The sequence below is a fragment of the Blastococcus sp. TF02A-26 genome, from assembly GCF_003319125.1.
In the GTDB taxonomy this organism is placed as follows: Bacteria; Actinomycetota; Actinomycetes; order Mycobacteriales; family Geodermatophilaceae; genus Trujillonella.
Window position 1 is genome coordinate 111290 of sequence record NZ_QOHG01000006.1, and the last position, 54238, is coordinate 165527.

Sequence of the window (54238 nt, forward strand, 5' to 3'; positions counted from 1 at the left end):
ACTTGTACTCGTATGCATAAGTGATGCGCGATGCTGCGCTGAGACCACTGAAGTCCGAAGAGGTGAAGAACGCGACGAGGCGCGGGTCGATCTCGTGATCAGGACTCAGGAGGATGGGGGTGTCGACCTTGATGGCCGCAGCCGTCTCCCGCGCGCGCAGCGTGCCCGCCCAAGCGTCCAGGAGCGGGTGGAAGTGCTCTGCGGGCATGCCGTCGTCGGCCGCCGTGAAGACGAGCGTCCACTCGTCCGGGGTGGCGGCGCCTGCGGTGAGCATGTCGGCAACCTAGCAGGGGAACAGGTCCGCTGAAGTTAGAACACAGCTTCCAGCGACGGTTCGGACCTGTTCCCCTGCTGCGCCGCCAACATGCCCACCGCAGGCGCCGCCACCCCGGACGAGTGCCCCTTCGGGAGCCGCGTCAGACCGAAGTTCCCGGGAGCCGAGCAGCACGGGGTCAGTGGTGTCCGATTGGCCGGTTGTGGTTTCTGAGCCGCCGAGCCTCGGAACTTCGCGCCACTGCCGAGTCCCCCACGCACCCTTGTGGGACTATCGCCCCCAGCGAGCAAACGGGGAACTTCGGGGGCGGACATTCCGTGCGTCGTCTCTGCCCGAGACTCGAACCACGGATGGTCCAACGGTGAGGAAAGCAGAGATGGCTCAAGCAGCGCAGACCCAGGCACCGGCGAAGAAGCCCTTCTACAAGAAGTGGTGGTTCTGGCTGATTGTCGTGATCGTGGTGATCATCATCGCGACGCAGTCGGGCGGAAGCGACGACGGTGAGACGGGCGCAACCCCCAGCACCGGAGGAGTTGAGTCCTCCGCGCCTGAGGCCCCCGCTGAGGAAGCGGCGCCCGCCCCGGCCGATGACCCGCTGTCCGACGACGGCTGGACCGCCAGCAGCATCTCCGTGGACGCCCAGTCCTTCGGCACGACCATCACGGCCCGCCTCACCAACAATGAGGGTGGCACCCGGTCCGGTGCATTCACGCTGACCGTGTTCAGCAACGGCGAGGTGGTCGCTGCGGCCAACGGCTTCGTCAACGACGTTGAGGGCGGAAGCACTCAGACCGTGCAGTTCATCGCCACGGACGATCTGTCCGGTGTGGACCCGGCCACGTTCACCTACGAGTTGCAGAACGACTTCTGATCCAGGAAGCACCAACCGAATGGGCACCCGAGTCGACGTGACTCGGGTGCCCATTCGCATTGGTAACACCCTGAACGGTTCACTCGACCGGCGTAGGCGGCACGCTCTCCAGTCGTCGTCGACCGGCCTGTCTCCGCATCGCCTCGTTGCTGCGGCGCAGGGCCTCGTTGCGGGTGCGGAGGTCGGCGTTCTCCTTCTCCAGAACCTGCACCATTCTGGCCAGCGAGGTGGTGCCCCTCTTCCATTCATCCCTCTCTGCCACCGTCCGCACGTGCACCTCAGTCAGTTCCCGATGCTTGTTCTTGAGGCGGTCGAGTTCTTCGGTCAGCCTGATCTCATGGGCGGTTGTCGGCTGAGACTGCGCCTCGATGAGTGCTGCGAACCGCTCACCGAGATCCCGTAAGCCGCCTTTGGTCAGTTGGTTCCGGTTGACCTGGGCCTCGACCGCCAGAGATGCCACGCTCAAGCGTCCTTTAGGCACGCGAACCGGTTCGCCGCTCAGCATCCGCACCATCGCGTTGAGCACCGCGACGCGGGACGCGCTCTTCTCCCGCCGGATCTCGTCCAGGGTCGGCGGCACCGCCACGGCACCAACACCCACCTGCTCGCTCATTCCTCCGCGCTTTCCTCTCCGGCAGGCCGGGTCAGCGTGCGGCGGGTTCGGACGTGCTCTTCAACGTCACGCTCGTGCTCTTCCGCGTGACCGATGAGACGATCAGCCAGCGGTCCGGGTGAGAAGTCCGCTTCATTCCGAAGGCGGACGGCCTCGGACGCCATCTCTTGGACTGTCGCGTCGGTGCGGACCATGTTCGCGCACTTCTTGCCGACGCATCGATACGCGAGCGGTGGTCCAGGCTCCATGTCCTTTCGGCACGCCGCCTTGTCCGGATCGTTGATGCAGAGCGCGAACGCTCTCGGATTGAAGAAGACCCCACGATCCTTCTCCTTCAGGAGTTCCTTCTCCTCACGGGCCGACAACTTGCCCATTGGGGTGCCTCGGGCGATGTCGAGGGCACGTTCCGCACCCAAACCCGACACTCCACCTCCGGCCATCACTTCGTCGCGCGCGAAAGCGGTCGCCGACCCCAACGCCGAACGGGTTTCTTCATCGAGCACGTCGGCCAGTCCGGACGCTTTCCGCCCGCTGTATCCCTCGCCCGTCTCAGTGTCGAGGAATCCGGCTGGGTTGACGTGGCCGTACTGAATAGCGAGAGCGACATGGCCGTCCGGTCGGTGCCGAATGTGCCAGGCAAGCGTTCGTCGCAGACGAGCGAGCCGCACCGGTCCGCCAATGCAGTCGGGGATGCGGAGTTGCTCCGGCAGTCCTAGGGCGTCCACCTGTGCGTTGGCCCAGCCAACGAACTCGTCGATCCAGTCAGCCGCCGTGGTGGGTGTGATAGCGCCGCCGCTGGGTCCTGTGGAGAAGAGGTAATCCGTCTCTGCTGCGTAGCGCGTCCAGGTTCGGATGCGCTCGGCGATACTGAGGGCGTCGTATCCAGGCTTGACTGTCACCCACGTATGCGGACGCCCCTCTGGGTCTTGGCGACCATCCTTATCCACCACGCCTTTCCAAATGCGACCTCTGATTGCGTAATCAGCGGCGCCGTCGGCAGCGGGCACCTCTACTCCACAGCCGGTCTTAAGTTGCCGGGATTCCTGCCCGCGCATCCCGCTCAAGTACGTGATGGCGAGCAGGCTGGCGGTCCGCAGATGGGTGATGAGTGCGGGCACTTCCCGGTAGTCGATGTGTTCGCGCCAGGTTTGGTCTGCGATTCGCCCTTGGGGGTTCATCGTCATGGGCAACGGGATGGCGTCGTCGAGTGCATTGCGCCAGTCGGGTCGCTCCTTTGCCATGGCCCAGCGGACGTGCAGGCGGTCGAGACGGCCTCGCCCGTGAGCGGCCGCGAGATAGGATGCAGGAAAGTCGGGCAGCGTAGGCGTGCGCCAGTCTGTCGAGCCTGGCACCGGAGTTCCCGGCGGATACTCCGCGCGAATGATTTGCCGGGCAAAGTCGGTGGCCGACGCATCTCTGCGTAGGCGTCGGGTGGCTCCTTCGCTCTCACCTTCTCCGCGACGCATCATGCTCACATACTCGTCACCGGCGCCAATGATGTCTGGGGCCAGATCGAGCATCGTTAGAATCCAGGCCAGCAGCGGTTCCATGGTCGAGGGAGAAACGATCAGCGTGCTGTTCTCCGCTGCCGTTCGTGTGCCCGTTGTACGAAGTCGACCGTTGTCGCTCCACGACGGCTCCTCGATCCGGTCGCCTTCCGGGAGCATGGGACCCCGTGCCCACAGGTCGATAAGCGAACGTCGATACTGGTCCACGGTGCGCGGTGCCAATCCTCGACCCGGCGCTTGCAGCCATTCGAGGTAGAGGTCGAGCAGATCCGTCGTCACTGCATCGAGCGAACTGACCCCTTCCTTGTCGAGCCACGCGGCAAAGGGTCGCCACCTGTACGCGATCGCCTGAATAGACACCGGGGCCGTATGGGGACGGCGCTTGGACTTGCTTGCGCCCATCAGCGAATGTGGCGTCGGCTTGTTGATCAGTAGCCAGGCCGCCCGCTTGAACTGGCGGAGGAGGTGCTCCGGCCACGTGACGGGAGTCGCCTCCCGCGCCTTGGCCTTGGCCTCGACGCGCCTGTCGTGCCAGACGAGGGTGACCGCCTTACCCCCGTGAGCAAGCGCCGCCAGGGGCCACTCGTCGGCATCGAAGGGCGCGACAGGCTCCTCGCTGGCCCGAGCCTGCTCCGGCAGGATGGAGGGACCTGACTCGATCGCCGACCAGTCCAACGGCGCCTCAACGTCGGGGACTGGGGCTAGTGCATGTGGAATGGTCATGTGGGGTTGTACTCCCCCCACAGAAGTCGTTCGATCGTGCGACGATCCTCATCGGTCACCTGTACGCGGGCCTCCGCAATCTGTGCAGGCGTAAGTTCGTCGCGGAGAAACGCCACCACGTCCAAGTAGTACGGCGCGAAGTTTTCCGTCCATGTCTTCGAGTCGATGGCGCTGCGCAGGTTCTCCATCGCATCGTGCAGGCAAACGATGCGTGGAAAGTGACGCGGTCCGGCTAGGGCATTTGCGCACCGTAGGCACATCAGAAAAGAGTCCGAGCACTTAGCCCCGGTGCGGGGGTTGTGGTCGTAGTCCCCACATGAAGCCACAGCGGTATCCGACTGCGCATTGACATCCGCATCACTCCGAACGACGCGAATGGCGAGCCGCTTTCGGGCGGGCGCCAGCGCGGCCTCCAACCCCTCACGAGCGGTCGCCAGGGCCGCCGTCTGCGCTGTCGCATCCAGTAGAAGGTATTCCTTGAGGAAGGTCCCTCGGGAGTGGTGCTCCGGCTGCCGCTTGATCCGGGTGACGTGGGTACGGTGCAGCATCGCGAAGTTGGCGATGCCTTCGACGCCCTTAGGCCACCATTTCGCAGCCGCGTATCGCGCACTGTTGTGCTGCGGGATGCCCAGAATCGGCTGTTCACCGTCTGCTGCCCAGGACACCAGCAGTCGGTCGGTCGGCACACCCTGGCTGCCGAGGTACTGGCGCGCCGGTTCGGTCGCATCGGTAATCCAGCGGATGGCCCGCCCCACGCTGTTGATTCCATCGTCCACGAGGATGCTTGTTTGATGCCGTGCCGACCTCCCACGACGGGGTTTGTCAGTCGGCGTCCGATAGGCGTCCATCTCGTCAGCGGTCGTGGCTGCACTATCGGGAACTGTCAGTTGGTCGACCACGGATCGGTTGTAGCCCTCGTGGCAGAGCAATAGTACCGCTCCCGCAATAATCTCCGACACCGTAGGGAACAAGGCCGCTCGCGCCAGGCTGACCAAAGGATAGACCTGACCTCTCGCCCTCCGCCTCACTGTGCCGAGCGCGTGATGCAGCGGGAGGTCCGCAGGGTCGAGGCGCCCATTCGCCATGACGGCCCTGAGAGCCGTCGCCTTGAGAGCCTCTTCCTCGGTCAGGTTGGAATCGCCATACCGTTCGAGCAATGCTGCGTTGGCTCTGATTCGGGTGGCGGCTGCGTAGATGACTTCCTGCGCCGCTTTCTGGATGGCCTTGAAGTCATCGTCGGAGTGGTGCTTCTGGATGCGCCGAGGTTCGGATACGACTCGCAGGCGTAGCGCACGCTTCGTTCCTTCGGGAAGCCCTTCTGCCGCCTTGAGTAGTTCAGCGATGGATGTGAGGATCTTGCGCCGGGTCGCCGGTGCGTACGGGGACGAGACCTTTCGTCGTGGCCCGATTGGTCGCGGATGTGTGTCGAGGTGCAACTTGAAGTCGTTCCATACGTCTGCGGTGATCTCCTCGACCGACGTGATGTCGCCTCGCTCGTCGAGATAGACACAGAACGGAGGGAGTGATTCAGTCAGGCGGCTTACAGTTTGAATCCGCTTCCAGGTTCCCGTTGGTCCCGTCTTTCGCTCCAACGCCGCAGCGAACTGGCGGCGGAGTTCCTCTGGACCGGGCAGGTTCGTGAAGTCGATGATGCGACTGTTTGTGCTGCCTTCATCGGTAACCGTCACCTTGAGGCCGCTGTCGTCGATGCGGCTCGGCGGAGCCCAACCGGGATCGGGCATTGCCGCCCGACGACGAGGACTCATCTGTCCTCCTCCGACAGATACTCGACGGGAGCAATGTCTCGGACCTCCGGGTTGGTGAGGGCGAGGGCGGCGATGGCTGCCTGCACATCCCTCGTGCCGATGATGGTCTTCCCCCTCAAACCCTTAACAGGCTCCAGGTAGATGTTGCGGGTGGTGGTCGTACTCCTGTGCCCAAGTATGTCGCGTACGTGCTGGTACGCCGATAGGTAGCGGTTTTCGTCGTACGGTTCCGTTGGCGAGTAGCCGTACTTGCGGTCTATCGCCTGATGCAGGACGACCAGGACGAAGAGGGCGTAGGAGAAGCGCAGGGAATGGGGGGACAGAAGGATGATGTCGCGGTTGGGTCGCCCGAGGCGTTCGCATTCGCTCTTGAAGCGTTCAGACGCCCGGTGAAGGATCGTTCCCCAGCCTTTCGGGTTCATGGGCAGCCCGTCCTCCCCGAGCCACAGCCATAGCGGCTCTGGACCCGCGTGCACCCCTGAATCCCGGCTCCGCATGAGGCGCATCCGGGTCATGACGTCGATGTCCTTTAGCGGCCACTCGGCGCCGTTGGTCGTGACGAGCACTTCTCCGTGGCGGGAGCGGACCTCGATGTGATCAACCCAGATGGGATCCATCGTGTCGTAGCGGCCAGCCTTTTGCGCCCGTTTCACGGCCGCGCGCCGAGTGACGTTGATGTAGCGGGCGAGATTCGTAAGGGCGGCGCTCTCTGCCGTCCAGGAGCGAACCGTTCCGCGCTTGGCGGTGGCGCCAAGATAGGATTCCTGCCCGACCTCTGGGATTTCGTCGATCAGGAGTGATCCGCCCTCCTGGCGTCGTAGGGCGCTTGAGAATAGGAGGTCGGTGAAGGCGGTGTTGCGCTGCACGTTGCGCCCTCGGAAGCGCGGGTCCTCGGTCGTGGCCACGAGCCGCTTCCCGTCTACGCCGAGGCGGTATCCGGCGACGCCTACGTCGCGCCAGACTCGGTAGGTCGCAGCGGATACCCACTTGGCACGCTCGGACCTTGCGTTCTTGGAGTAGACGGCGGATGCCGGTGCAGCGCCGCGACCGGCCTTGGTGTCCGGAAGGGGGCTCTCCTGGACGTGCCCCTTCTTCGTTGCCCACCTGTAGAGGTGGTCGAGCGCGGCTGGGCACTTGTTCCAGGTGGCCCCATCCACCCACTTCTTTTCCTGCCGATTCCGGGGAACCGGGTGGAGCGTTGGATCGGTACGCCAAGCCTTGTAGGCGGCGAAGTCGCTTTCCGTGGCGAAATCCCAGGCCGTACTCCTCCGGTCGAGGAACTCGAACCACCACTTGTACTCGTATGCATAAGTGATGCGCGATGCTGCGCTGAGACCACTGAAGTCCGAAGAGGTGAAGAACGCGACGAGGCGCGGGTCGATCTCGTGATCAGGACTCAGGAGGATGGGGGTGTCGACCTTGATGGCCGCAGCCGTCTCCCGCGCGCGCAGCGTGCCCGCCCAAGCGTCCAGGAGCGGGTGGAAGTGCTCTGCGGGCATGCCGTCGTCGGCCGCCGTGAAGACGAGCGTCCACTCGTCCGGGGTGGCGGCGCCTGCGGTGAGCATGTCGGCAACCTAGCAGGGGAACAGGTCCGCTGAAGTTAGAACAGAACACCTGGTGGATCTCGCGGGAGACCGACGCCGACCAGGTCGGCACGGTGCGCACCCAGTCCGGCGCCCCCTTGGGCACGTTGCGCTGCATGAACGGCGCCGCGCCGGGACGCACCCGCATCACCGACAGCGGCCGGCCGGCCAGCAGCGGGACCAGCCGGTCGGCGAAGGCGTCCAGGTGGTCGACCAGGTCGGCCTTCGTCACCCCGAGCCCGTCGCCGAGCTCGGAGTCCAGCGAGGTCAGCCGGACACCGTCGCGCTCGTCGTCGGCCGCGGGCACCCGGCTACACCTCGTAGGTAGCGCCGGTGCGGACGAGCTCCGCGGCGGGGAACACCTCGCGGGCGGCCGTGACCTGGCCGTCGGGGTCGACCCAGGCCGGCACGTGGGTCACCAGCAGCCGCCCGACCCCCGCGCTCGCGGCGAGCTCACCGGCCTGCCGGCCGGTCAGGTGCAGCGCCGGGGGCAGGTCGGGGACGTCGGGGTGCGCGGCCTCGGCCAGCAGCACGTCGGCGCCACGGGCGAGCTGGGCGACCCGGTCACTGGGACCGGTGTCGCCGGTGTAGACCAGCGACGAGCCGCCCGCGGTCAGCCGGACGGCGTGGCACTCGATGGGGTGCTCGGTCCGCGCCGTCTGCACGGTGAACGGCCCCAGCCGGTCGGTCCCCGGCGCCGGGAGGAACTCGAAGACGTCGGACAGCGGCTTGCCGCCCTCCTCGCAGATCACCGCCAGCCGCCGGTCGGCACCCGACGGGGCCACCAGCGGGATCCGCCGCCCCGAACTGCGGCCCGACCACCGGTGCCACACCACGAAGGGGGCGACGTCGAGGCAGTGGTCGGCGTGCAGGTGGGTCAGGAACACCGCGTCGACCGCGTCGGGGTCGACCGACCCCTGCAGCGGCCCGAACGCGCCGTTGCCCAGGTCCAGCAGCACCCGGAAGCCGTCGTACTCGACGAGGTAGCAGGACGCCGGCGACCCCGGGCCCGGACCGCTGCCCGAGCAGCCGACCACCGTGAGCCTCATGGGAACCCCCGTGTCCGCACGGTTCGTGAGGCTAGCGGCCCCGCTGCAGGGACCCACGTCGAGCTCGCGAGGCGTGGGGGCAGCGGGGTCCTCCGACTACGCCCAGAGCTGGCCCTCGAGCGCGGCCGTGGCCTCGTCGAGGGTGCCGGCGTAGGCGCCGGTGGACAGGTACTTCCAGCCGCCGTCGCAGACGATGAAGACGATGTCGGCCTTGCGACCGGCCGCCACCTCCTTGTCGGCCACGCCCAGGGCGGCGTGCAGGATCGCCCCGGTGGAGATGCCGGCGAAGATGCCCTCGCGCTCCACCAGCTGGCGGGTGCGGTGGATGGCGTCCTCCGGGCCCACGCTGAAGCGGGAGTCCAGCAGGGAGGCGTCGTAGAGCTCGGGGATGAAGCCCTCGTCGATGTTGCGCAGGCCGTAGACCAGCTCGCCGTAGCGCGGCTCGGCGGCGATGACCTGCACCTCGGGCCGGTGCTCCCGGAAGTAGCGCGAGCAGCCCATGAGGGTGCCCGTGGTGCCCAGGCCGGCGACGAAGTGGGTGATCGACGGCAGGTCGGCGAGGATCTCCGGGCCGGTACCCGTGTAGTGCGCCTCGGCGTTGGCCGGGTTGCCGTACTGGTAGAGCATCGTCCAGTCGTCGTGCTCCGCGGCCAGCTCCTTGGCCATGGCGACGGCCTGGTTGGAGCCGCCGGCGGCCGGCGAGCTGATGATCTGCGCCCCGTACATCTCCAGCAGCTGGCGCCGCTCGACCGAGGTGTTCTCGGGCATGACGCAGATGAGCTTGTAGCCGCGCTGCCGGGCGACCATGGCCAGCGAGATGCCGGTGTTGCCGCTCGTCGGCTCCAGGATGGTCGACCCCGGCTGCAGCGACCCGTCCTTCTCCGCCGCCTCGATCATCGCGATCGCCGCCCGGTCCTTGATGGAACCGGTCGGGTTGTGGTCCTCGAGCTTGGCCCACAGCCGGACGTCGGGGGTCGGCGACAGCCGCGGGAGCCCGACGAGCGGGGTGCCGCCGAGGGAGTCGACGAGGGAGGCGAAGCGGGCCATGGGAGCTCTTCCGGAGAGGCGGCGGGACGGACGGGGCTGCTCAGCAGCCGCCGGCGACCGCCGGGAGAATCGTGACGGAGTCGCCGTCCTTGACCGAGGTGTCCAGCGCGCCGGTGAAGCGGACGTCCTCGTCGTTGACGTAGACGTTGACGAAGCGGTGCAGCTTGCCCTCCTCGGTCACGAGGCGGTTCTTCAGCCCGGGGTGCTGGCTGTCGAGGTCGTCGACGAGCGCGCCGAGCGTGGCGCCGCTGCCCTCGACGGTCTTGGCCCCACCGGTGTGGGTGCGCAGGATGGTCGGGATGCGGACCTCGATGGCCATGGCGTGCGGTTCTCCTCTGGACTGGCTGTGGCTGGGTGCGGGCGCCGCTGTGCGACGGCCTCCGGTGGTGCGTCTGGAACGGGCAACGCCCGCGCGCCGACAGGGATTCCATCAACGCGCGGTCGTCCCGCGGCCCCGTCCAGAGGCTCGTCCCGAGCTTGCGAGGGATGAGGAGGACGGGGTCCTTCTTCAGTCGTAGACGACGGTGGTCGGCGAGTGCCCGAAGAGGTAGGACTCGACGACCTCGACGTCCTCCTCGGTGACCTGACCGTCGACGATCCGGAAGCTGCGGAACTCGACCTCGTCACCGGCCAGGCCGGTCTGCGCGCCGTGCTCCCGCGTGGAGACCAGCACGTAGTGCGCCTCGGGTTCGGAGGCGTAGCTGATGTCGGTGCGCGACGGGTAGGCCTCGGTGGCGGTGTGCGAGTGGTAGACGACCACCGGCACCTCGTCCCGGTCGTCCATGTCCCGGTACAGCCGCAGCAGGTCCCCGGAGTCGAACTCGTAGAAGGTCGGGGACCGCGCGGCGTTGAGCATCGGGATGAACCGCTCGGGCCGGTCGCTGCCCTCGGGCCCGGCGACGACGCCACAGGCCTCGTCCGGGTGGTCCTCCCGGGCGTGGGCCACGATGGCGTCGTAGGTCGCGCGGTCGATGCGCAGCACGCCCGACAGTCTAGGCGCCCCGTTGGCGGTCTCCGCCCCGGTCCTCCGACCGGGGGACCCGGCGGACGTGGGCGACGCCGCATCCGTGGCGCCGGTCACCCGGCGCGGTGGGGCGATACGGTCCTGTCCCGTGCTCGTCGATCTCGTCCTGGCCGCCGTGGTGGCGCTGTTCGCCCTGCCGGCGCTCGCCCTCGGCGCCCGCGGGCTCCTCCGTCGCAACGGGCTGAGCGGCGATCCCACCGACCGCACGTCGCTGGTCGTGGTGGTCGTCCTGCGCGCGGTCGCGCTGCTGCTGCTCCTGGGGACGGCGGGCCTCACGCTGCTGTCGACGATCGGCGCCGCCGTCCAGGACGTCGAGCTGCACGGCTTCGTCTACGTGTTCTTCGTCGCCACGCTGCTGCTCGCGCTGCTGGTGCTCACGACCTTCGGCCGGCGCGACCGGCGGCCAGCGCGTCGACCAGCGACCCCTGCACGGCGGTGAGCCAGTAGTAGACGGCCAGCTGCTGGTCGGCCTCGCTGACCAGCTCCTCCGGCGGCTCGCTCTCGGCGCTGATCCCCAACCGGGTGCCCAGCGCCAGCCGCAGGTCGTTGGTGGTGCGCAGCCAGGCGGTGGCCTGGTCGACGTCGAGCCGCAGCACCCCGCCGTCGGGGGGCAGCGTGGCCCGGACGGTCGCCAGGTCGTCGGACTTGCCGGCCACGAGGCTCGCGCGGGTCAGCTCCCGGTAGTCGGCGGCCAGGCGCGGGTCGCCGCGGTGGCCCTCGGGCAGCAGCCGGGCGATCACCTCGTCGCCCTCTACGTCGTCCTCCTCGCCGGCGAGCAGCTGCTCGAGCTGGTCCAGCAGCAGCCCGACGATCCCGGCCTCGGCGGAGTCCAGCCGGGCGACGTACTCGTCGCCCTTCCTGCGGAACGGCTTCATGCGTCCTTCTGGTAGCTCGCCCACAGCCCGTAGGCGTGCAGCCTGCTGGTGTCGTGCTCCATGCGCTCGCGGGGACCGGAGCTCACCACCGCCCGGCCCTCGTGGTGCACCTGCAGCATGAGCTCGGTCGCCTTCGCCTCGTCGTAGCCGAAGAGCTCCTGGAAGACGAAGGTCACGTACGTCATGAGGTTCACCGGGTCGTCCCAGACGATGGTCACCCAGGGACGGTCGAGGTCGTTCTCCTCCTCGACGACGGTCTCGGGCGACCGTGTCGGCGCGAGCGGTCCGGCCACGTCGTAGAGCTTAAGCACCTCGTCTCCCGGCGAGTGGCCTCGCGCCCTCCTGCCTAGGCTCGGGACCATGCCGCCCGCAACCGCCCTGCTCACCGACCGGTACGAGCTCACGATGGTCGCCGCGGCGCTGGCCGACGGCACCGCCGACCGCGACTGCGTCTTCGAGGTCTTCTCGCGCCGGCTCCCGCACGGCCGCCGGTACGGGGTGGTCGCCGGCACCGGCCGGCTGCTGGAGGCGCTGCCCGCCTTCCGGTTCGGCGACGAGGAGCTCGCCACCCTGCGCGCGCAGGGCGTGACCGACGCCCGGTTGCTGGACTGGCTGGCCGACTTCCGCTTCGGCGGGGACGTCGACGGCTACGCGGAGGGCGAGTTCTTCTTCCCCGGGTCGCCGGTGCTCACCGTGCGGGCGTCGTTCGCGGAGGGCGTGCTGCTGGAGACGCTCGTGCTGTCGATCCTGAACCACGACAGCGCCATCGCGTCGGCCGCGGCGCGCATGGTCGGCGCCGCCTGCGACCGGCCGTGCATCGAGATGGGGTCGCGCCGCACGCACGAGCAGGCCGCCGTCTCCGCCGCCCGCGCCGCCTCGCTGGTCGGCTTCGCCTCCAGCTCGAACCTCGAGGCCGGACGGCGGTACGGCGTGCCGACGACCGGAACCAGCGCGCACGCCTTCACGCTGCTGCACGACGACGAGGCCGCCGCCTTCCGCGCCCAGGTCGCGACGCTGGGCACCGGCACCACGCTGCTCGTGGACACCTACGACGTCGAGCAGGGCATCCGCACCGCGGTCGAGGTGGCCGGTCCCGAGCTGGGCGCGATCCGGCTGGACTCCGGTGACCTGCCGACGCTGGCCACGCGTGCCCGGGCACTCCTGGACTCCCTCGGCGCCACGAAGACGCGGATCATCGTCACCAGCGACCTCGACGAGTACGCCATCGCCGGGCTGATGGCCGCCCCGGTCGACGGCTACGGCGTGGGGACCTCGCTGGTCACCGGCTCCGGGGCGCCCACCGCGGGGATGGTCTACAAGCTGGTCGAGCGGGACGGCGTCCCGGTGGCGAAGAGGAGCGAGGGCAAGAACTCGGTCGGCGGCCGCAAGCACGCCGTCCGCCGGCACGACGCCTCCGGGACGGCCACCGCCGAGATCGTCTGCGCGCAGCCCATCGAGCCGCAGGACGGCGACCGGGAGCTGGTCGTCGAGCTGGTCCGCGACGGGCGGGTCTGCCGCGAGCTGTCCCCGCCCGACGCCCTGGCCGAGGCCCGCGAGCACCACGGGCGTGTGCGGGCCACCATGCCGGCGGAGGCGTTCGCGCTCTCCCGCGGCGACTGCGCCATCGACACCGTGCACGCCTGAGAGGAACCCGACATGACCCGCGCCCTGCTCGTCATCGACGTCCAGAACGACTTCTGCGAGGGCGGCAGCCTCGCCGTGGCCGGCGGCGCCGCGGTGGCCACCGCGATCAGCGAACACGCCCGCAGCGGCGGGTACGACCACGTGGTCGCCACCCGCGACCACCACGTCGACCCGGGCGGTCACTTCTCGAACTCCCCCGACTTCGTCGACAGCTGGCCGGCGCACTGCGTCGTCGGGACCGGCGGGGTGGAGCTGCACCCGCAGCTGGACCGCGAGCCGATCGAGGCGGTGTTCGACAAGGGCGAGTACGCCGCCGCCTACTCCGGCTTCGAGGCGCGCTCGGAGGGGACGCCGCTGGCCGAGTGGCTGCGCGCGCGGGGGGTGGACGCCGTCGACGTCGTCGGCATCGCCACCGACCACTGCGTGCGCGCCACCGCCCTGGACGCCGTCGCCGAGGGCTTCTCGACCCGGGTGCTCCTGCCGCTCACCGCGGGTGTCGCCGAGGCGACCGTCGACGCCGCCCTCGACCAGCTGCGCACCGCCGGCGTCGAGCTCGAGGGCACGGTCCACCGCTCTACCTAGAGCCGCTCCTGCGAGCAGTCGTGCCCGAGGGGGACCCGGAGGGTTCCGCGAAGGGTGCGACGACACGGCTCAGCGCAGCAGGGGAACGGCACGTGGCCGCGGTGTCGTCCGGAGGACGACAGATCACAGGGCGTCGAGGACCTCGTCGCGGGTGAAGCCGAGCACCTGCAGGACCGCGTCGAGGTAGGGCTGGTTCAGCGCGGTGTGCGCCTGCTCCCGCACGACCGGCTTGGCGTTGAACGCGATGCCCAGGCCGGCGGCGTTGAGCATGTCGAGGTCGTTCGCGCCGTCGCCGACCGCGACCGTCTGCTCCAGCGGGATGCCGTACTGACCGGCGAAGCGGGCCAGCGCCCGCGCCTTGCCGGCGCGGTCGACGATCTCGCCCACGAGTCCCCCGGTGAGCCGCCCGTCGGCGACCTCGAGGGTGTTCGCGGCGGCGAAGTCCAGGCCGAGGCTCTCCGCGAGCGGGTCGGTGATCTGGGTGAAACCGCCGCTGACGATGCCGCAGCGGAAACCCAGCCGCTGCAGGGTGCGGATGAGGGTGCGCGCGCCGGGGGTGAGCACCAGCGCCTCGCGGACCTCGTCGAGCACCTCGACCGGCAGCCCGGCGAGCGCGCCGACCCGGGCGCGGAGGGACTCGGCGAAGTCGAGCTCGCCGTTCATCGCCGCCGCGGTGATGCGGGCGACCTCGGCGGCGCGCCCGGCCCGGGCGGCCAGTTCGTCGATGACCTCGCCGCGGACCAGGGTCGAGTCCACGTCGAGCACGATCAGCCGCTTGCTGCGCCGAGCGAGACCCACCCGCTCGACGGCGATGTCGGTGCCGGTCTCGGCGGCGACGGCAGCCAGCACGGTGCGCAGCTCGGTGGCCTCCGCGCCGGAGACGGTGAGCTCGAAGCTGGTGACCGGGTAGTCCGACAGCCGGCGGATCGCGTCGATGTTGGCGCCGGTCCCGGCGATGGCCCGGGCGGCACCGGCCACGGCGTCGGGCAGCACCGGCCGGCCCAGCAGGATGACGTGGTGCGGGCGGTCGGCGCCGGCCGCGGCGCCGTCGGGGCCGGCCGCCTCGACGGCGACCTGCATCCCGGTGTCCTCGGCGACCCGTGCCGCCAGCTCGGCCAGCCGCGCGACCAGCTCCGGTGCCTCACCGGAGTGGGGGCCGGCGGCGACGACGACGCCCAGCACGAGCTGCCCGTGCACGACGACCTGCTCGACGTCGAGGACCTCGACCGCCGGGACGCCGTTCCCGAGGGCCGCCAGGGCGGTGAACAGCCGGGCGGTCACGCCGGGACGGTCCGGACCGCTGACGGTCAGGACGGCGCTGGGCCGGGCGAGGGGCTCGGTGACGGGCGTGCGGGGGGCGGGGTCCAGCGACACGCGGTCATCGTGCCGCACTCCCGCGGAGCGTCCGCCCACCGCCCCTGAGGGCCTCCCGGGGCCGGGACACGACGACGCCCCGCCGGCCGGGGGCCGACGGGGCGCCGCAACGTGCTGGAGCGGCCCCGTTCAGGGGTCCCACCGCGGGCCTGCCAGCGGTGGGGGGAACGGGTCCTTCCTCAGGTGGGGTCGGGGTCGTTCGGCCCCTGACGCCGGCCCGCGGTGGCGCCGATCTCGCTGACCCCGGCGTACGGCTCGTGCCGCTTGCCGACGTGCGCCTCGCGGTGCAGCCGCTCGATGAGGTGCGGGTAGTGCGCCTCGAAGGCCGGCCGCTCCGAGCGGATGCGCGGGATCGACGTGAAGTTGTGCCGCGGCGGCGGGGACGAGGTCGCCCACTCCAGCGAGTTGCCGTGGCCCCAGGGGTCGTCGCGCAGCGCCAGCTGACCGTGCTTCCAGGACTTGACCACGTTGTAGACGAACGGGATCAGGGAGGCGCCGAGCACGAACGAGAAGATGGTCGAGACCACGTTCAGCGTCGTGAAGCCGTCGATCTCCTGGTAGTTCACGTACCGGCGCGGCATGCCCTCACCACCCAGCCAGTGCTGGACGAGGAACGTGCCGTGGAAGCCGATGAAGGTCAGCCAGAACTGCAGCTTGCCGAGCCGCTCGTCCATCATCCGGCCCGACATCTTGGGGAACCAGAAGTAGACCCCGGCGTAGGCGGCGAACACCACGGTGCCGAAGACGACGTAGTGGAAGTGGGCGACGACGAAGTAGCTGTCGTTGAGGTGGAAGTCCAGCGGCGGGCTGGCCAGCAGCACACCGGTCAGACCACCGAGGAGGAACGTGACCATGAAGCCCAGCGAGAACAGCATCGGCGTCTCGAAGGTCATCTGGCCGCGCCACATGGTGCCGATCCAGTTGAAGAACTTGATGCCGGTCGGCACGGCGATCAGGTAGGTCATGAAGGCGAAGAACGGCAGCAGCACCGCGCCGGTCGCGTACATGTGGTGGGCCCACACGGCCACCGACAGGATCGCGATCAGCAGGGTCGCGCCGACCATGCCCTTGTAGCCGAACAGCGGCTTGCGGGCGAAGACCGGGATGATCTCGGTGACGATGCCGAAGAACGGCAGCGCGATGATGTACACCTCGGGGTGCCCGAAGAACCAGAACAGGTGCTGCCACAGCATCGCCCCGCCGTTCTCGCGGGAGAAGATCAGCGAGCCGAGGTTGCGATCGGCCAGCATGCCCATGATCGCCGCGGTCAGGATCGGGAACGCGAAGAGGATCAGCAGGCTGGTGACCAGCGTGTTCCAGGTGAAGATCGGCATCCGGAACATCGTCATGCCCGGCGCGCGGAGGCAGATGATCGTGGCGATGAAGTTGACGCCACCGAGGATCGTGCCCAGACCGCTGACCGCCAGGCCGGAGAACCAGAGCGTGGCGCCGGCGCCCGGCGAGTGCACCGCGTCGGACAGCGGCGCGTAGGCGTACCAGCCGAAGTCGGCCGCGCCGCTGGGCGTGAGGAACCCGGAGACCGCGATGGCCGAGCCGATGAAGAACAGCCAGTACGACAGCGCGTTGAGCCGCGGGAAGGCGACGTCGGGGGCGCCGATCTGCAGCGGCATGATCAGGTTCGCGAAGGCGAAGAACAGCGGCGTCGCGAACATCAGCAGCATCACCGTGCCGTGCATGGTGACCAGCTGGTTGTACTGCTCCGGCGAGAGGTACTGCAGGCCCGGCTGCGCCAGCTCGCCGCGCATCAGCATGGCCATCAGGCCGCCGATCGCGAAGTAGGCGAACGAGGTGACCAGGTACATCAAGCCGATGGTCTTGTGGTCGGTGGTCCGCAGCAGGTTGGAGAGCCGCGACCCCTTCTCGACCTCGCGAGCGGGACTGGGCCTGCTCACGATCGGAGCCGGTGCGATCGTCACGGCCGCGAGCTTAGACCGTGCTGCGGACGGACCTCGCGCCGACGCCGGGTCCCGCGCGTCACGGTGCGGTCACACCGCCGGGGTCCAGCTGCTGACCTGCACGGCCACGGTGACGCGTACCGGTTCCGGGAGGTCCGCGACCGCCGCGGCGAGGGCGGCGGGCGCCAGGTGCCGGGCGTGCGGGCCCATGCCGACGAGGGTGGTGACGGCCGCGCGGGGCAGCTCGAGCACCTCCCGGTGCGTCGTCGTCGAGACCGGCGCCAGGTGCGGCTCGAGGCTCGCCGAGAGGCGGGCGTCCTTGTCCGGGTCCACCCGCAGCAGGCCCAGCGGGCCGACCAGCTCGGCCAGGTGCTCGGGCGCCGGCGTGACGACGACGAGGCGGCCACCGGGCCGCAGCACCCGCGCCGTCTCCGGACCGTTGCGCGGCGCGAACACCCCCAGGACGCGGTCGACCGCGCCGTCGCGCACCGGCAGCCGGGCCCAGGCGTCGGCGACCACCGCCAGCACCCGCGGCGAGACGCCGGCCGCGCGACGGGCGGCGTAGCGGGAGGCGTCCAGCACGACGCCGGTCGCGTCGGGCAGCCGCGCCAGCACCGCGGCCAGGTGGTGGCCGGTCCCGCCACCCAGGTCGAGCAGCGTGCCGGGCGGGGAGCCCCCCTCCAGGACGGCGTCCCCGAGCGCACGGCTGACGCCCGCGAAGGCGCCCGACCCGAGGAAGGCGACCCGGTCGGCGACCATCTGCGCCGAGTCCCCGGCCGCCGGTGTCCGGCCCGGAGGCAGCAGCGTGACGTGACCCTGCCGGGCGCGGTCGAAGGCGTGGCCCGCCGTGCAGCGCAGGCCCGCGTCACCGGGCAGGGGCTCCAGGGGCGCGGTGCAGACCGGGCAGGCGAGGAGCGCGACGGCGGCGGCGGGCAACGGCCGCCCGGAGCTCACCGCGGGACCGGGTGGAGCACGACGTCGCGCAGCACGCCGCCGTCGGCCACCGCGGTGAGGAAGGTGCCGTGCGGCTGGCGGCGGCGGTCGGTCGGCGAGCCGGGGTTGAGCAGCCGCAGCCCGCCGGGCGCGGTGGTGTCCCAGGGGATGTGGCTGTGCCCGAACACCAGGACGTCGGTGTCCGGGAACCGGGCGGCGCACCGGGCCTCGCGCCCCTTGGCGTCGCCGGTCTCGTGGACGACGGCCAGGCGCACGCCCTCGACCTCGGCGCGGGCCACCTCGGGGAGCCGGGTGCGGAGCTCGCCGTGGTCGTTGTTGCCGTACACCGCCAGCAGCCGGCGCGAGCGGTGCTCGATCCGGTCCAGGAGCGCGACGTCCACCCAGTCCCCCGCGTGCACCACGAGGTCGGCCGCCTCGATCGCCTGCCACAGGGGACCGGGCAGGTCACGGGACCGCTTGGGCACGTGCGTGTCGGCCGTCAGGACCAGCGAAACGGGCACACCGACGATGGTCGCAGGCCGTTCCGGCCGGGGATCGCCCCGTGGGGTCAGGGGCGCGGTCCGGCGGCGAGCTCGCGCAGGCGGGCGTTGTAGGCCTCGAGCTCGGCGTCCTCGGTGCGGTCCGCCGCGCGGTCCAGCCGCCGGGCGCGCCGCTCGTCCGAGCGGATCCACGAGGACAGGACCACGACGAGCACCAGCGCCGTCGGCAGCTCGCCGAACGACCAGGCGATCCCGCCGGCCACCCCCTGGTCCCGGAGCGGGTCGATCCCCCAGCCGGCGGGCGGCTCGGCGAAGGTGTCGACCACCAGCGAGGTCGACATCATCACCGCGACGCCGAAGAAGGCGTGGAACGGCACCGGCGCCAGGAGCTCGAGCAGCCGGCCGCCGTGCCCGGCCGAGCGGGGCCACGGGTCCTGGGCCATCACCGGCCCGAAGAAGAGCAGCCCGGTGACGACGAAGTGGGCCAGCATGAACTGGTGGCCCGCCGGATCGGCCATCAGGGCGTCGAAGACCGGCGTGAAGTAGATGCCGTAGAGGCTGGCGATGAACAGCGGGACGGTGAACAGCGGTGAGGCGACGGCCCTGGCGAACCGGCTGTGCAGCCCGTCGAGCAGCAGCGCCCGCGGCACCCCCGCGAGGCCCTTCCCGCGGGGCAGGGTGCGCAGCGCGAGCGTGACCGGCGCGGCGGCCAGGAGCAGCAGCGGCGTCAGCATCGACAGCACCATGTGCTGGGTCATGTGCACGCTGAACAGCACCATGCTGTAGCCGTTGAACCAGGTGCCCGTGACGGCGAACAGCGAGACGGTGCCGGCGATCCAGGCCGCCGTCCGCCACCACGGCCAGGCCACGCCCGTCCGGCGCAGCCGCACGACGGCGACGACGTAGAGGACCAGCCCGAGCAGGCTGAGCACCGGCAGGACCGACCACGCCTCGAGGTGCGGCAGGAACCAGCGCCCCGGCGACGGCGGTTCGTCGGGCACCCACATGCCCGAGTGGTGCCCGTGGTCCACCGATGCCTCCGTTCCTCCGACGTCGGGCTCCACTGTCCCACTCGGCGGGCGGCGAGGTCCTCCGTCAGTCGTGGACGGGCGCCTCGTGGGCGGCGTGCGTGGCCGCCTCCAGCTGGAAGGTGCAGTGCTCGACGTCGAAGCAGTCGCCCAGGCAGGCGCAGAGGGCGTCGAGCACCCGCCCGCCGTGGCCGCCGTCGAGGGCCTCGTCGGTCACCACCACGTGGGCCGAGAGCACCGGCAGCCCCGAGGTGATGGTCCAGGCGTGCAGGTCGTGGACGCCGAGGACGCCGTCGACCTCGAGGATGTGCGCCCGCACCTCGGCGAGGTCGACCCCGCGGGGCGCGGCCTCCAGCAGCACGTCCAGCGCCTCTCGCAGCAGGCTCCACGCGCGGGGCAGGACGAAGCAGCCGATGAGCAGCGAGGCGACGGTGTCGGCCTGGCTCCAGCCGGTGACCGCGACGACGGCGCCGGCGACCAGCACGGCGACCGAGCCGAGGGCGTCGCTCAGCACCTCGAGATAGGCGCCGCGGACGTTGAGCGACTCGCCCCGCCCGCGGTGCAGCACGGCCAGGCCGACGAGGTTCACCACGAGCCCGGCACCGGCGGCCAGCAGCATCACGCCGGCGTGCACGTCCGGCGGGTCCCCGATGCGCCGCACGGCCTCGACCACGACGTAGGCACCGACCCCGAGCAGCAGCAGCCCGTTGGCGACGGCGGCGAGGATCTCCACCCGCTGCCAGCCGAAGGTGCGCCGTCCGCCCGGCGGCCGCTGCGCCAGCGACACCGCCCCGAGCGCGAGCCCGATGCCGAGGGCGTCGGTGGCCATGTGCCCGGCGTCGGCCAGCAGCGCGAGCGACCCGGAGACGACGGCCCCGACGACCTCGGCGGCCAGGACGGCGACCGTCAGCACCAGGACGAGGGTCAGCCGGCGCCGCTGGCCGGCCGCGGCCGTGCCGTGGGTGTGCCCGTGGGCGTGGCCGTGACCGTGGTCGTGTCCCATCAGCGGCTCCTCCCGCCCGTCTCGTGCACGGCGCGAGTCTCCCCCACCGCCGCGTCCTCCCACGGACGACGCCCCCCGACCGGGCGAGACCGGTCGGGGGGCGTCGGGGTCGTGCGGTGCGTCCTAGATCTGGACGCCGCGCTCCCGCAGCCACGGGATCGGGTCGACCTTGGTGCCGTTGAGTCCGCCCACGTGCACCTCGAAGTGCAGGTGCGGGCCGGTGGACTGGCCACGGTTGCCCAGCAGGGCGATCGTGTCGCCGGCGCGGACCACCTGGCCGGGCGCCACGAGGATCTCCTCCATGTGCCCGTAGACGGTGACGTCACCGTTCTCGTGCTGGATGTAGATCGCGTTGCCGTAGCCGCTGGCCGGACCGGCCTCCAGCACGACGCCGTCCATGGCCGCGTACTCCGGGGTGTACATGGGCGCGGCCAGGTCGATGCCGGCGTGCAGGGTGCCCCAGCGGGCACCGAAGCCACTGGTGAGCCGGGCGCCCTGGACGGGGAGGACGGCGTCCGGGCGGGCGGCCTCGGCGATCGCCGCCGCGGTCACCTGGTCGGCCTCGTTCTGGACCAGCGCCGCGGTGTACTGCTCGAAGTCGCGGGTCGCCCGGCTGGAGGCGAGCTCGGCCAGCTGTGCAGCGTCGACGGCCACGGGCGCCGGCGCGGTGCCCTCGATGCCCAGGGCGCGCGCGACGCTCACCGACTCGGCGACCGGCGGAGCGGTCTCGGCCTGGGCGACGGTCTCGCTCGAGCCGGCCACGGAGACCCCGGTCGCCGCGATCAGGGCGGCGGCGAGGACGAGGGCGGGACGGCGGCGCACCAGGGCGGCGCGGTGCCGACCGCGACCGGCCACGACGTGCGGCACGGTGCAGCGCTCGGGGCCCGCGTCGACCGCGACCTCCTCGGCCGCGACCTCCTCGGGCGCCTCGGCCTGCGCGACGTCGGGGGTCTCCGGGGCCTCGACGGCCCCGGCCATCACGGGGAGGTGGGTGACCTCCTCCAGGCCGGCGAACGCCGTCGCCTCCGCGAGCCCGGCGAGCTCGACGAGGTCCTCGGCCCCGGCCAGGTGCGGCTCCGGGTGGACCGGTGCCGCCGCGGGGAGCGCAGCGGTCCCGGGGCGGACCCGGCGGGCCGCCGCGGCGACCGCGCGGGCCCCGACGACGGAGCGCGCGCCGACCTCGACGCCTGCGCGCCGGGCCGTGCGGGCCGCAGCGGCCGCGCGGGAGGCCACGGTGCGGGCCGTCGGGATGGACGGGGGGACCTCCGCCTGGGCCGCTGCGGAGCGCCCGGGAGGCGCCTCCCGCGGGCCGTCGAGGGGGGTGCCGGAGCCCGGAGCAGGCACCGCCGCCTCGTCGAGGACGGGGTCGTGGTGGAGCTGGGACATGCACCTGTCTTCCGCAGGGGACAAGGACGTGTTGCGAGGTGGTCCGGGGAAGGAACGGGAGCCATGTAAACACGCCGTGACCGGTTCGTGATCTGCATGACGGGGTAGATGGGGCCGGTTCTGTGGTGTTCACCACGGAGTTCCCCCGGTGTGATTCGGCAGCGCGTCGATGTCGCGTGACGCTCTGTGACGGACGCGCCGGTTGAACGCTGAACAAGGGGCGATCAGCCTCACGAGCGGGCAGAAGGCCCTGGTCGGACTCTCCGACGACGACTACGAGGAGCTCTCCGCATGCGCGCAGTGACCTGGCACGGCCGAGCCGACGTCCGGGTGGACACCGTCCCCGACCCGACGATCCAGGAGCAGACCGACGTCGTCATCGAGGTGACGTCCAGCGGCATCTGCGGCTCGGATCTGCACCTCATCGAGGTCATGGCGCCGTTCATGAGCGTCGGCGACGTCATGGGCCACGAGCCCATGGGCATCGTCCGCGAGGTCGGCAGGGACGTGACCGCCGTGAAGCCCGGGGACCGGGTGGTCGTCCCCTTCAACATCTCGTGCGGCACCTGCTGGATGTGCTCGCAGGGCCTGCAGTCCCAGTGCGAGACGACCCAGAACCGCGACCAGGGCTTCGGCGCCTCGCTGTTCGGCTACACCAAGCTCTACGGGCAGGTCCCCGGCGGGCAGGCCGAGTACCTCCGGGTGCCCTTCGGCAACACGCTGCCGATCAAGGTGCCCGAGGGCCTGCCCGACGACCGCTGGGTCTACCTCTCCGACGTCCTCCCGACCGCGTGGCAGGCCGTGCAGTACGCCGCGGTGCCGCCGGGCGGGACGCTGCTGGTGCTCGGGCTCGGGCCGATCGGTGACATGTGCACCCGCATCGCCCGCCACCTCGGCATCGAGAAGGTCTACGCCTCCGACGTCGTCCCCGAGCGGATCGCGCGGGCGACGGCGCGCGGCACGAACGTCATCCGCTCCACCGACCAGGCCGAGGTGCTGCAGGCCATCCAGGACGCGACCGACGGCCGCGGCGCCGACGCGGTGATCGACGCGGTCGGCATGGAGGCGCACGGATCGCCGCTGGCCTCGCTCGCCCAGAAGGCGACCGCGATCGTGCCGGACGCGATCATGGAGAAGGTCATGCAGGTCGCCGGGGTGGACCGGCTGGCCGCGCTGAACACCGCGATCGAGACGGTCCGTCGCGGCGGCACGATCTCGCTGTCGGGCGTCTACGGCGGGGCGACCGACCCGCTGCCGCTCATGCGGATGTTCGACAAGCAGATCCAGCTGCGCATGGGCCAGGCCAACGTGTGGCGCTGGGTGCCCGACATCCTGCCGATCCTCGCCGAAGGCGACCCGCTGGGCGTGGACGACTTCGCCACGCACCACGTCCCGCTCGAGCAGGCGCCCGAGGCCTACATGAACTTCCGGGAGAAGAAGGACGGCGCGGTGAAGGTGCTTCTCACCCCGTGAGCCCCGGTCCGGCCGGGACCCCGTCACGGGTTCCCGGCCGGACTCCGCGCATGCGAGCGGCCGTGCGGGTAGGAGCCCGGCATGACGATCGACGCGACGCGCTCGGGCCAGTTCCCCCTCGGCGACCGGCCGGTGAACAGGATCGGGTACGGCGCCATGCAGCTGGCCGGCCCGCACGTGATGGGCCCGCCCGCCGACCGCGCCGCCGCGGTCGCCGTGCTGCGCCGCGCCGTCGAGCTGGGCGTCGACCACGTCGACACCAGCGACTACTACGGCCCGCACGTCACCAACGAGATCCTCCGCGAGGCGCTGCACCCCTACGACGGGCTGACCGTCGTCACCAAGGTGGGCGCCCGCCGCACCCCGGACGGGCAGTGGCCCGAGGCGCTGGCTCCCGACGAGCTGCGCTCCGCGGTGCACGACAACCTGCGCAACCTCGGTGTCGACGTGCTGGACGTGGTGAACCTGCGGATGCCCGGCTACGAGGCGCCGGTCGAGCGGTCACTGGCCGAGCCGTTCGAGACCCTCGCGGAGCTCCAGCAGCAGGGCCTGATCCGGCACCTCGGCGTCAGCAACGTGACCCCGCAGATGTTCGCCGAGGCCCGCGCCATCGCCCCGGTCGTGCAGGTGCAGAACCACTACAACCTCGTCCACCGCGACGACGACCCGCTGGTCGACGCCCTGGCGCGGGAGGGCATCGCGTTCGTGCCCTTCTTCCCGCTGGGCGGCTTCACCCCGATCCAGTCCGCCGCGCTCGACACGGTGGCGCGGCGCCTGGAGACGACGCCGATGCAGGTCGCGCTGGCCTGGCTGCTGGCGCGCAGCCCCAACATCCTGCTGATCCCCGGCACGTCGTCGGTCGCGCACCTGGAGGAGAACCTCCAGGCCGGCGCGCGGGTGCTCGGCCCGCTGGAGATGCAGGAGCTCGACCGGATCGGCGGCACGGGCGAGCCCGACGTCGACCTCTAGCCCCCGAGGCATGGGTACCGATACCCCCGTCGTCGAGGCCGTGGGCACCGGTATGGGTACCCATGCCCCGAAGGAGGCCGGCTCCGGCGTCAGGGGACGACGGCGTGGCGGGAGACCAGCCAGTCGACCGCCGAGCCGAGCGTGGCGCGGGTGGCCGCGGTGTCCCGGTCGACCAGCCAGGTCGTCGTCGCACCGTCCACGACCGTGACCAGCAGCCGGGCGGGCTCGGCGAGCGGTCCGCGCCAGACCGCCCCGGTCAGCCAGGCGGCCCGCTCCAGCAGCTGCCCGGCCGCGGCGGTGTAGGCGCGGTACTGCTCGCGGGCGACCGGCCGCAGCGCAGGGTCGCGGACCGCGTGCAGGGTCAGCTCCAGCATCAGCTGCTCGGCGCCGGGATCGGCCTCGAGGTGGGCGAGGTAGCCGTCGGCCGCGCCGCGCAGGCAGCCGGCGAGCCCGTCCCCGGGGTCCATGCCCGCGGACGCGGCGGCGAGCTCGCGGCCCACCACCCGGCGCACCAGCTCGGCCAGCAGCTCGTCGCGGGAGGCGAAGGCGTAGTGGAAGCTCGCCAGCGACATCCCGGCCTCGGCGACGACGGCGCGGGTGGTGCCGGCGGCGAGCCCGTCGCGGCGCATCACCCGCAGCGCGGCCTGCACCAGCGCCTCCCGCCGCTCGACCACCGCCAGCCGGGGCACGTCAGGCCGTCCCGAGCACGTGGTCCAGGTACGCGTTGCGCAGCACCCCGGCCGGATCGAAGCGGTCGCGCAGCGCGGTGAACTCGCCGAACCGCGGGTACCGACCGGCCAGCGCCGCCGCGTCGAGGGAGTGCAGCTTCCCCCAGTGCGGCCGGCCGCCGGCCGCCCCCGCGATCGCCTCGAAGGTGGCGAAGTACTCCCCCGGCTCGCTGCGGGCCGGCACGTGGACGGCGACGTAGGCGGTGTCGCGGCCGTACGCCGTCGACAGCGGGACGTCGTCGGCGGCGGCCACGCGCACCTCGACCGGGAAGGGCACCCGCCAGTCGCTCGCATCGACCGCCCGGCGCAGCTCGGCCAGCACCGCGGGCGCCGCCTCCCGCGGCAGCGCGTACTCCATCTCGCGGAACCGCACCCGGCGCCGGGAGACGAACACCCGGTGCGCGACGTCGGTGTAGGTCCGGGCGCCCAGCGCTCCGGCGGAGAACCGGGCCAGTGGCGCGACCAGCGCGGGCACCCGGCGGCCGGCGGCGACGACCGCCGCGAACCCCCCGTTGGCGAGCACCTCGTCGTCCCACCAGCGCCGCAGCCGCGGCAGCGGGTCGAGCTCCGCCAGCGGCACCCGGGTGTTGCGCTTGGTCAGGCAGCGGTCGGTGTGCGGGAACCAGTAGAACTCGACGTGATCGGTGGCGGTCATGGACTCCGCGAAGCCGTCGAGCAGCTCGCCGAGCCCGGCCGAGCCCTCCTCGGCCCGGAGCGCGAACGCCGGCACGGCCTGCAGCGTCACGGTGTCGAGCACGCCGAGCGCGCCGAGGGAGATCCGGGCGGCGGAGAAGAGGTCCGGGCGCTCCCCGGCCGAGCAGCGCAGCACCTCGCCGGCGGCGGTCACCAGCTGGAGGCCGCGCAGCTGCGTCGCCAGGCCGCCGAAGGCTGCGCCGGTGCCGTGGGTGCCGGTGGACAGCGCCCCGGCGACGGTCTGCCGGTCGACGTCGCCCAGGTTGGTCAGCGCCCAGCCGCGAGCCGCCAGCTGGGCGTTCAGCCGGTGCAGCGGCATCCCGGCCTGGACGGTGACCAGGCCGGTGGGGCCGACGTCGAGCAGCTGCGCGTGGCGGTCCAGGGCGAGCGCGAGGTCCTCGGGCCGGCCGACGGCGGTGAACGAGTGGCCGCTGCCGAGCGGCCGCACCCGCCGGCCCGCGGCGGCGGCGGTCGCCAGCGCCGCCGCGAGCTCCCCGGTGCCCGCCGGGTGCAGCACGGTCACGCCGTCGGCCGACTGGTTGCCCGCCCAGTTGCGCCAGCTCGAGGTCACGGCCCGGACCCTAGTGGGACTCTTGACCCACTTCGTCGCGGCGCACCATGCTCCTGCCCCGTGACCGACGACGGCAGCGCCCGGGCCCGGCTGGACGCGGCGACCGCGGACCTCGACCCGCCACTGGCCGTCCTCGACCTCGACGCGCTCGACGCGAACGCCGCCGACCTGGAGCGACGGGCCGGCGGTCGGCCGATCCGGGTGGCGAGCAAGTCGGTGCGCAGCCGGCCGGTGCTGCGGCGGGTGCTCGCCCGTCCCGGCTTCTCGGGCGTGCTCGCCTACACCCTCGCCGAGGCGCTGTGGCTGGCCGGCGGGGACGACCCGGTCAGCGACGACGTGGTCGTCGGCTACCCGACGGCCGACCGGACGGCGCTGCGGGCGCTGACCGGCGCCCCGGCCCTCGCCGCCCGGGTGACGCTGATGGTCGACTCCCCCGACCACCTCGACCTGGTCGACGCCGTCGCCGCCCCCGGGGCTCGTCCGGTCGTGCGGATCTGCCTGGACCTCGACGCGTCGCTGCGGGCCGCCGGCGGGCGGGTGCACGTCGGCGTCCGCCGCTCGCCGGTGCACACGCCGGAGCAGGCGGCCGGACTGGCACGCGCCGTGACGGGGCGGCCGGGGTTCCGGCTGGTCGGCCTGATGGCCTACGAGGCGCAGGTGGCCGGCGTCCAGAGCGCGCCGCCGGGGCGGCCCCTGCGCGGTCTGGCGGTCCGCGGGATGCAGGCGCTGTCCGTGCGCGAGCTCGCCGGGCGCCGGGCAGCAGCGGCCGCCGCCGTCCGCGCGGTCGCCGACCTGGAGTTCGTCAACGGCGGGGGCACCGGGAGCCTGGAGACGACGGCCGCCGACCCCTCGGTCACCGAGCTGGCCGCCGGGTCGGGGCTCTACTCCCCCACGCTCTTCGACGGCTACCGCGCCTTCCGCGGCCGCCCCGCCGTCCTCTTCGCCCTCCCGGTGACCCGCCGGCCGGCGCCCGGCACGGTCACCGTGGCCGGGGGCGGGTGGATCGCCTCGGGCCCGGCCGGCGCCGACCGGCTGCCGACCCCGGTCCACCCGGCCGGGCTCCGGATGGTCGGTACCGAGGGGGCCGGCGAGGTGCAGACACCCCTGCGCGGCGCGGCGGCCGACGGGCTGCGGGTGGGCGACCGGGTGTGGTTCCGGCACGCCAAGGCCGGTGAGGTCGCCGAGCACGTGCCGGTGCTCCACACGCTGGCCGGCGACCGGCTGACCGGCGCGTTCCCCACCTACCGGGGTGAGGGCCGGTCGTTCGGCTGACCGCCCCGGGAGCCGCGCGTGCCACGATGGAGGACGTGACCCGTCCGACTCCCCAGCGTGACGCCATCCGGCTGCTCTTCGACGACCTCGAGGGGTTCCACAGCGCGCAGGACGTCTACGCCAAGCTGCGGGCAGCCGGCGGCAAGGTCGGCCTGTCGACCGTCTACCGCGCGGTGCAGTCGCTGGCCGACGACGGCGAGCTCGACTCGATCCGCACCGACAGCGGCGAGGCGCTCTACCGCCGCTGCAGCAGCCGGCACCACCACCATCTGGTCTGCCGGTCCTGCGGCCGGACCGTCGAGGTCGAGGGCCCGGCCGTCGAGCGCTGGGCCGACGAGGTCGCGCGCGAGCACGGCTTCGCCGACGTCAGCCACACCCTGGAGATCTTCGGCACCTGCGCCGCCTGCCGGGCCGCCGCGAACTGAGGCTCACGCCGGTCGCAGGACCGGCGGCGGGCCGACCCCCGCGACGGCGTCCGAGAGGTCGGCGGGCACGTCGCGGAGAGGATCGGTGATCGGGCCCGGTCCGGTCACCCACCGCAGGAGCGCAGCGCTCCTCCCGGGCGCCTCCACCCCTGACAGCCACAGCGCCGGCGACACCGCTCCGCTGCCGGGGGCGCGGTGCGCCACGCCGGCGAGCGCGCCGAGCGAGCAGCGCCCGAGGCAGCCCGACGTGACGAGGACGGCGCCGCGGGTCGCCCCGACCGCGACGGAGATCGCCGCCGTCCCCGCCCCGCCGTCGGCCAGCCGGTGCAGCGCGGCGCACCGGTGGCCCTGGCACAGCACGACGAGCGGGCCGCCGGGGTCCGCCACGGGTCAGCCCGCCCGGCCGGGCCGGGTGCGCCGGCCGTAGCGCTGCTCGAAGCGCTCCACGCGGCCGGCGGTGTCGAGCACCCGCTGGTCGCCGGTCCAGAAGGGGTGCGAGGCGGCGGAGATGTCGACGACGGCCAGCGGCAGGGTCTCCCCGTCGAGCTCGATCGTCTGCGTCGTGGGGATGGTCGACCGCATGCGGTACGTGGTGCCGGTGGCCGCGTCGCGGAAGACGACGGTGCGGTACTCGGGGTGGATGCCGGATCGCATCAGGGGTGCTCCTCTCGGGTGGTGGCGTGCGCGCCGTCCGCGTCCGCCGGGGTCGATGCCTCGCAGGGGTCGGCGTGCCAGTCGCCGAACGGGTCGGGCCAGCTCGACCAGACCTCCTGCCCGGCGGCGAGCTCCTCGTCGGTGAGCAGCGCGGCCTCCAGGGCGGCGGTCACGGCCATCGGCGGCTGCCGGTGGGTGAGGACGACGACGTCGACGTCCCGGTCGCCGTGGACGGGGTCCCAGCGCAGCGCGGCCGCGACCCGGCGCTCGGGGCTCACCCCGGCCCACAGCCCGGAGTCGTCGGGGTCGGCCGCCAGCCACGGGCCGGCGTCGCCGATCCGCAGGCCGCCGCCGGCGGACTCCAGCCACAGGGCGCGGTCGGGGCGGGTGGCCAGCCACAGCCGGCCGCGGCTGGTCACCACGCCGTCGAGGACGACGTCGAGGGCGTCGTGCAGCCGCTCGGGGTGGAACGGCCGGTACGCGGTCAGGTGCACCAGGCTGACGCCGGAGTCCTCCTCCAGTGGCGGCTCGCCGGCCAGGAGCGGGTCGTGCGCGCTGGGGACCCGGCCCCGGCGCGCGTCCGGGCCGACCGCGGCCAGCACCGCCTCGGGCCGGGTCAGCCAGCTGCCGAGGCCGGTCCGGGGCACTCCCGGGACCAGCCGGTCGAGCACGGCCTCCAGGCGGGCCACCTCCCAGCCGTCCCGCGGCCGGCCGGCCACGACCACCACGTCCGCGCAGGTGACCTGGCCGACCGCCACCTGGGCGAGGGTCCGGTCGTCCTCCGCGGTGGCGGCCAGGCCGCGGTCGGCGAGTGCGTCGTCACCCGTCGCGTCGTCCAGCCAGCTGCCCGCCGCGAGCACCGCGATCACGGCCTCCACCCGGACGGAGTCGCCGGCGGTCTCCACGGCGTCGTCGTCGAGGGCCACCTCGTCCAGCGCCCAGCACAGGTGCTCGGGCTCCAGGGCGGGGTCCAGGTGCACGACGACCCGGGTCACGTCGAGCCGGCGGGCGAGGGTGCGCAGCAGCGGCAGCAGGTCCAGCCGGAGCGTGCAGCTCAGGCAGCCGTGGGCGAGCTCGAGCACCTCGCGGGCGACGACGGGCCCGTCGGGCCCGCGCTCGGTGATCGACCGGACGACGACGCCCGCGGTGAGGTCCCGGACGTCGTGGTGGACGACGACCGTGCCGGGCGTCGAGGCGCCGAGGGCGTCGGCCGCCGCGCCGGTGAGGTCGCGGTCGAGGCCGCTCACGAGCAGGACGGGGGTGCGCTGGTCCGTCGTCATGACGCCACCATAGCTGGAATGGGAATCGTTCTCGTCTAGCGTGAGGCATCCCGATCCCGAGGAGGACCCCATGGCGACCTACTGCGAGGTGACCGGCCGCCGCCCCGGCTTCGGCCGGTCGGTGAGCCACTCGCACCGGCGCACCCCCCGCCGGTTCGACCCGAACCTGCAGCACAAGCGCTTCTACCTGCCCAGCGAGAACCGCTACGTACGGCTGACCGTCTCCGCCAAGGGCATCAGGACGATCGACGCGCAGGGCATCGAGGCCGTCGTCGGCCGGCTGCGGCGCACCGACCCCGCGGTGCGGCGCCGGCTCGGCGCGGGGCGGAGCTCCTGATGGCCCGCGCGAACGACATCCGGCCCGTCGTCCGGCTGACGTCGACCGCCGGCACCGGCTACACGTACGTCACCCGCAAGAACCGGCGCAACGACCCGGACCGGCTCGTGCTGCGCAAGTACGACCCGCGGATCCGCCGGCACGTCGAGTTCCGGGAGGAGCGCTGACATGGCCAAGACCTCGAAGGTCGCCGCGGAGGCCCGCCGCCGGGCGGTGGTGGCCCGGTACGCCGAGCGGCGCGCCGCGCTGAGGGAGACGGCACGCAGGGCTCCGGCGGAGGACGAGCGCGCTGCTGCACGACTCGCCCTCCAGAGGCTGCCCCGCGACTCCAGCCCCACGCGGCTGCGCAACCGCGACGCCGTCGACGGCCGGCCGCGAGGGCACCTGCGGGACTTCGGGCTGTCCCGCGTCCGCTTCCGGGAGATGGCGCACCGCGGCGAGCTGCCCGGCATCCGGAAGGCGAGCTGGTGAGCGCGCCCCGCCGCGCCGCGCGCCGTCGCCGCCGCGAGCTGCCCGAGCCGTTCGTCTGGCACGACGTCGCGACGCTGCGCACGTTCCTGTCCGACCGCGGCAAGATCCGCTCCCGGCGGGTCACCGGGCTCTCGGTGCAGGAGCAGTCGCGGGTCGCCCGGGCGGTCAAGAGCGCACGGGAGATGGCCCTGCTGCCGTACCCCACGAGCCGCCGGTGACGGACCCGCGACCCTGTGGCAGGGTCGGGCCGGAACGGGAATCGTTCCGGTAGACCGGGAGGGACGTGTCCAGCACCCCGCTTCCGCCGGCCCCGGGCGACGTCGCCGTCGAGCCGCGCCGCCGGGGGTCGCGCTCCGGCGACGTCCTGATGGTCGTGCTGGCCGCGATGGCCGTCCTCCACTTCGTCCGGCCGGCCGTCTTCTCGGAGCCCGCCGTCCAGGCCTGGTCGACGGTCTTCGTGGCGGTGTGCCTGCAGGCGCTGCCGTTCCTGGTGCTCGGCGTGCTGCTGTCGGCGGCGATCAGCACCTTCGTCCCGGCGTCGTTCTTCTCCCGGGTCCTGCCCCGCAGCCCCGTGGCCGCCGTCCCGGTGGCCGGGCTGGCCGGTGCGGTGCTCCCGGGCTGCGAGTGCGCCTCGGTCCCCGTCGCCGGCAGCCTGGTCCGCCGCGGGGTCACCCCGGCCGCCGCCCTGGCGTTCCTGCTGTCGGCCCCCGCCATCAACCCGGTGGTCCTGGTGGCGACCGCGGTGGCGTTCCCGGGCGAGCCGCAGATGGTCCTCGCGCGGTTCGTCGCCTCCGTGCTGGTGGCACTGGTCATGGGGTGGCTGTGGGTCTCCTTCGGCCGCGGGGACTGGCTGCGGGTGCGGGAGGGGCACGTCGCCGCCCCCGGCGAGAGCCGGCTGGAGTCGTTCCGGAGCGCCGTGCAGCACGACCTCCTCCACGCGGGCGGCTTCCTCGTGGTCGGCGGGCTGACCGCGGCCACCCTGAACACCGTGGTGCCCCGCGCCTGGCTCGACGCGGTCGCCGACTCCCCGGTCCTCTCCGTGCTCGTGCTGGCCGCCCTCGCCGTGGTCCTCGCCGTCTGCTCGGAGGCCGACGCCTTCGTCGCCGCCAGCCTCGTGGGCTTCTCCCCCACCGCCCGCCTGGTGTTCCTGGTGGTCGGGCCGGCGGTCGACGTCAAGCTGATCGCCCTGCAGGCCGGCACGTTCGGTCCCCGGTTCGCCGCCCGCTTCGCGCCGGTCACCCTCGTCGTCGCGGTGCTGGCCGCGGTCGGCGTGGGCGCGGTGCTGCTGTGAGGAGGTCCCCGTGGACCGGATGACCCAGCACGCCGTCCTGCTGCTGCTCGGCGCCTACGTCCTGCAGGTGGCGATCACCGACGCCCACCTGGCCTACGTGCAGGGCGGCTTCCGGCCGTTCCTGCTGATCGCGGCCGCCGTCCTGATCGCGGTCGCGCTGCTCGGGCTGCTCCGGGCCTGGCGGGGCCGGCGTGCGGCCGACCCCGAGGCCGCGCACGCCCACGGGGCGCCGCGGGTCGCCTGGCTGCTCGTCGCGCCGGCCGCCGTCCTCGCGCTCGTGGCGCCACCGGCGCTGGGCTCGTTCACCGTGGCGCGGCAGACGCCGCCGCCCGAACTCCCCGGCGGGGTGACCGCGACACCGATCGGCCCGGACGACCCCGGGCAGGAGTACCGGACCCTGCCGCTGGCCGGCTACCAGCTGCGGGCGCTCTCGGGCGACTCGTCGGCCTTCGAGGGCCGGCGGATCCGGCTGACCGGCTTCGTGTCGCCACGCGAGGGCGGCGGCTGGTACGTCAGCCGGATCGCCATCTCCTGCTGTGCCGCCGACGCGATCGGCATCACGGTGGTGGTGGACGGCGACCGGGGCGACCTCGCCCCCGACCAGTGGGTCGAGGTGATCGGCACCTGGTCGCCGCCGATGAGCCATCCGAGCGGCGGGTGGCCCGAGGCGGTGATCGCGCCGGAGTCGGTCCGGCCGATCGACCGCCCCGCCGACACCTACGTCGGCTGAGCCCGCACGTCAGCCGCGGGCCGCCTCGACCGCTGCCGTGAGCGCCTGGACGGTCGGCGACGCCAGCGGATCCCCGTCGACGAGGATCCACGGGGTGCCGGTGAGCCCGTCCCGGCTGGCCCGGTCGGTCGCCTCGGCGACCCAGTCGCCGAACCGGCGGTCGCGGATGCCGGCCTCGACGTCGTCGCCGGTCGCGCCCGCCTGGGCCGCGAGGGCGATGAGCTCGTCGTCGGTCAGGCCCGGGCCGCCCTCGGCGGGCTGCTGCGCGAAGAGGAGCCCGCTGAAGGTGGCGAACGCGTCCACACCGGCGGCGTCGGCGACCACGGCCGCGGCGCCGGCCGCACGGGTGGAGTACTCGTCGTCCGAGAGCCGGTCGAGGATGGCGACGGGCCGGTGCCTGACCACCACCTCACCGTCGGCGACCAGCTGGTCGAGGGTGTCGCCCGCGGCCTCCTCGAACGCCCGGCACGCCGGGCAGAGGTAGTCCTCGTAGACGTCGACGACGACGGGCGCGTCCGCCGAGCCGCGGGCGAACCCGGTCTCCGCGGTACCGGCGGCGGTGTTCGCCGGCGCCACCGCGTCGCCGGTGTCGGTACGGGCCGACTGCACCAGCACGGCGACGAGGACGGCGACCACGACCGCGGCGGCGACGGCGACGCCCGTGACCAGCTGGGTCCGCCGGCGACGGCGCAGCCGCTCGGCCTCCTGCTCGGCGGCCCGCTTCGCCGCGATGCGCTCGCGGGCGGCCTGCCGGCCACGGGTCGGGGTGCGGTCAGGCATCGGGACCTCCTCGGAGGGGAACGGCGCGGTCGAGCAGCGCCAGGCGGGTGCGCGGACGGACGACCAGGAACACCGACGCGGCCAGCAGGGCGACGTCCCGGACGATCTCGGACAGGTAGGCGGTCGAGTCCGCGTCGACCTCGCCGCCACCGCCGAAGCAGCCGCAGTCGATGCTGAGCCCGCGGGCCCAGGCGGAGGCGACCGCGGCGGTGAAGCCGGCCAGCAGCAGCGCGGAGACCACGGCGGCGGGCCGCACGAACACCCCGGCGAGGAGCAGGAGACCGACGGCGATCTCCAGCACCGGCAGACCGAAGGCCAGCAGCGGGACGAGTGCCTCGGGGGCCAGCTGGTAGGCCCGCACCGCCCGCTCCGCGGCGGCCGGGTCGGGCAGCTTGAGCGCGCCGGCGACCACCCAGACCACGCCGAGCCCGACGCGGAGGACGGTCCCGGCCCACGGCAGGGCCGCCGCGACGCCCCGCCGGGGGGACGCCGCGACGGGCACCGTCATCAGCTGCTGCGCCGGCGCGCGGCCAGGCCCATGCCGAGCCCCGCCACGCCGGCGACGAGTCCGAGGACGCCGACCACGAGCGCGGTCACGGCCAGCCCCGAGCCGTCGGAGTCGTCGTCCGCGGACACCGCGTCGGAGGTGTCCGTCGCGTCGCTCTCCGACTCCGCCTGGGTGCCGCCGCCGTGGGCGTCGGTGCCGTCCGAGGTCAGCGCGAGGACGGGCGCGGGGCTCTCCGGCTCCTCCTCGCCCTCGATGGTCGGCTCGATCCAGGCCTGCTCCCGGCCGTCGTCGTAGGTCTGGATCGTGGGGAGGACCAGCTCGTCGACCTCGGGGATGGGACCGGCGCTGATCGAGAAGGTCTGGTACTGGCCGGGCGCGATGCCCGCGCCGGGGTCGGCGGTCCAGGTGATCTCGGTGACCGCCTCGGTGACCTCGCTGCCGTGCACCTCGACCGGCGGGTCGATCGGCCCGGTCGTCGTCGTCGCGGTCCACCCGGGCACCGGCTTCACGCTCACCGAGGCGAGCGGGGTGTCGGAGGGGATCTGCACACGGAGGGAGACGGTCGAGGCGGTGTCGCTCTCGTTGGGCACCCGGAAGGTGAGCTCGCCGTAGCCGCCGGGAGCCGCGTCGGCCGAGGACACGCGGACGTGGGCCGAGGCGGTGCCCACGCCGGTGGCGAGGACGGCGGCGGTCGCCACGGAGACCGCGGCCAGCGCGCGGAGGGGACGGACGTGCACGGGTGGACTCCTTCGCCGGGCGCCGGGCCGGCCTGCTGCCGGGGCACGTGCGCGTCCCAGTAGTCGTCGTGACGTCGCCCCTGGTTCCCGCGCCGATCGGCACGTGACGAGGCTCACCCACGGCCCTCGCGGAGGGACGACGACGGGCTCCCCCCGCTGGAACCGGGGGGAGCCCGTCGCCGCGCAGGGACGGCGGTCAGCCGGTGACGACGGCGATCTCGTTGGGGGTCACGTCGAGCTCACCGGTGGCCAGCACCGCACCGGTGGCCAGGTCGACGGCGTGCACCGCGTTCGCGGCCGGCTCGGTGACGTAGGCGATGCCGTCGTGCACCTTCAGCGCCGGGTGCGCGTCCTGCCACTCCTCCGGCCCCTCCCACGGCGCGACCACCGGGTAGGAGGCCAGGACCGCGCCGGTCTGCTCGTCGAGCAGGTGCAGGTTGCCGTCGGTGCCGAGGAGCACGGCCTCGTCCTGCGGCCCGCGGGCGAGGTCGCGGAAGGTGTACTGCACACCCTCGGGCAGCGGGACGACCTGCAGCCGGTCGGCGGCGGTGTCGACCAGCGTCACCGCGGAGAGCACGTAGCCCTCGGCGTCGGGGTCGGAGTTGTAGTCGCCCAGCGCCACCGGGGAGGACTCGGTCGTGAAGACGTTGCCCGTGCGGCCGTAGGCGTCGGGGGCGGTCAGCTTGGTGAACTCGCCGTCGTAGACGAGGACGCCGTCCTCGCAGCCGAAGACCGCCACCTCGCCGGCGACGGTGCCCTCGCCGTGCACGCCCGGGCACTCCTCGTTGCGCGCCACCTCCTCGCCGGAGGCGTCCAGGACGCGCACGCCGGTGCGCTCGTCCTCGGTGCCGAGCGTGGACAGCAGGGTGCCGTCCTCGAGCTCGATGGCGACCCCGTGGTGGGCCTCCTCCGACTCCCAGGTCCGCGTCTCCGGCAGGCCCTCGGCGTCGAGCAGGTCGTCGGTGGCGTACGAGGTGATGTCACCGGTGCCGTCGGCGAAGAGCACCGTGCGGTCCCCGTGGACGACGACGTGGCCGGCCTCCTCGGCCTCGAACACCCGGTCGGTCAGCTCGGGATCGGCGGCGTAGGAGGTGCCCCCGTCGGTCCAGACACCCGCGTCGAGGACCTGGAAGCCCTCCTCGGTCGTGACCATGACGTGCCGGCCGTCGCCGGCGGGGTTGACCCGCAGGAAGCCGTCCATCTCGGAGTCCCCGACGACCTCGAGCGTCGTGCCGTCGAGGACGAGGACGCCGCCGTCGTAGGTGAGCGCGATCCGCGGCTGGGGAGCGTCCAGCTCGGTGGCCGACGCGGCCGGGGACGTGTCCGCCGACGAGGCGGACGAGCCGGAGGCGCCGGAGTCGGAGTCCGACGAGCAGGCGGCCATGAGGAGGCCGACGGCTCCGAGGGCGGCCAGGCGCCGCGGAGAGGAGAGGGATGAGGTCATGCCAATGAGCGTAGTGGGAATGATTCCCATTCCAACAAGCGGGGTCATCGGAGGCCCGCGACGATGGCGTCGGTGTTGGCCCGCATCATCTGCAGGTAGGTCTCCGCGCCCTCGCCCTCGGCCGTCAGCGACTCGGTGAACAGCGGGACGACGGCCACGTCGACGCCGGCCTGCTCGGCGAGGACCTGCACCAGCCGGTCGGGCTGGGACGAGTCGGCGAAGACGGTGCGGACGCCGGCCTCCCGCACCGCGGTGGCCAGCTCGTCGAGGTCGCTGGCGCTGGGCGAGGCCAGCGTCGACCCACTGGGGACGACCGCGCCCACCACGGTGAAGCCGAACCGGTCGGCCAGGTAGCCGAAGACGTGGTGGTTGGTCACCAGGGACCGCTGCCCCGCGGGGATCGTCGCGAACTGCTCGCCCATCCACGCGTCGAGCTCGGCGATCTCGGCCCGGTAGCGCCCGGTGTCGTCGGCGAGCCGGTCGGCGTCGACGCCCTCGACCTCGGCGAGTGCTCCCGACAGCGCGTCGACCACCGCCAGCATCTGCTGCGGGTCGGTCCAGAAGTGCGGGTCCACCCCCTCCTCGTCCTCGGTGGTCCACTCGACCGGCTCGACCGCGTCGCCGGCCTGGACCACCCGGACGCCGTCCTCCCGGGCCGCCTCGACGTGGCGGGCCACCCCCTCCTCCAGGCCGAGCCCGTTGGCCACCAGCAGGTCGGCCTCCCGCATGCGGGCCGCCTCCTGGGCCGAGACCTCGAACGAGTGCGGGTCGGCGCCCGGTGGCATGAGCGTCAGCACCTCGGCCTGGTCGCCGACCAGCTCCCCCACGACGTCGCCGAGGACGTTGGTGGTGACGACGACCAGCGGGCGCCCGTCGTCGTCCGACGTGCAGCCGGCGAGCGCAGCGGCGGCCAGCAGCGCCCCGGCGAGGGCTCCCGCGACCCGCCTCACCGGCCGGTCTCCGCGAGGTGGGCCGGCGCGACCGCGGCCGGGAACGTCCGGGCGAGGCGGGCGCCGTCGGCGTAGTCGATCTCCAGCAGCCGCCTGCCCGCGGGGTCGTTGACGTAGGCGCGGTCCGCGGCGACCTGCAGGTCCACCTGGTCGAGCCGGTCGACCGGCAGCAGCGGCTCGGTGGCCGCCGTCCGCCCGTCCGGCGTGAGGACGACGACCCGGCCGGCGGCGTCCACGCCGACCACCCGGTCCTCCTCGTCGCCGGCCGCCACCGCCCGCACCCAGGGCGTCTCGGTCGGCACGAGCTGCCAGCTGCGCGCCCGGGTGTCGAGCAGCCAGACACCCCGGTCACCGGCGGGCGCGGCGACCGCGGGCCGGCCGGGCCGGTTGGCGAGGCCGCCGGCCCGCTCCTCGTCGGCCACCGGGACCGGGTAGGCGATGCGCTCGAGGTCGATCCCGTCGTCGGTCTCGGTGGCCAGCACCGCCCCGTCGGCGCAGGACACGACCACACCGACGCGGGTGGGATGGCCGCCGCGCGGCTCGGCGCACTCCGCCTCCGCGCCGGGCAGCGGCTCGCCGTCGAGGTCCAGGGCCACGACCGCATCGGCCGTGGTCGCGACCAGGCGGCTCCCCAGCGGGACCAGGGCGCCGTCGTGCGGCTCGGACTCCACGCGGGCGAGCTCGGTCACCTCGCCCTGCCCGAGGGCGGCCCGGTCCAGGACGACGCCGGTGCCGGTGTCGGGCGAGAAGAGCGCGGTCAGCGTCTCCGACGACGCCACCCGGACGCCGCCGGACCACTCGAGCGTGCCGGCGACCCCGGCCGGCGCCCGGTAGTAGTGCACGTGGTCGCCGTGGTCGACGGTCCACGTCCCCGTGTCGACGACGGTGAGCTCGCCCGCCGGTTCGGAGGCCGCGAACAGGAACCGGCCGTCGGTGCCCACCGCGGAGACGGCGCCGACCTCCCCCAGCGCCGCGGCCTCCTCGGTCAGCAGGTCCAGGGCGTGCACGGACCCGGCGTCGTCGAGGTAGGCCAGTTGCAGCTGCGGCTCGGCGAGCTCCTCGGCGCCGGCGACGAAGCCGTGCTCGGCGGACTCCCCGGCGGCGGGGCCGTCGCTCGGCTCGGCGGGGTCGCCGCCGCAGGCGGTGAGCAGCAGCACGGCGGCGCCGGCGAGCGCCGGCGCGCCGCGGAGGCGACGGGGTGGTCGGGACACGGGTCCTCCAGGGATCGAGCGGAACGGAGAGGCGGGCGGGCGCCGGCTCAGCGCGCGACCACGGCGCGGGCGGCGACGGAGAGGGCGACGAGGGCGACCGCGCAGACGGCGATCGAGGCGCCACCGGCGGTGCCGGCGTGCCAGGACAGGAGCAGGCCGGCGAGCACGGCGACCGCGCCGACGGCGGCGCCGGCGGCCATGGTCGAGGGCAGCCGGCGGGTCCACTGCCGGGCCGCGGCGGCTGGCGCCAGCAGCAGCGCGACGACGAGCAGGGTGCCCAGCGCCGAGTAGGAGACGACGACGGCGGCGCTGACGACCAGCACCATCAGCGCGTGCGCCAGGCGCGGGCGCAGGCCGAGCGTGGCCGCCGTCCGCTCGTCGAAGCTCACCGCCACGAACGCCCGGTGGCAGGCGGCGCAGACGGAGACGAGCACGACCAGGCCGGCGCCGAGGAGCACGAGGTCGGACTGCCGCACCGCCAGGACGTCGCCGAAGAGGATCGCCGTGACGTCGGTGGCGAAGGACCGGGAGCGGGACACGATGAGCACGCCCAGCGCCAGCATGCCGACGAAGAGCAGGCCGATGGCGGTGTCGGAGGACAGCCGCGCCCGGCGGGCCACCACGCCGACCCCGACGCTCATCAGCCCGGCGCTCACGGCGGCGCCGGCCACCGGCGGCCAGCCGGCCAGCGTGGCGACGGCGACCCCGGGGAGCATGCCGTGGGCGAGCGCCTCGCCGAGGAAGGCCATCCCGCGGACCACCACCCAGGTGCCCACGACGGCGCAGGTCACCGCCGCGAGGACACCGCCGAGCAGGGCGCGCTGCATGAAGGGGACCGCGAAGGGGTCGAGGAGCCAGGACACCCGACGAGAGTAATGGGAACGATTATCACTCTTGCTACGGTGGGGTCATGCCCAGCGCCATCGACCTCGACGACCTCAGCGTGCGCCGCGGCGAGACCCTCGCGCTCGACGGGGTCTGCGCCTGCCTGCCCGCCGCGGCGGTGACCGCCGTCGTCGGGGGCAACGGCGCCGGGAAGTCGACCCTGCTCGACGTCCTCGCCGGGGTGCTGCGCCCCACCTCGGGCTGCGTGGACGGGCTGTGCGGGCGGACGGTCGCCTACGTGCCCCAGCGCAGCGCCGTCCCCGACCACCTGCCGCTGACGATCGCCGACACCATCGCCATGGGCCGGTGGCGGGAGCGCGGTCCGTGGCGCCGGCTGCGCGCCGCCGACCGGGCACTGGTCGCCGCGGCGGCCGAGCAGCTGGGCCTGACCGACCTGCTCGCGGCACCCCTGTCCGCGGTCTCGGGTGGCCAGCGGCAGCGGGCACTGCTGGCCCAGGGACTGGTGGCCCGCGCCGACGTCCTGCTCGTGGACGAGCCGACGGCCGGGGTGGACGCGGCCACCCGGCTGGCCGTGCTCCAGGCGCTGGCGACGGAGGCCGAGCGCGGCGCCGTGGTCGTCCACGCGACCCACGAAGCCGCCGCGGTGGACCGCGCCGACGCGGTGCTCGCGCTCAGCGCCGGTCGGGTCGAGGTCCCGGCCGGCGCCCCGGGCGCCGCGGCCTGAGCCCCGGCGCCCGACCGCGGGTCAGCCCCGCGCGAGGGCGTCGGACAGGGCGCGCAGCTGGGTGAGCTGCCAGTCGACGAAGGACCCGTCGTCGTCGGGCACGGACTCCGTCACCTCGACCACCGGCACGCCGGCGTCCTCGGCGCTGCCACGCAGCTGCTCGGGCACGCCGCCCTCGGTCTGGGTGTTGTAGACGAGGACGTCGACCCCACCACCGCTCAGCGCGCTCCCGAACTCGGCCACGTCGCCGGGCGCCGGGTCCGACTCGTTGCTGGCCGCCTCGCGGTAGCCCTCCGGCGTGACGTCGGTGAGACCGATGTCCCGGGCCATGTAGTCGAAGACCGACTCGGTGGCCGCGTAGGTCCGCCCCGCGGCGGCGGCGCGCAGGGACTCGATCTCCGCCAGGTACGGGGCGAGCTCCTCCTCCCACGCCGTCGCTCGGTCGGCGAAGTGGTCGGCGGCGTCGGGCGAGAGCGCGGAGAGCTCGGCGGTCACCGCGTCGGCGGCCTGCTGCACGAAGTCGGGCGAGTGCCAGATGTGCGGGTTCACGCCGCCGTGACCGTGCCCCTCCTCCTCGGCGTGCTCCTCGCCCTCCTCCTCCGTGTGCTCCTCGCCCTCCTGCTCGGCGTGCTCCTCGGTCTCGAGGCCGGCCACCTCGGCGAGGTCGAGCACGACCGGGGCGGGGTCCACGTTCGCCGCCGCGTCCGCGGCCCAGTGGTCGTAGTCGGCGCCGTTGAGGACGACGAGATCGGCCTCCTCGAAGGCGGCGATGTCCCCGGTGGTGGGCTCGAAGTCGTGCGGGTCCACCGCGGTCGAGCTGATGACCGTCGTCACCGAGGCGCAGTCCCCGCCGAGGGACTCCACGACGTCCCCCCACTGCCCGACCGAGACCACGACGTCGACCACGTCGCCGGGGCAGGCGTCGGCGTCCCCCACGCTGGTGGTGGGCCCCTCGTCCTCGCTGCCGCACGCGGCGAGGGCGAGGGTGGCGGCCGAGGCGATGGCCAGGGCGACGGTGCGGGGATGGCGGCGCATGCGGTGCTCCAAGGTGATAACGGTAATGATTCCCAGTACCACTATGCCGCAGCGCTCCACCGCCCATGCCACCGCCCCGTGCCGGTCGTCTCGACCGGTCAGGACACCGCCCTCCGCACCAGCGCGGAGATGTCCGCCTCGGCGGCCTCGTCCAGCTCCGCCGTGACCGCGAAGGACGTCGGCCAGAAGCCACCGTCGGCGTCGAGCCGCGCCTCGTCGTTGAAGCCGAAGGTGGAGTAACGGACCCCGTCGGCCTGCCCGCTGCGGAAGAAGCACACGACCTTGCCGCCGGCGCCGGCGTAGGCGGGCTGGCCGTACCAGAGCTTCGGGGCCAGGTCCGGGGCCGCTGCGGTGACCAGCGCGTGGACCCGCTCGGCCAGCCCACGGTCGGGCTGCGGCATCGCGGCGATCTTCGCCAGCAGGTCCCGCTCGGCTGCGGCCGCCTTGCCCGTGCCGCGCCGGCCCTCGGCCCGGACCTCGGCGGCCCTCTCCTTGACCGCGGCCTGCTCGGCCGCCGAGAGGCCGCCCTCCGAGCGGTCCTTGCTGCGCGACTTCGACGTGCTCGTCACCGTGTGCTCCTCCTCGGGTCCGCGACGTCCCTCGACGTCGGCACCGGCGACGCTAGGCAGCCGACGACGACGGGGCTTCTCGATTCCTGCTCGATCCACCCCGCCGGTGGGGCGGGTTGTCCCCGCTTCGGCGCTGGTCCTAGCCTCGCTCCCGGGCCGCGACCGGCACTGCGCCTGGGCTCCCGTCCGACCGAGGAGCCCGATGCACCGCCCGCGCGCCGCACGACCTCGCCGGGCCACCGCGTGACGGCGGCTGCCGGCGGGCTGTCCCGGCCGATCTCCGCCGGCGTCGTCTCCGGGCTCGTCGGGTTCACCAGCTCCTTCGTCATCGTGCTCAGCGGCCTCGCGGGCGTGGGCGCCGACGCCGACCAGGCCGCCAGCGGGCTGCTCACGGTCAGCGTCGCGATGGGCCTGTCCTCCGCCCTGCTGGCGCTGTGGACCCGGATGCCGATCACCGTCGCGTGGTCCACCCCCGGCGCGGCGCTGCTCGCCTCGACCGGGACGGTGGACGGCGGCTGGCCCGCCGCGGTCGGCGCCTTCGTCGTCACCGGTGTCCTGGTCGTCGTCACCGGGCTCGTGCCCCGACTCGGCGCGCTCGTCGCCGGCATCCCCGCCTCGGTCGCCCAGGCGATGCTCGCCGGCGTCCTGCTCCCCCTCTGCCTCGGACCGGTCACCGGGCTGGCGGACAACCCGCTCGCCGTGGCGCCCGTCGTCGCCGTCTGGCTGCTGGCCATGCGGTTCCTGCCGCGCTGGGCGGCGCCGCTGGCGTTCCTGACCGCCGCGGTCGTCATCGGCGTCGACGTCGCCACCTCCGACGCGGCGGTGGACCCGGCGACGCTCGTGCCGCGGGTGGAGGTCACCGCCCCGGCCTTCACCCTGGGCGGCATCGTCGGCATCGCGGTGCCGCTGTACCTGGTGACGATGGCCTCGCAGAACGTCGCCGGTGCCGCGGTCATGAAGTCCCTGGGCTACGAGGTCCCCTGGCGGCGCTCCATGCTGGTGACCGGGATCGGCACGGTCGCCGGGGCCCCGACCGGGGGGCACGCGATCAACCTGGCCGCGATCAGCGCGGCGCTGGCGGCCGGTCCGGAGGCCGGCGAGGACCGCTCCCGGCGCTGGGTCGCGAGCGTGACCTCCGGGGTCGTCCTCGTGCTGCTCGGCGTCGCCTCGGCGGCGTTCGGCGCGCTGGTGCTGCTGGCCCCGGCCGGGGTGATCCCGGCCGTGGCGGGTCTCGCCCTGCTCGGCGTGCTCGCCGCCTCGTTGCAGGCGGCGCTCGCCGAGGCCGACGAGCGGGTCCCCGCCGTCGTCGTCTTCGCCACGGCCGCCTCGGGCATCGCGATCGCCGGCGTCAGCGCCGCCTTCTGGGCCCTGGTGGCCGGGCTCGTCGTCCGCGCCGTCCTCCGCCGGGGACCGCCGCCGGCCGGCTGAGGTCAGCGGGCGCGGGCCACCCGCGTCTCGTCGAAGACCGGCTCGGCCGACTCGTACACCCGCCCGTCGGAGCCGAACACCAGGAACCGGTCGAAGGAGCGGGCGAACCAGCGGTCGTGGGTCACCGCCAGCACCGTGCCGTCGAAGGCGGCCAGCGCCTCCTCCAGCGACTCGGCCGACAGCACGTCGAGGTTGTCGGTCGGCTCGTCGAGCAGCAGCAAGGTGGCCCCGGAGAGCTCGAGCATCAGCACCTGGAACCGCGCCTGCTGCCCGCCCGACAGCGTGCGGAACAGCTGGTCGCCCGAGTCGGCCAGGCCGTACCGGCGCAGCGCCGCCATCGCCCGGCCACGGTCGACCCCCGGCCGGCCCGGCTCGCCGTGCCAGAGCAGGTCGACGGGGGTCCGCTCCAGCCACTCGGGATGGGCGTGGGTCTGGGCGAACAGCCCGGGGACGACGCGCGCGCCCAGCCGCCAGGAGCCGGTGTGGGCCACCTCCTGACCGGCGAGCATCCGGAGGAAGTGCGACTTGCCCGCGCCGTTGGCCCCCAGCACCGCCACCCGGTCGCCGTAGAAGACCTCGAGGTCGAACGGCTGCATCAGCCCGGTCAGCTCCAGCGCCTCGGCGGTGACCGCCCGCACGCCGGTGCGCCCGCCGCGCAGCCGCATCGAGAGCGACTGCTCCACCGGCGGCTCCGGTGGCGGACCGGCGGCCTCGAACTTGGCCAGCCGCGTCTGCATCGCGTGGTACGTCGAGGTCATCGCCGGCGAGTTCTTGGCCTGCTGCTGCAGCGTGCGCACCAGGTCGACCAGCCGCTGGTGCTCCTCGTCCCAGCGGCGGCGCAGCTCGGCCTGCCGCTCGTGCCGGCTCGACCGGGCCTCGTGGTAGCTGACGAAGTCACCGCCGTGCACCCACGCCGTCCCGCCCTCGACGGTGACCACGCGGTCGGCGACCCGGTTCAGCAGCTCGCGGTCGTGGCTGACGAACAGCACGGTCTTGCGGGTGTCGAGCAGCCGCTCCTCCAGCCACCGCTTGCCGGGGACGTCGAGGTAGTTGTCCGGCTCGTCGAGCAGCAGCACCTCGTCGGGTCCGCGCAGCAGCGCCTCCAGGGCCAGCCGCTTCTGCTCGCCGCCGGACAGCGTGGACAGCTCCCGGTACTTGCAGCGGTCCAGCGGCACCCCGAGCGCGGCGACCGTGACGGTGTCCCAGGTGACCTCGGCGTCGTAGCCCCCGACGTCGCCCCAGTGCGCGAGCGCGGTGGCGTAGGCCATCTGCGTCGGCTCGTCGTCGGTCTCCATGAGCCTCAGCTCGGCGGCATCGACGGCGTCCCAGGCGGCGCGGACGGCGGGCGGCGAGAGGTCGACGAGGAAGCGCTGCACCGTCGTGTCGTCGCGCACGGAGCCGATGAACTGGCGCATCACGCCCAGCCCACCGGTCCGGGCCACCGCGCCGGCCTCGGGCACCAGGTCGCCGCTGATGATCCGCAGCAGCGTGGTCTTCCCGGCCCCGTTCTCCCCGACCAGCGCCGCGCGGGCGCCCTCCCCCACGCGGAACGACACGTCGTCCAGCAGTACCCGCCCGTCCGGCAGCGTGTGCCGGACCCCGCTCACGTCGACGTAGCCCACCCCGACAGTCTCCGGCTGCCGACAACCGGGTTCTCACGCGGTGCGCAGCACCACCTTGCCCAGTGCCCGGCGCTGCTCCAGGTCGGCGTGCGCCCGGGCGGCCTCGGCGAGCGGGTGGTCCGTGACCAGCGGGCGCCAGCGTCCCGCGGCGACCCGGTCCAGCGAGCGGCCGGCCAGCCCCGGGATCCCGCCGGGGAGGGCGGTCATCCGCGGCCCGAGCGACCAGCCGGCGGTGATCCCGAGGCGGACGACGTCCCCGGTGTCGAACCGGGTCGGCGCACCGGCCGAGTAGCCGAACATGACCAGCCGCCCGCCGGGGCGCAGCAGCTCGAGCGCGCAGCGGCCCACCGCACCGCCGACGCCGTCGTAGACGACGGTCACCCCTCCGGTCGCCCCGCGGACCCGGTCGTCCCAGCCGGCGGCGGTGTAGTCGACGACGAGGTCGGCGCCCAGTTCCGCCAGCCGGGCCGTCTTCTCCGCACCTCCGGCGGCGGCCACCACCGTGGCGCCGGCCGCCCGGGCCGCCTGGACCAGCAGCCATCCCATCCCGCCGGCCGCCGACGGGACGAGGACGACGTCCCGCGCCGACGGGGGCTCGAGCTCCAGCACGCCCAGCGCGGTGCGGCCGGTGCCGACGGCGGCGACCGCGTCCGACCAGCCCACCTGCTCCGGCACGACGAACAGCTGCCCGTCGACGGCGGTCACCGCCTGCTCGGCGTAGCCGCCGGGGACGGGCCCGAGGTGGGCGACGACGCGCCGACCCAGCCAGGCCGGGTCGACGCCGTCGCCGAGCGCGTCGACGACCCCGGCGACCTCGCGGCCGGGGACCATGGGGAGCTCCGGCAGCGGGAGCGAGACCGGTCCCGGGTCACCGCGCCGCAGGACGGTGTCGACCAGGTGGACGCCGGCGGCCCGGACGGCGATGCGGACCTGCCCCGGCGCGGGCGTCAGGTCGGGGAGGTCGTCGAGGACCAGGCGGTCGGGGCCGCCGAACTCGTGCAGTCGGATGGCGCGCATGCCCGGGAGGCAACCGCCTCACGTGCACTCGAGGTCAAGCGGGACGGTCCTCCGACTGCAGCCGCGCGCGGGCCAGCCGCTCGACGAGCTCCGGGAGCGCGGTCGTCGGCACGCCGCTGAGGTCGCGGCGGCAGCTACGGACGACAGTGCCGATGACCTGGGGACGCAGCTGGTGGGAGAACTCGGCGGTGAGCCGCACGACCGCCTGGTCGATCGCGGCGTCCTCGTCGGAGGGCCTCGTCAGCGCTCGCGTCATCCGTCGTCCTCCCCCTGCCACGAACGCCGGGACGGTCCCCCCGACCGGCGCCAGCACACGGTGCCTCGGCAGGCGGCGGCGAACCAGGGACCAAGTGCCCTGCGGCGGTCAGCCCGCGTAGTAGGCGTTGCGGCCCTCGCGGGTCAGCGCGAGCGCGTCCCGCACCAGGGCGGCGAGCTCGTCGGCGTCCACCCGGTCCAGGGAGGAGAACCGGACGCAGCTCTTGCCGCAGGACACCTTTCCCAGGCGGGCGGCCCGCGCCTCGGCGATGTAGCCGCCGTCGACGACGGCGCAGACGTAGAGCGAGAGGTGCCGCTTCTGCGCGGCGAGCGCGACGACGGGCCAGGGCGTGGCCACCGTCGCCGAGCGCGGCTTGTAGGGCATCAGCCCGTACCCGAGCATCTGCCCCCTGCCGGCACCGACCAGCTGCCGGTCGATGCCCGGAGCGGCGGCCGTGACCAGGGCGTCGACGCGGCGCAGCTCGTCCTCGCGCTCGCCGGCCGCGGCGAACCACGCCTCGATCTCCTCCGGCGCCGTCACGGCGGCTCCTCTCAGCCGAGCACGAGGGACAGCGCCGTGGCCACGGCCGTCAGCACCATCACCAGCACGACCACGGTGGCGACCATCCGCCGCCGCCGCTCGGCGTCGCGGCCGCCGGCGCCACCCATCCCCATCACGACGGCGACGCTACCGGCGGCGCCCCCACAGCAGCGTGTCCAGCGCCGTGCCGGCCGGGGTCTCGCGGGTCACCTGTGCCAGCCGGTCGACGTCGAGCAGCTCCGCGACGGGGGCGAACCGCGTCACGCTGTGCAGGATGGCCGGCTCCTGCGGGCCGCCGACCCCGCGCTCGACGTTGTCGACGTCGTGGCCGAGCACCAGGAGCCGGCCGCCGGGGCGCAGCCAGCCGACCGCACGGCCGAGCAGCTCCTCCAGGTCCGGTGACGGCAGGTGCAGGTAGGCCACGAGCACGAGGTCGACCGGCTCGTCCGGTCCCGGCCAGGTCAGGACGTCGGCGGCCACCCACGCCACCCGGTCGGCGCCGGGACGTTCCCGGCCGCGGGCCAGCCCGGTGGCGGAGAAGTCGACGGCGGTCACCCGCCAGCCGAGACCGGCCAGCCACAGCGCGTGCCGCCCCTCCCCCGCGGCGAGGTCCACCGCCGACCCGGGCGTCACCTCGGCGAGCAGCTCGGCCACGAGGGCGTTCGGCTCCCCCGACCACTGCTGCCGCTCGGCGTACCGGTCGTCCCATGCCTGTGCGTCCACGGTCCGATCCTGGCAGGGACCCGCCGGTCACCCCCTCCTGCCAGGCTGCCGGCATGACGACGTCACCCCGGGAGCTGGCCCTGCTCCGCCTGGTCGCCCAGCGGCTCGCCGGCCCCCCGGCCGCCGATGCCGCCGACGCGGTCGCCGGGCTGCTGTGCGTGCAGGGGCAGGACCTCCCGGGGGCGCTCACCTCGGTGGCGCTGCGGACGCCGGACCGGTCCCTGGCGGGGGTCCGGGCGGCGCTGGACTCCGGCGCGGTGGTCCGCTCCTGGCCGATGCGGGGCACGTTGCACCTCGTCCCCGCCGGCGAGCTGCACTGGCTGCTGGAGTTGTGCGGGCCCCGGGTGCTGGCCGGTGCCGTCCGGCGACGGGCGCAGGTCGGGCTCACCGAGGCCGACCTGGAGCGCGGCCGGGAGCTCGCCTCCGCTGCACTCGGTGGCGGCCGCCGGCTGGCCCGCGCGGCGCTGCTGGCGACCCTCGCCGAGGGCGTCGACGTCAGCGGCCAGCGCGGCTACCACGTGCTCTGGTACCTCGCCCAGACCGGCACCCTCGTCCTCGGCCCGACCGACGACGGCGACCAGGCGTTCGTGCTGCTCGACGAGTGGGTGCCCGCCCCGAGGCGGTTGAGCCGGGAGGAGGCACTGGCCGAGCTGGCCCGCCGCTACCTCACCGGCCACGGCCCGGCGTCCGACACCGACCTGGCCCGGTGGGCGGGGCTCGGGCTGCGCGACGTGCGCGCCGGCATCGCCGCGGTCCGCGACGACCTCGCCGCGGTCGAGGTCGAGGGCCGGGAGCTGCTCATGGCGCCCGACCTACCCGATCGGCTGGCCACCTGCCGCGCGGAGGTCGAGGACGCCGTCCTGCTGCTGCCGGGCTTCGACGAGATGGTGCTCGGTTACGCCGACCGCACGTGCACCGTGCCCGCGGAGTTCGCCGACCGGATCGTGCCCGGCAACAACGGCATGTTCCGGTCCACCGTCGTGCACGGAGGCCAGGTGGTGGGCGTGTGGCGGTGGAAGGGCAGCGGCGCGAAGCGGGTCCCGGCGCCCGAGCCGTTCACGACGTTCCCCGACCGTGTCGCCGCTGCGATCCCGGAGGTCGCCGCGGCCCTCCCCTGACGTGCACGGACGTCACCTCCGGACGAGGCTGGGGGCATGGAGTACACCCGCCTCGGCACCACCGGTCTGCAGGTCTCGCGCATCTGTCTCGGGATGATGAGCTTCGGCGACCCGCAGCGCGGCGCCCACCCGTGGAGCCTCCCCGAGGAGGAGAGCCGCCGGCTGATCGAGAAGGCCCTCGCCGCCGGCATCACGTTCCTCGACACCGCGAACGTCTACTCGGCCGGCTCCAGCGAGGAGATCACCGGCCGCGCGATCCGGGACTTCGCCTCCCGCGAGGACGTCGTCCTCGCGACCAAGGTGCACGGCCGGATGCGGCCGGGGCCCAACGGCGCCGGCCTGTCGCGCAAGGCGATCCTCGCCGAGCTCGACGCGTCGCTGCAGCGGCTGGGCACCGACTACGTCGACCTGTACCAGATCCACCGGTGGGATCCGCACACCCCGATCGAGGAGACCGTGGAGGCGCTGGACTCCGCGGTCCGCTCCGGGAAGGTGCGCTACCTCGGCGCCTCGTCGATGTGGGCCTGGCAGTTCGGCAAGGCGCTGCACACCGCCGGCGAGCACGGCTGGCACCGCTTCGTGTCGATGCAGGACCACTACAACCTGCTCAACCGCGAGGAGGAGCGGGAGATGCACCCGCTCTGCGCCGACCAGGGCATCGGCGTCATCCCCTGGAGCCCGCTCGCCCGGGGCCGGCTCACCCGCGACTGGGACGAGACGACGTCCCGCTCGGAGACCGACGAGTTCGGCAAGCGCCTCTACGACGAGGCCTCCGACCGGGCCATCGTGGAGCGGGTGGCGGAGGTGGCCGCCGAGCGCGGGGTGCCGCGGGCCCAGGTCGCGCTCGCCTGGGTGCTGAGCAAGCCGGTGGTCTCCGCCCCGATCGTCGGCGTCACCAAGGACGCCCACCTCGACGACGCCGTCGCCGCGGTCGACCTGCACCTCACCGACGAGGAGATCGCCCGGCTGGAGGAGCCCTACCGCCCGCACGAGGTCGTCGGCTTCTAGAAGGACCCCCTCGTCCCCCACCACTCGCAGGCTCGCGGCGGGCCCCTACGAGGGGGCCGCCGGGGGGCTAGGCCGGGTTGGCCGGCTCCGCGCGCTCGACGACGAACACCGGGATGACCCGGTCGGTCTTCTGCTGGTACTCGGCGTAGGGCGGGTAGGCGGCGACCGCGCGCTCCCACCACTGCGCCTTCTCCTCGCCGGTCACCTCGCGGGCCACGCCGTCCCAGGGCTCGGGGCCGTCCTGGACCGTCACCTGGTCCGGGTACTTCCGCAGGTTGGCCACCCACGCCGGGTCGGTCGGGGCGCCGCCCTGCGACCCGACCATCGCGTACGCGCCCTCGTGCTCCACCCGCATGAGCGCCTGCTTGCGGACCTTGCCCGACCTCGCGCCCCGTGTGCTGAAGATGCAGACCGGCAGACCGGTGTCCAGCAGCGTGTTGGCCTCGCGGCCGCCGCTGGCCTCGTACTGCGCGACCTGGTCGCGGACCCACTGCTGCGGACTCGGCTCGTACTCACCCGTCAACGGCATGACCCGAACCTAGGCCGGTCAGCGCCGCCCTGCTCGGGGGGACGACGGCAGCCGGTGGTCGATCGTGTGCGGGACGAAGAAGCTCAGGTTGTCGGTCACCAGGCCGTCGCTCTCCCGGATGCCCAGGCCGGCCGGCTCGCCGTCGACCACCCACGCGCCGAGCACCGGGTGGTGCGGGCCGTCGACGCCGGCGAAGTCCGGCAGCGGCGCGAACTCCTGCACGACGAAACCCTCGGTGCCGTAGCGGCCGGGCAGCTCCTCGGTCACCTGCCCGTCGCGCACGATCGCCACGTTCGCCCCCTCGCGGCCCCACAGCGGCTTGCGCACGTAGGTCCGCCACGACGAGGGCATCTCGTCGGCGAAGTAGGCCGGCAGCAGCAGCTGGGACAGCACCGGGTCGCTGCCGAACATCTGCCACAGCACCGGCAGCAGCGCCTTGGTGCTCCACAGCATCTTGTAGGCCGGTTCCACCCACGTGGTCCCGCCCGGCCGGGCGGCGTCGGCGAGGACGGCGGGGCCGAACTCGTCCTCGATCAGCCACTCCCAGGGGTAGAGCTTGAAGACGACGTCGAGGTGACGGCCCTGCGGGTCGTAGAACCGGGCGTCGCCGTCGTCGAGCACGATGTCCTCGACGACCAGCTCGATCGCCTCGTAGCCGGCCTGCACCACGGTGTCCATCAGGTAGGCGACGGTCATCCGGTCCTCGCCGGACTTCTCCTCGCTGGTCCACGCCAGGTGCACCCGCGGCCGGACGCCGGTGCGCCGTTCCCACCGGGTCAGGTTCCGCTGCCAGGCCGCGACGAGCTTGTCGTGCAGCGCGTTCCACTGGTCGCTGCCCTGGCCGGTGAACAGGTGCCAGTTCCACTGCGTGACCGCGGACTCGACCAGGCCGGTGGGGGTGTCGGCGTTGAACTCGAGCAGCTTCGGCGGGCCCTCGCCGTCGTAGCGCAGGTCGAAGCGGCCGTAGACGCTGGGCGGCTCGACCTCCCAGGTGCGGCGGATCTCCGGCCGGGCGATCGGCGGGATGCCCATCCGGTCGAACAGGTCGCGCTCGATCACGTGGTCGCCGGCGGCCTCGCACATGGAGAACAGCTGCGCGACCCAGCCCTCGAGCCGCTCGACCTCGGCCATCGTGAAGTCGTAGAACGGGCCCTCGCGCCAGTAGCTGCGGACCTCGCCGCCGGGCAGGCCGGTCCGGTTGTAGACCAGGCCCTGGGCCTCGATCTCCGCTTCCCACCCCGGCCGGACGACGCCGGCCTCGATCCGTCTCAACTGCCGGCGCCGGTGCCCACGCGCCCGCCGGTGCCCGACCCGATGCCACCGCTCACCCGCGTCCCGCCGGTGACCTTCCCCGACGCCGGGAGGCCGGCGTTGCGCCGGGCCGTCGAGTCGCGGGGGTCGATGCGGGTGCCGCCGCTGGGCAGCACCGTCCCCGGCGACAGGCCGCGGCCGAAGGCGCCGACGTAGAGGAAGAACAGCCCCCCGCCACCGCCGGAGTAGCCGTCGTCGCAGTAGTCGTCGTCGACGATCTCGCCGTCCTCGTTGGTGCAGTAGGCGACCTGCTCGTCCTCGTCGTCCTCCGTACCGCAGCCGGCGAGGAAACCGGTCGCCGCGGTCGCCAGCACCGTCGTCGTCAGGGCGCTCTTGACGCGGTTGGACACCGCCACGGACCCTCCCCGGCTCGTCGAGATGCCCTGACCCTAGATCCCGGCGGACGGACGGCCACCGGGGGCGGGCGCGGGGATCCGGCGCTAGCGTCCGGGAGGAGCGCCGCTGCACACCCGGAGGCCCCGCATGACCGACAAGCAGCCCGCCGAGATCGCCCAGGTGGCGGCCGAGACCGGCGCCAAGAAGGTGCACCGGACGTGGGACCGCGTCCTGGTCAGCGCCTTCCTCGCCGGCGCCTACATCTCCTTCGGCGCGATGGTGGCCATCACCGTCTCCTCCGGGCTCGACCCCGAGACCTGGGGGACGCTGCCCACCCTGTGGACCGGCGCCGCCTTCACCCTCGGCCTGGTGCTCGTGCTCATCGCGGGCTCGGACCTGGCGACCGGCAACATGATGCTGGTCCCGCTCGGGGCGATGCAGGGCCGGATCACCGTCGGCGACGTCGCCCGCAACCTCACCCTGGTGCTGCTGGGCAACCTGCTCGGTGCGCTGTTCGTCGCCTACTTCCTCGCCGTCTCCACCGGGGTCATCGGTGACGCCGACAGCAGCGGGTCGGCCGGGCTGACCTTCGAGCGGCTGACCCAGATCGCCGAGGGCAAGACCTCCGGGCACACCGCCTGGGAGATCTTCCTCCGCGGCGTCGGCTGCAACTGGCTGGTCTGCCTGGCGGTGTGGATGTCGCTGTCGGCCGCGAGCATCTCGGGCAAGATCCTGGCGATCTTCTTCCCGATCATGGCGTTCGTCGCGATGGGCTTCGACCACGTCGTCGCCAACATGTTCTTCCTGCCGGCGGCGATCTTCGCCGGCGTGCCCGACGTCGGCTGGGGCGACACGCTCCTCAACTGGCTGCTCGCCGGGGCGGGCAACCTGGTGGGCGCCGTCGTCTTCGTGGCGACGTCGTACTGGTACCTGTTCCTCCGCGACCAGCCGGCCACCGCACCCGCGCACGGCGGCGAGGCCCCCGAGCGCGCATGACCCGGGCCCGGTCGGGGCAGCCCTCCGGCCGGTGCCGCCCCGGGTGCCACGGAGCGCAGGAGGACGGCCGGCGATGAGGTACCGCGAGTCGGGACGGCTGGACACCTCCGGCGTGCAGGACCGCCGCCGCGGCGGTGGCGGGCGCGGACTGGCCGTCGGGGGCGGCGGGCTCGGCCTGGTCGGCGTCCTGGTGCTCGTGCTGTTCCAGGTGCTCGGCGGCGGGGGCGGGGGCGGCCCCGTCGCCGGAGCCCTGGGTGGGCAGCTCGGCTCCCTCGGCCAGGGCGAGACCGCCGACAACACCCAGCTCGAGCAGCAGTGCCAGACCGGGCAGGACGCCAACGAGTCGGTCGACTGCGCCGTCGTCGCCGACATCGAGTCGATCCAGGACTACTGGACCGGCGTCCTCGGCGACCGGTACTCCCCCACCGACACGGTGTTCTTCTCCGGCTCGGTGCAGACCTCGTGCGGCGGGGCCACCAGCGGCTCCGGGCCCTTCTACTGCCCGGCCGACCGGCTCGTGTACATCGACCTCTCCTTCTTCGAGACCCTCCAGGAGCAGTTCGGCGCCGCGGGTGGCCTGTTCGTGAACGCCTACGTGCTGGCCCACGAGTACGGCCACCACGTGCAGAACCTGCTCGGCATCAACCAGCAGGTGGACCCCGGCGAGACCGGTCCGGAGAGCGGCACGGTGCGCCTCGAGCTGCAGGCGGACTGCTTCGCCGGGACGTGGGCGAACCACGCCGAGACGGTGCCGGACGAGTCCGGCGAGCCGCTGATCGCGGAGATCAGCCAGGACGACATCGACCGGGCCCTGGACGCCGCCGGCCGGATCGGCGACGACTTCATCCAGCGCGAGCTCGGCGGCGGGACGGTCGACCAGGACGCCTTCACGCACGGCTCCTCGGAGCAGCGCCAGCGGTGGTTCACCACGGGCTACGAGACCGGCGACCCCGCGCAGTGCGACACCTTCGCCACCGACGACCTCGGTTGAAGCGGAGTCGCTGGGTGACGCTTTCCGTCACCCAGCGACTCCGCTCACGAGGGCGCGCATGAAGATGACGGCGTGGCGGAGCACCTGACGTTGACCCCCGACGGCCTCGGACCGGGCGTCGCCGTCCTCACCATCGACCGGCCGGCCAAGCGGAACGCACTCACCGCCGGCATGTGGCGGGACCTGCCCGGAGTGCTCGCCGGGCCCGCGGCCGACCCCGCCGTCCGGGTGCTGGTGGTGACCGGCGCGGGCAGCAGCTTCTGCGCCGGCGCCGACATCGCCGACCTGCTCGGCGGGCCGGACGCCGCGGACCCGATGGCCGCGCTGCGCCGGGACAACCTGGCCGCCCAGGCGGCCCTGCGGGAGTTCCCCAAGCCCACGGTCGCGATGATCCGCGGCCACTGCATCGGCGGCGGCGTCGAGCTGGCCACCTGCTGCGACCTGCGCTTCAGCGACGAGACCGGCGTCTTCGGCGTGACGCCGGCGAAGGTGGGCATCGTCTACACGCCCGAGTCGACCAAGACCCTGCTCGACCTGGTCGGCCCCGGGCTCACCCGGTTCCTGCTGTTCAGCGGCGAGCTCGTGGACGCGCCGACCGCCCTGCGCACCGGCCTGGTCGACCGGCTGCTGCCCCCGGAGGAGCTGGAGGACGAGGTGCGCCGCTTCGCCGGCGTGCTCGCGTCGCGGTCGGCGCTGACCCAGCGGTCGACCAAGGAGGTCGTCACCGCGCTGCTCGGCGGCGGGGACGGCCGGCCCGAGGTCGCCCGCTGGTACCGCGAGACGATCGCGGCCGGCGAGCTGGCCGAGGGGGTGGCGGCGTTCGGCGAGCGCCGCTCCCCCGACTTCCCCTGGCGCGGCTAGACCGCCAGCGTCTGCTCCTCGGCCTCGACGGCGGCGTTCCACTCCGGCTTCTCGGCCTGCCAGCGGTCCTCGGTGCGGCCGATCCGCCAGTAGCCGGAGACCGAC

General features: G+C 73.5%; 62 protein-coding genes and 2 pseudogenes (2 of these 64 cut by a window edge). 21 read left to right on the forward strand and 43 right to left on the reverse strand.

Annotated elements, in window-relative coordinates; translation table 11 throughout:
- Positions 1-274, reverse strand: the beginning of a protein-coding gene (locus tag DQ240_RS08695) for a hypothetical protein (protein WP_113839237.1). It extends 1295 nt beyond the left edge of the window; 274 of the gene's 1569 nt are visible here — the first part of the coding sequence; the start codon lies at positions 272-274; the stop codon falls past the left edge of the window.
- Positions 275-650: 376 nt separating this feature from the next.
- Here DQ240_RS08695 and DQ240_RS08700 point away from each other — a divergent pair, with 376 nt between their 5' ends.
- A complete protein-coding gene (locus tag DQ240_RS08700) occupies positions 651-1145 on the forward strand; it encodes a hypothetical protein (RefSeq protein ID WP_113839232.1) in 495 nt (164 codons plus the stop codon).
- A gap of 79 nt (positions 1146-1224) precedes the next feature.
- On the opposite strand, the gene DQ240_RS08705 is transcribed toward DQ240_RS08700, so the two are convergent.
- The 9 genes and pseudogenes from DQ240_RS08705 to DQ240_RS08750 all read right to left on the reverse strand — a co-directional run bounded on the left by DQ240_RS08705 (position 1225) and on the right by DQ240_RS08750 (position 10416).
- The gene (locus DQ240_RS08705; protein ID WP_113839233.1) at positions 1225-1758 is read right to left on the reverse strand and encodes a hypothetical protein; all 534 of its coding nucleotides are present in this window, start codon (positions 1756-1758) and stop codon (positions 1225-1227) included.
- The gene (locus tag DQ240_RS08710; RefSeq protein ID WP_147261964.1) at positions 1755-3941 is read right to left on the reverse strand and encodes a hypothetical protein; all 2187 of its coding nucleotides are present in this window, start codon (positions 3939-3941) and stop codon (positions 1755-1757) included. The genes DQ240_RS08705 and DQ240_RS08710 overlap by 4 nt, the downstream gene beginning before the upstream one ends.
- A gap of 44 nt (positions 3942-3985) precedes the next feature.
- Positions 3986-5755, reverse strand: coding sequence for a hypothetical protein (locus tag DQ240_RS23115; RefSeq protein WP_147261965.1), 1770 nt, complete (start codon positions 5753-5755; stop codon positions 3986-3988).
- Entirely contained in the window at positions 5752-7320 is a 1569-nt protein-coding gene (locus DQ240_RS08725) for a hypothetical protein (protein WP_113839237.1), read from the reverse strand. The genes DQ240_RS23115 and DQ240_RS08725 overlap by 4 nt, the downstream gene beginning before the upstream one ends.
- 43 nt (positions 7321-7363) lie before the next feature.
- Positions 7364-7645: pseudogene (locus DQ240_RS24500) on the reverse strand (ATP-dependent DNA ligase); the annotation flags it as partial.
- Between the two features lie 4 nt (positions 7646-7649).
- Positions 7650-8387 (reverse strand): MBL fold metallo-hydrolase, encoded by a 738-nt coding sequence (locus DQ240_RS08735; RefSeq protein WP_113839239.1) that lies wholly within the window; start codon positions 8385-8387, stop codon positions 7650-7652.
- 96 nt (positions 8388-8483) lie between these two features.
- Complete coding sequence (locus DQ240_RS08740; protein WP_113839240.1) at positions 8484-9434, reverse strand: PLP-dependent cysteine synthase family protein; 951 nt, start codon at positions 9432-9434, stop codon at positions 8484-8486.
- A gap of 40 nt (positions 9435-9474) precedes the next feature.
- Positions 9475-9753 (reverse strand): ubiquitin-like small modifier protein 1, encoded by a 279-nt coding sequence (locus DQ240_RS08745; RefSeq protein ID WP_029431441.1) that lies wholly within the window; start codon positions 9751-9753, stop codon positions 9475-9477.
- Between the two features lie 189 nt (positions 9754-9942).
- Entirely contained in the window at positions 9943-10416 is a 474-nt protein-coding gene (locus DQ240_RS08750) for a Mov34/MPN/PAD-1 family protein (RefSeq protein WP_113839241.1), read from the reverse strand.
- Between the two features lie 130 nt (positions 10417-10546).
- Here DQ240_RS08750 and DQ240_RS08755 point away from each other — a divergent pair, with 130 nt between their 5' ends.
- Complete coding sequence (locus tag DQ240_RS08755) at positions 10547-10897, forward strand: hypothetical protein (protein WP_113839242.1); 351 nt, start codon at positions 10547-10549, stop codon at positions 10895-10897.
- Here DQ240_RS08755 and DQ240_RS08760 read toward each other — a convergent pair.
- Together DQ240_RS08760 and clpS are read right to left on the reverse strand one after the other, a co-directional pair.
- Positions 10833-11333: a DUF2017 family protein gene (locus tag DQ240_RS08760; RefSeq protein ID WP_113839243.1), complete on the reverse strand. Its 501-nt coding sequence runs from the start codon at positions 11331-11333 to the stop codon at positions 10833-10835. The genes DQ240_RS08755 and DQ240_RS08760 overlap by 65 nt on opposite strands.
- Complete coding sequence (gene clpS / locus DQ240_RS08765; RefSeq protein WP_113839244.1) at positions 11330-11626, reverse strand: ATP-dependent Clp protease adapter ClpS; 297 nt, start codon at positions 11624-11626, stop codon at positions 11330-11332. The genes DQ240_RS08760 and clpS overlap by 4 nt, the downstream gene beginning before the upstream one ends.
- Before the next feature lie 67 nt (positions 11627-11693).
- Between clpS and DQ240_RS08770 the strand changes: the two genes are divergently transcribed.
- Entirely contained in the window at positions 11694-12977 is a 1284-nt protein-coding gene (locus DQ240_RS08770) for a nicotinate phosphoribosyltransferase (protein ID WP_113839245.1), read from the forward strand.
- A 12-nt stretch (positions 12978-12989) separates the two neighbouring features.
- The gene (locus tag DQ240_RS08775; protein ID WP_113839246.1) at positions 12990-13559 is read left to right on the forward strand and encodes an isochorismatase family protein; all 570 of its coding nucleotides are present in this window, start codon (positions 12990-12992) and stop codon (positions 13557-13559) included.
- Positions 13560-13682: 123 nt separating this feature from the next.
- Here DQ240_RS08775 and serB read toward each other — a convergent pair whose 3' ends face one another.
- The 7 genes from serB to DQ240_RS08810 form a co-directional block, all read right to left on the reverse strand.
- A complete protein-coding gene (serB, locus tag DQ240_RS08780) occupies positions 13683-14933 on the reverse strand; it encodes a phosphoserine phosphatase SerB (protein WP_113839247.1) in 1251 nt (416 codons plus the stop codon).
- 179 nt (positions 14934-15112) lie between these two features.
- A complete protein-coding gene (ctaD, locus tag DQ240_RS08785) occupies positions 15113-16870 on the reverse strand; it encodes a cytochrome c oxidase subunit I (RefSeq protein ID WP_113839248.1) in 1758 nt (585 codons plus the stop codon).
- Positions 16871-16939: 69 nt separating this feature from the next.
- Positions 16940-17803: a putative RNA methyltransferase gene (locus DQ240_RS08790; RefSeq protein ID WP_113839249.1), complete on the reverse strand. Its 864-nt coding sequence runs from the start codon at positions 17801-17803 to the stop codon at positions 16940-16942.
- Positions 17800-18303 (reverse strand): metallophosphoesterase, encoded by a 504-nt coding sequence (locus DQ240_RS08795; RefSeq protein ID WP_113839250.1) that lies wholly within the window; start codon positions 18301-18303, stop codon positions 17800-17802. The genes DQ240_RS08790 and DQ240_RS08795 overlap by 4 nt, the downstream gene beginning before the upstream one ends.
- A gap of 47 nt (positions 18304-18350) precedes the next feature.
- Positions 18351-19313 (reverse strand): cytochrome c oxidase assembly protein, encoded by a 963-nt coding sequence (locus DQ240_RS08800; RefSeq protein ID WP_113839251.1) that lies wholly within the window; start codon positions 19311-19313, stop codon positions 18351-18353.
- A 64-nt stretch (positions 19314-19377) separates the two neighbouring features.
- Complete coding sequence (locus DQ240_RS08805; protein ID WP_113839252.1) at positions 19378-20313, reverse strand: cation diffusion facilitator family transporter; 936 nt, start codon at positions 20311-20313, stop codon at positions 19378-19380.
- 123 nt (positions 20314-20436) lie between these two features.
- A complete protein-coding gene (locus tag DQ240_RS08810; RefSeq protein WP_233498598.1) occupies positions 20437-21699 on the reverse strand; it encodes a M23 family metallopeptidase in 1263 nt (420 codons plus the stop codon).
- A gap of 291 nt (positions 21700-21990) precedes the next feature.
- On the opposite strand from DQ240_RS08810, the gene DQ240_RS08815 reads away from it, so the two are divergent.
- Both DQ240_RS08815 and DQ240_RS08820 read left to right on the forward strand, forming a co-directional pair.
- On the forward strand, positions 21991-23172 hold the full coding sequence (locus tag DQ240_RS08815; protein WP_113839253.1) for an alcohol dehydrogenase catalytic domain-containing protein: 1182 nt from the start codon (positions 21991-21993) through the stop codon (positions 23170-23172).
- Positions 23173-23253: 81 nt separating this feature from the next.
- Positions 23254-24141 (forward strand): oxidoreductase, encoded by an 888-nt coding sequence (locus DQ240_RS08820; protein WP_113839254.1) that lies wholly within the window; start codon positions 23254-23256, stop codon positions 24139-24141.
- Between the two features lie 89 nt (positions 24142-24230).
- Here the strand turns inward: DQ240_RS08820 and DQ240_RS08825 are convergent, their stop codons facing one another.
- Both DQ240_RS08825 and DQ240_RS08830 read right to left on the reverse strand, forming a co-directional pair.
- A complete protein-coding gene (locus DQ240_RS08825; protein ID WP_113839255.1) occupies positions 24231-24830 on the reverse strand; it encodes a TetR/AcrR family transcriptional regulator in 600 nt (199 codons plus the stop codon).
- A gap of 1 nt (position 24831) precedes the next feature.
- A complete protein-coding gene (locus tag DQ240_RS08830; RefSeq protein WP_113839256.1) occupies positions 24832-26133 on the reverse strand; it encodes a D-arabinono-1,4-lactone oxidase in 1302 nt (433 codons plus the stop codon).
- Between the two features lie 60 nt (positions 26134-26193).
- On the opposite strand from DQ240_RS08830, the gene DQ240_RS08835 reads away from it, so the two are divergent.
- Positions 26194-27405 carry an amino acid deaminase/aldolase gene (locus tag DQ240_RS08835; RefSeq protein WP_199589189.1) on the forward strand — a complete coding sequence of 404 codons (1212 nt, stop codon included), beginning with the start codon at positions 26194-26196 and terminating at the stop codon, positions 27403-27405.
- Between the two features lie 26 nt (positions 27406-27431).
- A complete protein-coding gene (locus DQ240_RS08840; RefSeq protein WP_113839257.1) occupies positions 27432-27830 on the forward strand; it encodes a Fur family transcriptional regulator in 399 nt (132 codons plus the stop codon).
- Positions 27831-27833: 3 nt separating this feature from the next.
- On the opposite strand, the gene DQ240_RS08845 is transcribed toward DQ240_RS08840, so the two are convergent.
- The 3 genes from DQ240_RS08845 to mrf are packed head-to-tail and all read right to left on the reverse strand — an operon-like array spanning position 27834 to position 29764.
- A complete protein-coding gene (locus DQ240_RS08845; protein WP_113839258.1) occupies positions 27834-28217 on the reverse strand; it encodes a hypothetical protein in 384 nt (127 codons plus the stop codon).
- 3 nt (positions 28218-28220) lie between these two features.
- Positions 28221-28484 (reverse strand): type B 50S ribosomal protein L31, encoded by a 264-nt coding sequence (locus DQ240_RS08850; protein WP_113839259.1) that lies wholly within the window; start codon positions 28482-28484, stop codon positions 28221-28223.
- Positions 28484-29764: a ribosome hibernation factor-recruiting GTPase MRF gene (gene mrf / locus DQ240_RS08855; protein WP_113839260.1), complete on the reverse strand. Its 1281-nt coding sequence runs from the start codon at positions 29762-29764 to the stop codon at positions 28484-28486. The genes DQ240_RS08850 and mrf overlap by 1 nt, the downstream gene beginning before the upstream one ends.
- Positions 29765-29834: 70 nt before the next feature.
- Between mrf and rpmB the strand changes: the two genes are divergently transcribed.
- The 6 genes from rpmB to DQ240_RS08885 all read left to right on the forward strand — a co-directional run bounded on the left by rpmB (position 29835) and on the right by DQ240_RS08885 (position 32593).
- Positions 29835-30101: a 50S ribosomal protein L28 gene (gene rpmB, locus DQ240_RS08860; protein ID WP_113839261.1), complete on the forward strand. Its 267-nt coding sequence runs from the start codon at positions 29835-29837 to the stop codon at positions 30099-30101.
- Positions 30101-30268: a 50S ribosomal protein L33 gene (rpmG, locus tag DQ240_RS08865; protein WP_113839262.1), complete on the forward strand. Its 168-nt coding sequence runs from the start codon at positions 30101-30103 to the stop codon at positions 30266-30268. The genes rpmB and rpmG overlap by 1 nt, the downstream gene beginning before the upstream one ends.
- 1 nt (position 30269) lies before the next feature.
- Complete coding sequence (gene rpsN, locus DQ240_RS08870) at positions 30270-30572, forward strand: 30S ribosomal protein S14 (RefSeq protein WP_113839263.1); 303 nt, start codon at positions 30270-30272, stop codon at positions 30570-30572.
- A 38-nt stretch (positions 30573-30610) separates the two neighbouring features.
- Positions 30611-30790 (forward strand): 30S ribosomal protein S18, encoded by a 180-nt coding sequence (gene rpsR / locus DQ240_RS08875; protein WP_369832004.1) that lies wholly within the window; start codon positions 30611-30613, stop codon positions 30788-30790.
- 65 nt (positions 30791-30855) lie between these two features.
- Entirely contained in the window at positions 30856-31863 is a 1008-nt protein-coding gene (locus DQ240_RS08880) for a permease (protein WP_199589191.1), read from the forward strand.
- 19 nt (positions 31864-31882) lie between these two features.
- Entirely contained in the window at positions 31883-32593 is a 711-nt protein-coding gene (locus DQ240_RS08885) for a TIGR03943 family protein (protein ID WP_233498603.1), read from the forward strand.
- 9 nt (positions 32594-32602) lie between these two features.
- Here the strand turns inward: DQ240_RS08885 and DQ240_RS08890 are convergent, their stop codons facing one another.
- The 7 genes from DQ240_RS08890 to aztB form a co-directional block, all read right to left on the reverse strand.
- Complete coding sequence (locus DQ240_RS08890) at positions 32603-33373, reverse strand: thioredoxin domain-containing protein (protein WP_113839266.1); 771 nt, start codon at positions 33371-33373, stop codon at positions 32603-32605.
- Positions 33366-33881, reverse strand: coding sequence for a DoxX family protein (locus tag DQ240_RS08895; RefSeq protein ID WP_113839267.1), 516 nt, complete (start codon positions 33879-33881; stop codon positions 33366-33368). Before DQ240_RS08895 ends, DQ240_RS08890 begins: the two co-directional genes overlap by 8 nt.
- Entirely contained in the window at positions 33881-34618 is a 738-nt protein-coding gene (locus DQ240_RS08900) for a YcnI family protein (protein ID WP_113839268.1), read from the reverse strand. Before DQ240_RS08900 ends, DQ240_RS08895 begins: the two co-directional genes overlap by 1 nt.
- Before the next feature lie 196 nt (positions 34619-34814).
- Positions 34815-36062: a zinc metallochaperone AztD gene (gene aztD / locus DQ240_RS08905; RefSeq protein ID WP_113839269.1), complete on the reverse strand. Its 1248-nt coding sequence runs from the start codon at positions 36060-36062 to the stop codon at positions 34815-34817.
- 44 nt (positions 36063-36106) lie between these two features.
- The gene (aztC, locus tag DQ240_RS08910; protein WP_113839270.1) at positions 36107-37012 is read right to left on the reverse strand and encodes a zinc ABC transporter substrate-binding protein AztC; all 906 of its coding nucleotides are present in this window, start codon (positions 37010-37012) and stop codon (positions 36107-36109) included.
- The gene (locus DQ240_RS08915; RefSeq protein ID WP_113839271.1) at positions 37009-38223 is read right to left on the reverse strand and encodes an ABC transporter; all 1215 of its coding nucleotides are present in this window, start codon (positions 38221-38223) and stop codon (positions 37009-37011) included. Before DQ240_RS08915 ends, aztC begins: the two co-directional genes overlap by 4 nt.
- 47 nt (positions 38224-38270) lie before the next feature.
- On the reverse strand, positions 38271-39086 hold the full coding sequence (gene aztB, locus DQ240_RS08920) for a zinc ABC transporter permease AztB (RefSeq protein ID WP_113839272.1): 816 nt from the start codon (positions 39084-39086) through the stop codon (positions 38271-38273).
- A gap of 47 nt (positions 39087-39133) precedes the next feature.
- Between aztB and aztA the strand changes: the two genes are divergently transcribed.
- On the forward strand, positions 39134-39793 hold the full coding sequence (gene aztA / locus DQ240_RS08925) for a zinc ABC transporter ATP-binding protein AztA (protein WP_113839273.1): 660 nt from the start codon (positions 39134-39136) through the stop codon (positions 39791-39793).
- A 21-nt stretch (positions 39794-39814) separates the two neighbouring features.
- On the opposite strand, the gene DQ240_RS08930 is transcribed toward aztA, so the two are convergent.
- Together DQ240_RS08930 and DQ240_RS08935 are read right to left on the reverse strand one after the other, a co-directional pair.
- On the reverse strand, positions 39815-40828 hold the full coding sequence (locus tag DQ240_RS08930; protein ID WP_113839274.1) for a metal ABC transporter solute-binding protein, Zn/Mn family: 1014 nt from the start codon (positions 40826-40828) through the stop codon (positions 39815-39817).
- A gap of 98 nt (positions 40829-40926) precedes the next feature.
- Positions 40927-41397, reverse strand: coding sequence for an iron chaperone (locus tag DQ240_RS08935; protein ID WP_113839275.1), 471 nt, complete (start codon positions 41395-41397; stop codon positions 40927-40929).
- Between the two features lie 243 nt (positions 41398-41640).
- Here DQ240_RS08935 and DQ240_RS08940 point away from each other — a divergent pair, with 243 nt between their 5' ends.
- A complete protein-coding gene (locus DQ240_RS08940) occupies positions 41641-42825 on the forward strand; it encodes a benzoate/H(+) symporter BenE family transporter (protein WP_199589193.1) in 1185 nt (394 codons plus the stop codon).
- 2 nt (positions 42826-42827) lie between these two features.
- Here DQ240_RS08940 and DQ240_RS08945 read toward each other — a convergent pair whose 3' ends face one another.
- The 6 genes from DQ240_RS08945 to DQ240_RS08965 all read right to left on the reverse strand — a co-directional run bounded on the left by DQ240_RS08945 (position 42828) and on the right by DQ240_RS08965 (position 46983).
- A complete protein-coding gene (locus DQ240_RS08945) occupies positions 42828-44447 on the reverse strand; it encodes an ABC-F family ATP-binding cassette domain-containing protein (protein WP_113839276.1) in 1620 nt (539 codons plus the stop codon).
- Positions 44448-44480: 33 nt separating this feature from the next.
- Entirely contained in the window at positions 44481-45464 is a 984-nt protein-coding gene (locus DQ240_RS08950) for a zinc-binding dehydrogenase (RefSeq protein WP_113839277.1), read from the reverse strand.
- 34 nt (positions 45465-45498) lie between these two features.
- A complete protein-coding gene (locus tag DQ240_RS08955; protein ID WP_113839278.1) occupies positions 45499-45720 on the reverse strand; it encodes a three-helix bundle dimerization domain-containing protein in 222 nt (73 codons plus the stop codon).
- A gap of 108 nt (positions 45721-45828) precedes the next feature.
- Positions 45829-46260, reverse strand: a complete 432-nt coding sequence (locus tag DQ240_RS08960) for a DUF1801 domain-containing protein (RefSeq protein ID WP_113839279.1) — start codon at positions 46258-46260, stop codon at positions 45829-45831.
- An 11-nt stretch (positions 46261-46271) separates the two neighbouring features.
- Entirely contained in the window at positions 46272-46397 is a 126-nt protein-coding gene (locus DQ240_RS24230) for a hypothetical protein (protein WP_255410883.1), read from the reverse strand.
- A gap of 10 nt (positions 46398-46407) precedes the next feature.
- The gene (locus DQ240_RS08965) at positions 46408-46983 is read right to left on the reverse strand and encodes a bifunctional 2-polyprenyl-6-hydroxyphenol methylase/3-demethylubiquinol 3-O-methyltransferase UbiG (protein ID WP_113839280.1); all 576 of its coding nucleotides are present in this window, start codon (positions 46981-46983) and stop codon (positions 46408-46410) included.
- A 53-nt stretch (positions 46984-47036) separates the two neighbouring features.
- On the opposite strand from DQ240_RS08965, the gene DQ240_RS08970 reads away from it, so the two are divergent.
- Positions 47037-48101: a winged helix DNA-binding domain-containing protein gene (locus DQ240_RS08970; RefSeq protein ID WP_113839281.1), complete on the forward strand. Its 1065-nt coding sequence runs from the start codon at positions 47037-47039 to the stop codon at positions 48099-48101.
- Between the two features lie 36 nt (positions 48102-48137).
- A complete protein-coding gene (locus DQ240_RS08975) occupies positions 48138-49109 on the forward strand; it encodes an aldo/keto reductase (RefSeq protein ID WP_113839282.1) in 972 nt (323 codons plus the stop codon).
- 67 nt (positions 49110-49176) lie between these two features.
- On the opposite strand, the gene DQ240_RS08980 is transcribed toward DQ240_RS08975, so the two are convergent.
- The 3 genes from DQ240_RS08980 to DQ240_RS08990 are packed head-to-tail and all read right to left on the reverse strand — an operon-like array spanning position 49177 to position 51305.
- Positions 49177-49638, reverse strand: a complete 462-nt coding sequence (locus tag DQ240_RS08980) for a nitroreductase family deazaflavin-dependent oxidoreductase (RefSeq protein ID WP_113839283.1) — start codon at positions 49636-49638, stop codon at positions 49177-49179.
- A gap of 18 nt (positions 49639-49656) precedes the next feature.
- Complete coding sequence (locus DQ240_RS08985) at positions 49657-50910, reverse strand: glutathionylspermidine synthase family protein (protein ID WP_113839284.1); 1254 nt, start codon at positions 50908-50910, stop codon at positions 49657-49659.
- Positions 50907-51305 carry a hypothetical protein gene (locus DQ240_RS08990; RefSeq protein WP_113839285.1) on the reverse strand — a complete coding sequence of 133 codons (399 nt, stop codon included), beginning with the start codon at positions 51303-51305 and terminating at the stop codon, positions 50907-50909. Before DQ240_RS08990 ends, DQ240_RS08985 begins: the two co-directional genes overlap by 4 nt.
- Positions 51306-51432: 127 nt before the next feature.
- On the opposite strand from DQ240_RS08990, the gene DQ240_RS08995 reads away from it, so the two are divergent.
- From DQ240_RS08995 to DQ240_RS09005, 3 genes are all read left to right on the forward strand, one after another.
- On the forward strand, positions 51433-52281 hold the full coding sequence (locus DQ240_RS08995) for a formate/nitrite transporter family protein (protein ID WP_113839286.1): 849 nt from the start codon (positions 51433-51435) through the stop codon (positions 52279-52281).
- A 73-nt stretch (positions 52282-52354) separates the two neighbouring features.
- Complete coding sequence (locus tag DQ240_RS09000) at positions 52355-53272, forward strand: neutral zinc metallopeptidase (RefSeq protein WP_113839287.1); 918 nt, start codon at positions 52355-52357, stop codon at positions 53270-53272.
- Between the two features lie 72 nt (positions 53273-53344).
- The gene (locus DQ240_RS09005) at positions 53345-54133 is read left to right on the forward strand and encodes an enoyl-CoA hydratase/isomerase family protein (protein WP_113839288.1); all 789 of its coding nucleotides are present in this window, start codon (positions 53345-53347) and stop codon (positions 54131-54133) included.
- Here the strand turns inward: DQ240_RS09005 and DQ240_RS24505 are convergent.
- Positions 54130-54238: pseudogene (locus tag DQ240_RS24505) on the reverse strand (siderophore-interacting protein) (it continues 733 nt past the right edge of the window). The gene DQ240_RS09005 and the pseudogene DQ240_RS24505 sit on opposite strands and share 4 nt — an antisense overlap.

Bases quoted from the DNA above. Each gene is read 5' to 3' on its own strand.
- DQ240_RS08700 (WP_113839232.1), top strand. From the start codon at position 651: ATGGCTCAAGCAGCGCAGACCCAGGCACCGGCGAAGAAGCCCTTCTAC.
- DQ240_RS08705 (WP_113839233.1), bottom strand. From the start codon at position 1,758: ATGAGCGAGCAGGTGGGTGTTGGTGCCGTGGCGGTGCCGCCGACCCTG.
- DQ240_RS23115 (WP_147261965.1), bottom strand. From the start codon at position 5,755: ATGAGTCCTCGTCGTCGGGCGGCAATGCCCGATCCCGGTTGGGCTCCG.
- DQ240_RS08725 (WP_113839237.1), bottom strand. From the start codon at position 7,320: ATGCTCACCGCAGGCGCCGCCACCCCGGACGAGTGGACGCTCGTCTTC.
- DQ240_RS08735 (WP_113839239.1), bottom strand. From the start codon at position 8,387: ATGAGGCTCACGGTGGTCGGCTGCTCGGGCAGCGGTCCGGGCCCGGGG.
- DQ240_RS08740 (WP_113839240.1), bottom strand. From the start codon at position 9,434: ATGGCCCGCTTCGCCTCCCTCGTCGACTCCCTCGGCGGCACCCCGCTC.
- DQ240_RS08745 (WP_029431441.1), bottom strand. From the start codon at position 9,753: ATGGCCATCGAGGTCCGCATCCCGACCATCCTGCGCACCCACACCGGT.
- DQ240_RS08760 (WP_113839243.1), bottom strand. From the start codon at position 11,333: ATGAAGCCGTTCCGCAGGAAGGGCGACGAGTACGTCGCCCGGCTGGAC.
- DQ240_RS08770 (WP_113839245.1), top strand. From the start codon at position 11,694: ATGCCGCCCGCAACCGCCCTGCTCACCGACCGGTACGAGCTCACGATG.
- DQ240_RS08775 (WP_113839246.1), top strand. From the start codon at position 12,990: ATGACCCGCGCCCTGCTCGTCATCGACGTCCAGAACGACTTCTGCGAG.
- DQ240_RS08805 (WP_113839252.1), bottom strand. From the start codon at position 20,313: ATGGGACACGACCACGGTCACGGCCACGCCCACGGGCACACCCACGGC.
- DQ240_RS08810 (WP_233498598.1), bottom strand. From the start codon at position 21,699: ATGTCCCAGCTCCACCACGACCCCGTCCTCGACGAGGCGGCGGTGCCT.
- DQ240_RS08815 (WP_113839253.1), top strand. From the start codon at position 21,991: ATGCGCGCAGTGACCTGGCACGGCCGAGCCGACGTCCGGGTGGACACC.
- DQ240_RS08820 (WP_113839254.1), top strand. From the start codon at position 23,254: ATGACGATCGACGCGACGCGCTCGGGCCAGTTCCCCCTCGGCGACCGG.
- DQ240_RS08840 (WP_113839257.1), top strand. From the start codon at position 27,432: ATGGAGGACGTGACCCGTCCGACTCCCCAGCGTGACGCCATCCGGCTG.
- DQ240_RS08850 (WP_113839259.1), bottom strand. From the start codon at position 28,484: ATGCGATCCGGCATCCACCCCGAGTACCGCACCGTCGTCTTCCGCGAC.
- mrf (WP_113839260.1), bottom strand. From the start codon at position 29,764: ATGACGACGGACCAGCGCACCCCCGTCCTGCTCGTGAGCGGCCTCGAC.
- rpmB (WP_113839261.1), top strand. From the start codon at position 29,835: ATGGCGACCTACTGCGAGGTGACCGGCCGCCGCCCCGGCTTCGGCCGG.
- rpmG (WP_113839262.1), top strand. From the start codon at position 30,101: ATGGCCCGCGCGAACGACATCCGGCCCGTCGTCCGGCTGACGTCGACC.
- rpsN (WP_113839263.1), top strand. From the start codon at position 30,270: ATGGCCAAGACCTCGAAGGTCGCCGCGGAGGCCCGCCGCCGGGCGGTG.
- DQ240_RS08885 (WP_233498603.1), top strand. From the start codon at position 31,883: ATGACCCAGCACGCCGTCCTGCTGCTGCTCGGCGCCTACGTCCTGCAG.
- DQ240_RS08890 (WP_113839266.1), bottom strand. From the start codon at position 33,373: ATGCCTGACCGCACCCCGACCCGTGGCCGGCAGGCCGCCCGCGAGCGC.
- DQ240_RS08895 (WP_113839267.1), bottom strand. From the start codon at position 33,881: ATGACGGTGCCCGTCGCGGCGTCCCCCCGGCGGGGCGTCGCGGCGGCC.
- aztD (WP_113839269.1), bottom strand. From the start codon at position 36,062: ATGACCTCATCCCTCTCCTCTCCGCGGCGCCTGGCCGCCCTCGGAGCC.
- aztA (WP_113839273.1), top strand. From the start codon at position 39,134: ATGCCCAGCGCCATCGACCTCGACGACCTCAGCGTGCGCCGCGGCGAG.
- DQ240_RS08930 (WP_113839274.1), bottom strand. From the start codon at position 40,828: ATGCGCCGCCATCCCCGCACCGTCGCCCTGGCCATCGCCTCGGCCGCC.
- DQ240_RS08950 (WP_113839277.1), bottom strand. From the start codon at position 45,464: ATGCGCGCCATCCGACTGCACGAGTTCGGCGGCCCCGACCGCCTGGTC.
- DQ240_RS08955 (WP_113839278.1), bottom strand. From the start codon at position 45,720: ATGACGCGAGCGCTGACGAGGCCCTCCGACGAGGACGCCGCGATCGAC.
- DQ240_RS08970 (WP_113839281.1), top strand. From the start codon at position 47,037: ATGACGACGTCACCCCGGGAGCTGGCCCTGCTCCGCCTGGTCGCCCAG.
- DQ240_RS08975 (WP_113839282.1), top strand. From the start codon at position 48,138: ATGGAGTACACCCGCCTCGGCACCACCGGTCTGCAGGTCTCGCGCATC.
- DQ240_RS08980 (WP_113839283.1), bottom strand. From the start codon at position 49,638: ATGCCGTTGACGGGTGAGTACGAGCCGAGTCCGCAGCAGTGGGTCCGC.
- DQ240_RS08995 (WP_113839286.1), top strand. From the start codon at position 51,433: ATGACCGACAAGCAGCCCGCCGAGATCGCCCAGGTGGCGGCCGAGACC.
- DQ240_RS09000 (WP_113839287.1), top strand. From the start codon at position 52,355: ATGAGGTACCGCGAGTCGGGACGGCTGGACACCTCCGGCGTGCAGGAC.